This is a genomic window from Streptomyces sp. NPDC033221 (genome assembly GCF_055577005.1).
Genome location: NZ_JBVIQN010000020.1, coordinates 112,703 through 164,183, shown reverse-complemented (window position 1 = coordinate 164,183; position 51,481 = coordinate 112,703). Strand labels below are relative to the sequence as shown.

Below are 51,481 nucleotides of genomic sequence, written 5' to 3'. Positions count from 1 at the left end.
GTCTTTGTACCAAACCCCGACCCGACCACGATGCCCCGCTTGGGGGAGTATGTCAAAGGGAAGAGGGCGTGTGGATCGGGGGGGGGTCCGCCGGAAGCCCGGCGGCCCGCCGCGCTCAGTCGCCCGCGTTCCGTACCGCGGCAGCCGCCTTGCGGGCCGCGACCAGGACCGGGTCCCATACGGGGGAGAACGGTGGCGCGTAGCCGAGGTCGAGCGCGGTCATCTCCTCGACCGTCAGCCGCGCCGTGAGCGCCACCGCCGCCACGTCCACCCGCTTGCCCGCGCCCTCCCGGCCGACGATCTGGACGCCGAGGAGGCGGCCGGTGCGCCGTTCGGCCATCATCTTCACGCGCATCGGGCGGGCGCCCGGGTAGTAGCCGGCGCGGCTGGTCGACTCGATGGTGACGGTCTCGTACTGCAGGCCGACGCTCTTCGCCTGCGCCTCCAGCAGCCCGGTCCGGGCGATCTCCAGGTCGCAGACCTTGGAGACGGCGGTGCCGACGACGCCGGGGAAGGTCGCGTAGTCACCGGCCACGTTCGAGCCGATGATCTGGCCGTGCTTGTTGGCGTGGGTGCCCAGCGCGATGTGCCGGGTCCGGCCCAGGACCAGGTCCAGTACTTCGACGCAGTCGCCGCCCGCCCACACGGCGTCGTGGCCGCGCACCCGCATCGACAGGTCGGTGAGCAGCCCGCCCGCGTCGCCGAGCGGCAGCCCGGCCTGCTCGGCGAGGGTCGTCTCGGGCCGTACGCCCAGGCCCAGCACGACCACGTCGGCCGGGAACTCCCCGTCGTCCTCGGTGGTCACCGCGCAGGCCCGCCCGGAACCGTCGGTGCGGATGCCGGTGACGGCGGCGCCGCGCACCGTCTCGATGCCCATCCCGCACATCGCCTCGTGGACCAGTTCGCCCATGTCGGGGTCGAGCGTGGACATCGGCTGCTCGCCACGGTCCAGGACGGTGACGTCGTAACCGCGGGTGACCAGCGCCTCGGCCATCTCGACACCGATGTAGCCGGCGCCGACGACGACCGCCTTGGTGCCCTCGGTGGCCTTCAGGGTGTCCAGCAGCGCCTGCCCGTCGTCCAGGGTCTGCACACCGTGCACGCCGGGCGCGTCGATGCCCGGCAGCGGCGGGCGCAGCGGCCGCGCGCCGGTGGCGATCACCAGCTTGTCGTAGCCGGTCCAGGTCTCGGTGCCGCCGCCGTCCAGGTCGCGGGTGCGGACCCGGCCGCGGTCCAGGTCCAGTTCGGTGACCTCGGTCCGCATCCGCAGGTCGATGTCGCGCTCGCGGTGCTTCTCCGGCGTCCGCGCGATCAGGTCGTCCGGGCCGTCGACCGTCCCGCCGACCCAGTACGGGATGCCGCAGGCGGAGTACGAGGCGAAGTGCCCCCGTTCGAAGGCGACGATCTCCAGTTCGCCCGGCTTCTTCAGCCGCCGGGCCTGGGACGCGGCGGACATGCCCGTCGCGTCGCCCCCGATGACCACCAGTCGCTCCGCCATCGCGGATACTCCCTTCGTCGTGTGCCGGTATCTGTCGTACGTATGCCGGTACCTGTCCTTGGGGACCGGTACCCGTCCGCACGGTTGCCGCCACGGCGCAGATTACGGGTCAGAACGGATAGCCGGCCGGGGTGGCGCGGACCGTGGTCCAGCGGGTCTCGGTGAAGGCGTCGAGGTTGGCCGTGCCGCCGAAGTGCGCGCCGGTGCCGGAGTCGGCGAAGCCGCCCATCGGCGCCACCGGCTCGTCGTTGACCGTCTGGTCGTTGATGTGCAGCAGGCCGGTCGGGATACGGTCGGCGAGCTCCAGGGCGCGCGCGGTGCCGCGGGTGACGACGCCGAGCGCCAGCCCGTACTCGGTGTCGTTCGCCAGGGCCACGGCCTCGTCGGTGGTGTGGAACCTGCGCACGGGCGCGACCGGTCCGAAGACCTCCTCCGCGTAGGCGGGGGACCGGTCGTCCACGTCGGCCAGGACGGTCGGCCGGTAGAACAGGCCGCGGTGGGTGCCGCCGGCCGCGAGCCGGGCGCCCGCCGCCGTGCTCGCCTCCACCAGGCCGTGGACGCGGTTGAGCTGTCCGGCGTCGATGACCGGCCCGAGCTGGACGTCCTCCCGGTACGGGTCGCCGACGGCGAGCGCGTCCGCCGTGGCCGCCAGCCGCTCCACGTACTCCTCGTACAAGGAGGCGTGGACGAGATGCCGGCCTGCTGACATGCAGACCTGGCCCTGGTGGAAGAAGGAGGCCCAGGCCGCGGCGGACATCGCGGCGTCCAGGTCTGCGTCCTCCAGCACGAGGAAGGCGCTGTTGCCGCCCAGCTCCAGATGGGCCCGCTTGAGGTGCCGGGCGGCGAGCGCGCCGACGTCGCGGCCCGCGTTGGTGGAGCCGGTGAAGGAGATCACCCGCACGTGCCGGTCGCCGACCAGGGCCTGCCCGGCCTCGGCACCGCCCGGCAGTACGTGCAGCAGCCCTTCGGGCAGCCCGGCCGCCGCGAAGACCGCCGCCACGGCGTGGCCGCCGCACACCGCGGTGCGCGGGTCGGGCTTGAGGACGACCGCGTTGCCGAGCGCCAGGGCCGGGGCGACGGACCGCATGGCGAGCACGAGCGGGACGTTGAACGGCGCGATGACGCCGACGACACCGGCCGGCGCCCGGGTCGTGTAGGAGTGGCGGGGCGCGGCGGAGGGCAGCACCTGGCCCAGCGGATGATGGGCGAGCGCGGCGGCCTCGTAGCACTCCTCGGCGGCGGTACGGATCTCGAACTCGGCCTTGCCGGGCACGCTGCCGGCCTCCCGGATGATCCACTCGGACAGCTCGGCGGCGTGCCGGGTGATCAGGTCCCCGGCCCGGCGCAGCACCGCGGCCCGCTCCGTGTACGGCGTACGGGCCCAGGCGCGCCGGGCGGCCGCGGCCCCGGCGGCGGCGCTCTCCACGTCGGCGGGGGCGGCGAGGGTGAACGCGGCCAGGGTGTCGCCGGTCGCCGGTTCGACCGCCGTGGTCTCGCCGCCGTGCAGCAGGGGCAGATGGTCAAGGTCGAGCAGGGGCATCGCGCGCGGCCTCCGTTCGGAAGAACGGTTGAGGAGTGAACCGGTTCGGTTCATCCTCTCGCACGATGATCACCACGGACGGCTGGGTTCCGGCCTTGCGGGCACCGCGTCACCGGGGCACCGTCACTGACGACGGCGGGCGGCCGGGAGGGGGCGGACGGTGTCCAAGGAGGACCTGTGGACGCGGTCGGCGGTGACCGTCGCTGCGCTGCTCGGGCTCGCGCTCAAGCTGTTCGTACCGGACCGGATGGACATGACCGCGGTGGCGCTGCTCGTCCTCGCGCTGATCCCCTGGATGTCGTCGATCCTCCAGCGGATCGACACGGCCGCAGGCGGCGTCGTGCTGCGCGAGATCAAGAAGAAGCAGGCCGGGCAGCAGCAGGAGATGGACCGGATGAAATTCCTGTTCGAACACCTGGTGCCGCGCGAGGAACTGCGGCACCTGCAGAGCCTCGCCGACGGGGCCCCGCTGCCCTACGACGCGGGCTACACCCGCCCCCTCCTCGACGCCGAACTCCGCCGCCTCACCGGGGTGGGACTGATCGAACGCCGGCCGGGCAGCACATTCGCGCAGATGGGGGAGGAGGGGGACGTCCAGGAGCACTTCGTCGTCACGGAGGCGGGCAGGACGTATCTGGAGATATTGAAGGGGTTTCGCGCCGGGGGCTGAGCTGCTGCCGCGCCCGGGGGCGAGCGCCCGTGCCCGCCCGCGTCCCGCTACTCGCGTTCCAGCACGAGCGCCAGCCCCTGCCCCACACCGATGCACAGCGCCGCCAGGCCCGTACCCGAACCGCGCGCGGCGAGCTGATGGGCCACCGCGCCGGCCAGCCGGGCACCGGACGCGCCCAGCGGATGCCCGATGGCGATGGCGCCGCCGCGCGGGTTCACCACGTCCGGGTCCAGGCCGGGCCACTGGGCGAGGCACCCCAGAGCCTGAGCCGCGAAAGCCTCGTTGAGTTCGAACGTGGCCAGGTCGGCGAAGCCGCGCCCCGCCTTGTCCAGGGCCCGCCGTACGGCCTCTACCGGGCCCAGCCCGAACAACTGCGGCTCGACGCCGGTCACCGCGCTCGCGCCGATCCGGGCGAGCGGCTCCCGGCCGGTGGCCCGTAGGCCGTCCTCGTCGACGAGGAGGAGCGCGGCGGCGCCGTCGTTGAGCGGGGAGGAGTTGCCCGCCGTGACCGTGCCGCCCTTCTTGCGGAAGGCCGGGCGGAGCTTGGCCAGCGCTTCCGGGGAGGACGAGGCGCGGATCGACTCGTCCCGCGCCAGGTCGACGTCCGGCAGCGGTACGACCTCCGCGTCGTACGCGCCCTCCTCCCAGGCGCGCGCTGCCTTGCGGTGACTGGCGAGCGCGAAGACGTCCTGCTGTTCGCGTCCGATGCCGTACTGGTCGGCGATCAGCTCGGCGCCTTCGCCCAGCGCGACCGTCCACTCGGGCGCCATCCGCGGATTGACCATCCGCCAGCCGAGCGTCGAGGAGAACATCTCCTGGTGCCCGGCGGGGAAGGCCCGCTCGGGCTTCTGGAAGACGTACGGCGCGCGGCTCATCGACTCCACGCCGCCTGCGAGCACGATGTGCGCGTCCCCGAGGGCGATGGAGCGGGCGGCCTGGATGACGGCTTCCAGGCCGGAGCCGCACAGGCGGTTGACCGTCACGCCCGGTACGGAGGTGGGGAGCCCGGCCAGCAGGACGGCCATCCGCGCCACGTTGCGGTTGTCCTCGCCCGCCCCGTTGGCGTCGCCGAAGACGACATCGTCGATACGGGCCGGGTCGAGCGCGGGCGTCCGGTCCACCAGGGTCTTGACGACGTGGGCGGCGAGGTCGTCGGGGCGGGTGCCCGCGAGGGCGCCGCCGTACTTGCCGACGGGGGTCCGTACGGCGTCGACGATGTAGACGTCCCGGGCGCCCCAAGCGCCTCGTGCGTCCCGTGCACCCTGCTCGGTCATCAGGCCCTGTCCTCGCTGTCCGCTCGAAACCGTCCGTACTCCGGAGCCGTTCGTACTCCGAAACCGTCCGTATTCCGGAGCCGTTCGACATCGTCTGTCTGAAGATCGGCGCTATCGCCCCGAGTCTTTGCCCGCCGCCCGCGGCTGTCAACGGTCCCCCGGGCCCTCACCCTCCCGTGCGGCCTCCGTGGGTAACTGCTCCGGAGGCGCCGGGGCCACCTCGGACGTCCGCGTACGCCGCGGCAGCCGTCCCCGCAGCACCCGCCACAGCACGTACACCAGCGCTCCGGCGGCGAGGAACGGCAGCGACGCGCCGACCGCTACCAGCAGCCTCCGCACCCCCTCCGTGAAGGCGTCCCAGCCGCCGCTGAGCGCGTCCCCGAAGGAGGTTTCCTCGTCGTCCGCCGTGGCGTCCGGTTCGTGCAGCACCAGCGTCACCGTCGCCATACCGGTCTGCTCCTGGAGCGACTTCAGGCGGGCCTGGAGGGACTCCAGTTCCGTCTGGCGGCGGCTGAGTTCGGACTCCAGCGTGACGATGTCGCTGATCGAAGTGGCCTGGTCCATCAGCGCCCTCACCCGCGTCACGCTGGCCTGTTGCGACTTGATGCGGCTTCCGGTGTCCATCACCTGGTCGGTGACGTCCTTGGCCGAGACTTGCCGCTCCTTGAGCGTGCCCAGCCGGGAGAGCCGGTCCAGCAGGCCGTCGTATGCCTCGGGCGGCACACGCAGCACGACCCGGGAACGCTCCCGGCCCTCACTGTCCCGGTCGGTGGACTCGTCTCCGACGTAGCCGCCGGCGCCCTTGGCCGCCGTACGGGCCTTGGCCAGCGTTCCCGGTACGTCGGCGGCTTCGACGGTGAGCGTCGCCGTACGGATGATCTGCGCCGTCGAGACGGGGGCGGACTTTCCGGTCCCGTTGCCCGACCCGGACCCGGACCCCGACCCCGGCCCGGACCCCGACCCGGATCCGGCCTTGCCGTCGGCCCCCTCCGCGCCGCCCGGCGCCTTGGGCCCGACCATGCCCTGCTCGCCCCGCGCGGAGCCCTTGTCGGCCTGCGGCGCGCTCGCCGACTTCGACCGGCCCTCCCCGGCCGCCCCGCATCCGGCGACCGCGAGGGACGCCGCGAGCAGCGCTCCCGCGGCCGCCCGCCGCGCCCCGTACGACCTGCTCGCTGTGCCCATGTCACGTACCCCCGAAGTGGTCTGCCGCTGTTGCCACTTCGACGTGGCGGGGGAGCCGTGGGTTGCCGTCCGTGGGTCGCGATGCGGTCACGGTCCGGCCTCCGCGCGGACTCTGAGAGAGTGGGGCCATGAGCACAGCGCACACCAGTGCGGGCCGCGCGCCCGGAAGTCATGTCGTCGTCATCGGTGGGGGCATCTCGGGGCTGGCGGCGGCCCATCGATTGCTCGGCGGCGGGGCGCGGGTGACCGTACTGGAAGCCTCCGGCCGGCTTGGCGGCAAGCTGCGCGCCGGGGAGATCGCGGGCGTACCGGTGGACCTCGGTGCCGAGTCGATGCTGGCCAAGCGGCCGGAAGCGGTGGACCTGGCCCGCGCCGTGGGCCTCGGCGACCGGCTGCAGCCGCCCACGACGGCCACCGCCGCGCTGTGGACGCGCGGCGCGCTGCGTCCGATGCCCAAGGGGCATGTGATGGGCGTGCCGGGCGACCTGGACCTGCTGGCCGCCTCCGGGGTGATCTCCGCCGAGGGCATGGCGCGGATCGCCGAGGACGAGACGCTGGAGCGCACGGACGTCGGCGCGGACGTGGCGGTCGGTGAGTACGTCGCCGCCCGGCTGGGCCGCGAGGTCGTCGACCGGCTCGTCGAACCGCTGCTGGGCGGCGTGTACGCGGGCGACGCGTACCGCATCTCGATGCGCGCCGCCGTCCCGCAGCTCTTCGAGGCCGCCCGCGCCGAGCGCTCGCTGATCGAAGGCGTACGCGGCATCCAGGCGCGGACGGCGGCACGGGCCGCCGGGCCCGGCCAGTCGCAGGCGCCCGTCTTCATGGGCATCGACGGCGGCGTGGGCACACTGCCGGAAGCCGTCGCCGACGCGGTACGGGCCGCCGGCGGCGAGATCCGTACGCACACACCCGTCCAGGAGCTGCGGCGCACCGCCGACGGCTGGCGCGTCGTCCTGGACGGCGCTGAAGGACCGGCGGCGCTGGACGCGGACGCCGTGGTCCTGGCGGCCCCGGCGCCCGCCGCCGCCCGGCTGCTGGCCGCCGAGGCGCCGGCCGCCGCCACCGAGCTGTCCGCCGTGGAGTACGCCTCCATGGCCCTGGTGACCATGGCCTTCCGGCGCGCGGACGTCGAGGCGCTGACCGGCAGCGGCTTTCTCGTGCCGCCGGTCGACGGCCACAAGATCAAGGCGTCCACCTTCGCGAGCAACAAGTGGGGCTGGATCGCCGACGGCGACCCGGACCTGTTCGTGCTGCGCACCTCCCTCGGGCGGTACCGCGACGAGGCCGACCTGGAGCGCGACGACGCCGACCTGGTGGAACTGTCGCTGCGAGACCTCGGCGAGGCCGTCGGACTGGCCGCCCGGCCGGTCGCGCAGCGGGTCACGCGCTGGGCGGGCGGGCTGCCGCAGTACCCGGTCGGCCACCTGGACCGGGTGGACCGCATCAGGGCCGAGACCGGCAAGCTGCCCGGCCTGCGGGTGTGCGGCGCGCTGTACGACGGGGTGGGCATCCCCGCGTGCATCGCCTCCGCGTGCACGGCCGCGGACGACATCTTGGACACCCTGCCGCAAGCCGCCACGGCGGGCGAGTGAGAATGGGACCCATGACTGACGCTTCCGCCCCCGCCAACCCCACCGGGGCCGCTCCCGAGAAGACCCCGAACGCCGGCAAGAAGGCGAAGGACCTGAACGAGGTCATCCGCTACACGCTCTGGTCGGTGTTCAAGCTGCGCGACGCGCTGCCCGAGGACCGCGCCGGTTACGCCGACGAGGTCGAGACGCTGTTCGCGCAGCTCGCCGCCAAGGACGTCGTGGTGCGCGGCACGTACGACGTCTCCGGTCTGCGTGCCGACGCCGACGTGATGATCTGGTGGCACTCGGAGAGCTCCGACGCGCTCCAGGAGGCGTACAACCTCTTCCGCCGCACCAAGCTGGGGCGCGCGCTGGAGCCGGTCTGGTCGAACATGGCGCTGCACCGCCCGGCCGAGTTCAACAAGTCGCACATCCCGGCCTTCCTGGCCGACGAGGTCGCCCGCGACTACGTGAGCGTCTACCCGTTCGTGCGCTCCTACGACTGGTACCTCCTCCCCGACGAGGACCGCCGCCGGATGCTCGCCGACCACGGCAAGATGGCCCGCGGCTTCCCGGACGTGCGCGCCAACACCGTGCCGTCCTTCTCGCTCGGTGACTACGAGTGGATCCTCGCCTTCGAGGCCGACGAGCTGTACCGCATCGTCGACCTCATGCGGCACCTGCGCGGCTCCGAGGCGCGGATGCACGTCCGCGAGGAGGTGCCGTTCTACACCGGGCGCCGCAAGGCGGTCGCCGAGCTGGTCGCCGGGCTGGCCTGAGTCGCCGGGCAGGTCCGGGGCGCCGAGCCTGCCCGAGACGGCGCGACAGGCCGGGTGCGGCATCCACCGCGCCCGGCCTGTCGCTTGCTGAGCCGTCCGTCGTGCTGCTGAGTCCGCAGCGCTACTTACGCTACTTGCGCTTCTTGGCGGGCATGATCGGCTTCGGCTCCGGACGCGGCCCGCAGAACGTGTCCCGGGCCGGGGTCCGCCCGGTCAGCAGATAGCGCTCCACGTGCTGGTTGGCGCACGCGTTCGTCCCGAAGGAGACGCCGTGCGTACCCGCGCCGCGCTCGGTCACCAGCGCCGAACCGGGCAGCCGGCGCCGCAGCTCGACCGCCCCGGAGTGCGGCGTCGCGCCGTCCCGCTCGGCGGCCAGCAGCAGGACCGGGGGCAGCGCGCCCGGCGCGGTCCGCACGTCGACCGGGCGGTGTGGCGCGCCCGCCTGCGGAAGGGTCACGTCGGTCACATCCCGCGCGTAGCGCATGGGGTCCTGGACGACGCCCCTCGGGGAGTGGCGGGGCCAGAAGGCGCACGGCAGGTTCATCCAGGCGTTGTCCCACGTCTCGAAGGGCGCTACGCGGGCGCTCGCGGTGTTGTCCCGGTCCCAGACCCGCAGGTCACGCGGCCACGCCCCGTCGTTGCACTCCACGGCCGTGTAGACCGCGTTGCCGTTCTCGTCCGCCTTCTCGCCGCCCGGCTGCGGGACGGTCTGCTTGATCAGCAGTTTGGGGTCGCCCTTGACGTACCGGGCGAGCGCCGCGGCGCGCACCGGCCAGTACGCGTCGTTGTAGCCCGTCTTGAGGAAGGCCGCCTGCAGCTGGGCCGAGCCCGCCTTGCCCGCCAGCGGCCGGTGGCGCAGCCGTTCCCGTACGGTGTCGTACGTGCGCAGCACCGCCTGCGATGTCGTACCCAGGTGGTACACCTTGTGGTGCTTGGCCACCCAGCGGCCCCAGTCCTGCCAGCGGCGCTCGAAGCCGGTGTTCTGGTCGAGGTTGTTGCGGTACCAGATCTGCCGGGGGTCGGGGTTGACGACGCTGTCGAAGATCATCCGGCGGACGTGGCCGGGGAAGAGCGTCGCGTACACGGCCCCGAAGTAGGTGCCGTAGGAGGCGCCCATGTAGGTGAGCTTCTTCTCGCCCAGCCCGGCGCGCAGCATGTCCAGGTCGCGTGCGTTGTTCGCGGACGTGTAGTGGCGCAGCGCGGGTCCCGCGTTGCGCGCGCAGCCCGCCGCGTACGCCTTCGCCTCGGCGAACTTCTTCCGCTTGAACGCCTGCGAGGGGTGCCGCGGGCTCTCGCTCGGGATCTTGGCGAACTCCGCCGGGTCCTGGCAGGACAGCGGCGCCGAGCGCCCGACACCGCGCGGCGCGTATCCGACGAAGTCGTACGCCCGCGCCGTCTTCCGCCAGCGGTCCACCTTCGCGTACAGCGGGAAGTTCATGCTGGACGCCCCGGGACCGCCCGGGTTGAAGACCAGCGCGCCCTGGCGCTCCTTGGGGGAGCCGGTGGCGCGGGCCCGGCTCACGGTGAGGGTGATCTTCTTGCCCGCGGGGTGCCCGTAGTCCAGCGGGACGGCGAGCCGGCCGCACTCCACACCGGCCGGCAGGTGCTCCTCGGGGGCGCAGCCGCCGAAGACGATGCGGGGCGGCGCGGGGGCCGGGGCACCGGCCGTGGCCGGGTGGGCGATCCCGCCGGCGGGGACGGCGACGAGTGCGGTCAGGACCAGCGACCCGAGGGTGCCGTACAGCGCTACTGCTTTCACAAGCCGTCCCTTCGTATGGAGGCGCCCGGTGCGCGGACAACCGGTGCGCATACAAAAGGGATAGTTGAGTCGAGGGTTGACCTTGTAAAGCACCGCGCTCCGGTGTCGGGAGCTATGCCCCCAACGAGTGGAGCGCGGTGCGGTCATCACGGCCGTTCGGCTCGTACAGCCTTGCGTGGACCCGGCCCCGTGTTCCTCAGCAGCGGCGGCCGGAGTTGATGCATTGCACCGCGCGCGCCATCAGGTCGCGCGGCATGAAGTTGGCGAAGTCGGCGTGGTCGGTCACCGGCTTGCGCAGCTGTTCGGGGAAGCTGTCGAGGGCGAAGGCGCGCGGCTGCGGCTGCACGGCGTAGGTGAGCCGCATCTGGAGCTGCGGCACGGCCTTCGTGCCCGTGGGGCAGCTGCCCGCCCGGTCGGGGAAGACGAGGTGGGTGCGGTGGTTGGCGCTGTCCTTGTTCGTCCCGTCCCAGCAGCTGGGGAAGTCCAGGAGCCGTACGGCCTGGCTGCCGCCGGGGCACAGCGGGTACTTGTCGGTCAGGCGCCGGTTCTCGAAGCCCGTGCAGGTCCACTGCGCCCGCGCGTTGGCGGTGCCGTTGGTGAACGCCTTGGCGTCGCCGGTGATGGCGCGCAGGCCTTCGGGCATGGCGGTGACCTTGCCCGCCGGGCTGCCGCGGAAGGTCAGTGAGACCGAGCGGGCCGTCAGCACCTGGCCGACGTTCCCGTCCGCCGGGTCCTGCCCGTTGCCGCTGCTCGGGCCGTCCCGGCCGCTCAGGCGGCGCAGCACCGGCCAGAAGTATGTCGACTTGTCGCCGCGGGCGCAGGTGGTGCCGGCCGCGCGCAGCGAGTCGTCGGTGGAGAAGGCGTCCGTGGAGCGGTTGCCGACATAGTCGTGCAGGTGGTGGGCACCGTTGGCGACACCGGGAGTGACGATGAAGTTGTCGGGGTTGTTGTGCCGGTTCTCGTTGCGGCCGCAGGCGCTGGTGAAGGTGCCGGTGGACGCGTCGCGTCCGTTGCGCAGGGGCTGCTGGCCGGGGCGTACGGAGCGGATGTCGGCGAAGTCACCGGCCGCCGGGACGCTTTGGCCGGTGCCGGAGGCGGCGGGGGCCCTGGTTCCGGTCGGGCCGGCGGGGCCGTCGGGAGCGTCGGCGGGGACGTCCGAGCGGCCGGTGGAGCCGGGGGCGGGGGCGGATTCCGAGGCGTTGTCAGTGGGCTGTGTCACGCTGGGTGACGATGGTGAAGATGACGGACTGACGGGTGGGGACCCGGACGGGGGAGTGGCGTTGTGAGCCGAGGCATTACCGGTCACGGAGACGAAGGTGCCGGCCGAGCCGAGCACGGCGAGCAGAGCGATCAGCACGAGGTGCTTGGTGCCGAGCCGGCGCCGGTGCCGCGGGGGCTGCGGGGAGGGCGGCGACGGCCGGGGCGGTGGCGAAGGGCGGGGCGGCTGCGGGGGTTTGGGCTGACCGGAGCGGGGCGGATGCGTATGGTCGGGCATGGGGGATCACTTCTTCTCGTTCTCTCAGGGGTGTTGACGCCGGCCGCCGGCGGGCCCGGTGGATTCCGGGGCCCTGGTGGCGCCGCCGGTGGCGGTGGCGGGTGGCGTCGCGGGCGGAGGGAGCGAATACGTCGGTGACGGAGTGACGGGCACCGGCGGCGTGCCGGGCGCCGCGTCCAGGGACGGCGGCGGGGCCGAGGGGCTCGGGGCCGGAGAGGAGGTGGCCGCGTCCTCGGCGATCGCGTCGAAGTCGACGAAACCGGTGCGCTCCAGCATGGAGATGTGGTCCAGGACCGTGCGGTTGGCGTCGTCGGCCAGGGCGCGGACGAGCGAGTTGCGGGTGGTCGCGCGGACCTGCGCGACGACGGTGAATACCTTGCCGTGCGCCAGCCGCAGGATGTTCGCGAATCTGCGGTCGTACGCGGCCCCGCGTGCGGCGCTCAGCTCCGACAGCCACTGCTGTTGCTGGGCGTTGGGCCGGTCGGGCAGCGCGAGGCCGAGCTGTGCGGCCACCTCGCGTACGTGCCGGTCGAGGGAGGCGTGGCCGTCGACGAGGTGGTCCCCCGCTTCCCGTACGGCCGGCACGGTCCCGCGCCGCTGGGCCTGCTGGCCCGCGGGCAGCTCCCACAGGCCCGCCAGTCGTACGCGGTTGACGAAGTCCCGGTCGAGCGCGGACAGCGGTCCGAACGAGGTGGCGACGGTCTGGGTGTTGACGTCGCCGCCCCCGCCCGGTCTGCCGGCGAACGACCAGATCGGAAAGAGCAACGCGGCGAGTGTCGCGGCGAGCGCGGCGACGACGAGGCCGGTGCCGGTTACGGATCGCATGGTGCCTCCTGGTGCGGCACCGCACGCTAGTGCGCCCTGCGCTGGTCCTGTCGCCCGTTCGGGGAAGCGCCGTCAACGCCCCTTGGGCGCTGGTACGTTGACCGGTTGCCCAGGAGTGTCAGCCGCATCAGGCGCTTCGGAGACGACCGGCGGTGAGCACGCCGGGGGCGGCCACCGCCGGCGCTTCGTGTCTCAGCTGCCGCCGCAGCCACCGCCACCGCCGCAGGAAGAGGAGGAACTGCTGCTGCAGCTCGACCCGGAACTGCTGCCGCACGACGAACCCCCGCCACCGCAGGACGAACTGCCGCAGCCCGACCCCGACCCGCCGCCGCACGAGGACCCGCACCAGGACGTGTGCGAGTCGTCGTCCGGCACGTTCCAGCCACAGGTCGCGTTCGAGGAACTGCCCGACGAGGTGCCGGAGGACCCGGCGTACGTCCCGGCGGAGGCGCCCGCCACCGAGCGCTGCGCTTCGTCGAGCTGGCCGCGCAGCACGTCGTCCACCAGCAGCGCGGTGCTGCCGAGGGCCACGATCAGGGCGGCGGACTGGGTCGGGTCGCTCACCAGACGCGCCGCGTTCGCCTTACGGAACTTCCGTACCTCCGCGACACCGGCCCGGGTGACCCGCCGCTCCAGCACCCTGCGGCACACCCCGCCGGCCACGATGCCGAGGAGGGCCGCGGGCAGGATCCGGACGACGAAGGGGACGCCTGGCTCCCCGCTGCCGAGGGCTCCCGTGAGGGTGAAGAGGAGGACGAGCAGGAAGCCTGCCGCACAGATCCCGGCCTGCCAGCCGGCGAAGCGGCGCCAGGGGCGGCCGGTGTGCGGGTGCCGCATCAGACCGCGCTTCGCGAGCCGGTCGCCGATGGCCTGTACCGCCGGCGCCCGCATGACATGGCGGCGCAGGGTGTCCAGCGCGCCGTCCGGGGTGCGCGCCAGCGAGTCCAGCACGGCCGTCTCGACCGGGTCGTACGCCACCGCCTGCCGTACGGACACCACGCCGGGCCCGCCCACGGCGAGCCGGCCGTCCTGGTGCATACCGGCTATCGCCGCGTCCGCGACCCGCGCCGGGCCGCCGGCGAGGAAGGCGACCTCCCACAGCTCGGGGTCGGGCGGGCCGAAGATCTTGAGCCTGGGAGTCGCCAGGATGACACGGACGGTACGGACGACCAGCAGCAGCGAGGAGGCGACGACCGCAAGGGTCACGAGAAGAGCGGACATGTCCTTCACCCCCGGTGGAGAGCGCGTCGTACGGCGTGGGCGAGGCGGTGCGCCGGACCGCCGCCCGGCGGCTTCGGCCTCGCGCGATCCCGCCACCACTGCGTCAGCTGACGGCGCGCGTCCGGGTCGGCGGGCCCGCCGCCGGCCAGCAGGTGGACGGCGAAGTCCATGGCGTCCTGGCGGTAGCCGTTGCGCAGGGGCCGGTGGCGCGCATACCCGAGAAAATCGGGCCGGTAGTGCTCGCCGAGGATGTCCGGCAGCTCCGGCGCGATCTTGGCGACGACGGACGCCCGCTTGGCGGCCAGGGCCCGGCTCTGGACGCGCAGCCGCTGCCGGTCGAAGCCCTCCGGAGCCGGTGTTCCGGCGACCAGCGCGGAGAGCAGCGCGGTCTGCGCTACGGCCAGCCGCTGACGGGGGGCGTCGGTGGCGTCGGCGGCGTCCTGGGCGTCCGTGGTCGCGGTGGTGCCGGCCGGGGCGGTGGCGGTGGTCGCGGTGGCGGCGGGGGTGGTTACGGCGGTGGCGGTGGCGGTCGTGGCCGTTCCGTGCGGTGCGGCAGCTCCGGGCGACCGGCGCGGTGCCGGTGGCGGCGGGGCCGGGGCCTCCTTCAGGACGGTGCGGATCGCGTCGAGTTCGGTGGCGAGTTCACCGGTCTCCGGGAAGTCCTCGTCACGCTCCAGCAGGACGCCGGGCGGGGTGACGCGGGCGCAGAGTGCGGCCAGCACGTCCAGGACGGGCCGGGTCACCGGGTGGGCGTGGGTGTCGTGCCAGACCCCGTCCCGCTCCACCCCGCCCGCCACGTGTACGTACGCGATGGCTTCGACCGGCAGCTCGTCCAGTGCCGTGGCCGGGTCCTCGTTCCGGTTCACATGATTGGTGTGGAGGTTGGCGACATCGATGAGCAGCCGTACGCCGGTGCGCTCGACCAGTTCGGCGAGGAACTGCCCCTCGGTCAGCTCCTCGTCGGGCCAGTTGACCAGCGCCGCGATGTTCTCCACGGCGAGCGGTACGGGCAGCGCGTCCTGGGCGATACGGACGTTCTCGCAGAGCACGTCCAGCGCGTCACGGGTGCGCGGCACGGGCAGCAGGTGCCCCGCCTCCATCGCGGCGGACGCGGTCAGCGGGCCTCCGGCCCGTACGAACGCGATGTGCTCGGTGACCAGCGGCGCGCCCAGCGCCTCGGCGCGTTCCGCGAGCGCGGCCAGCCGGCCGGCGTCCGGGCGCTCGGCGCCGCCCAGCCCGAGCGAGACGCCGTGCGGCACCACGGTCGTGCCGCGTGCGCGCAGCGCCTGCAAAGCGGGTGGGAGATGACCCGGACAGATGTTCTCGGCGACGACCTCCACCCAGTCCACACCGGGCAGCTCCGCGATCTCGTCGGCGATCTCGGGCCGCCAGCCGATGCCCGTACCGAGCTGTTCCATGGTGGTTCCCCCTCCCACTCGTGCACCCCCGTGGTGTTGGGTACTCATCGCCGCGCCGGAGCCCGGCCAACCCCCGGGGGCACGGATTCAGAGCATGATTTGAGCTTGCGACGTGCCGCACCCGACGGCGGCCTCCGGAGGTTTCTTCGAAGGCGGGCCGGCTCAGCGGGCGGTCTCGACGCCCACCGCGGCGCCCAGCGCGAGCAGCACGCCGCCGGTGGCCTGGTCCATGCGCCGGCGGACGCGGGGGCGCTGGAAGAAGGCGCGCGCCCGGTGCACCGCCAGGGCGATCCCGCCGAGCCAGCCGAGGCCCAGCGCGGCGTGCACGGCGACCAGCAGCAGTGTGGTGGCCATGACCGGCGCGCCGTGCGGGATGAACTGCGGCAGCAGGGACATGTACACGACCCCGACCTTGGGGTTCAGGACGTTCGTCAGCAGGCCGGTACGGAACGCCTGGAGCGGCGACTGCCGGTCGGCGGGGCCGGGCTCGGGCAGCGGCGCGTCCGCCGCGGTCCGCCCCGCGGCGTCGCGTGCGGCCTTCGCGGAGCGGCGGGCGCTGCGAAGCGCCTGGAAGCCCAGCCACATCAGGTACAGCGCCCCGGCGACGCGCAGCACGTCGTACGCCGCCTGCGACGCCGAGAGCATGGCGGTCAGCCCGGCCGCGCCGGCCAGTCCCCACACGAAACAGCCCGCGGCTATGCCGAGCGCGGAGCACAGTGCCGACCGCCGCCCCGACCCGAGCGACGTCCGCAGCACCACGGCGAAATCGGGGCCCGGCGAGACGGTCAGCAGGACGGCCACCGCGGTGAAACCAAGGAGAGAGGAGAACACAGGACGTAACCGTACGTCGTCCTCCGGCCAACGTTTCCCCGGCATCCCTGGGAACGCCCGCGCACCGCTGCGTACCTCTTGCCCGGGGGCCGGGCGCCTGCTCCCATGGCCATCGGGGGGTGATGGGTATGAGCGATCCACGTCCTGAGCCCGGAGCCGAGGAGGGGAAGCAGGAGACGCGGTACGCGAGCGATCCGGACCGGCTGTTCCTGCCCCCGGACGACGACCTCGCGCCGAACCGCCCGGGAGAGGCCCTGCGGGTCCGCCTCGCCGAGCAGCCGCGCGCCCGGGCGGCTCTGTGGGGTGCCCGCCTGCTCGGCCGGCGCCCGCCCCAGGACGCCTGGCACCGGCAGCTGCTCGGCGAACAGGCCGTCGGTACGGCCCTGGACCAGCTGACGGCGGCCGGCTGGTACGTGATCCACTCCGTTCCGGTGCCGCCCGCCGCGGTCATCGGACACCTGCTCATCGGGCCCGGCGGCGTGCTGTGCGTCAGCACCCACTACGTACGCGGGGCCCGGGTGCGGGTCGCGGAGGACTCCGTGGGCATCAGCCGCGGGCATCAGTCGGGGCCGTACGTCCACGGGAGCAGACAGGACGCCCGGCGCGCCTCCTACGTACTGACCCGCGGCTGCCGGTTCCGCGTCGAGGCGCGGCCGGTGCTGGCGTTCACCGGCGCGGTGGACGTGGAGTTGGACCCGGCACTGCGGGACATACAGGTGATACGGGACGAGCGCGACGTGCCGCAGCTGGCGCGGCTCGGCGGGGTACTGGCCCCCAACCGTGTCGAACGCATCTACACGGTCGCCCGCAACCGCCGGACCTGGCTGCGTACCTGAGGGGCCGCCTGGCTGCATCCCCGACCGGGCCGGCGCCCGTTCATCCGGGCCGGGTCCGTCCCCGAGCCCACCTCCGTGCCCAAGGCCGAGTCTGTCCCCGTGCCCGAGGCCGTCGCTGCGCCCGTCCCCGCCTCCGTACGCGTCAGGCAGTCGAGCCGCCAGGCGTGCCGAGGGACCGGCGGACGGCGCCGCGGAGCCACTCGTGGGCTCCGTCGGCGGCGTGGCGGGGGTGCCAGGCCATGCCGATGATCACCGGGGGCAGCGGCAGAGGTATGTCGAGGAGATGCAGGCCGAGGGCGGTGGCGGTATCGGTGAAGGGCGAGGGGGCGGCGCCGGGGAGCGTGGTGGGGACGAGGCAGACGACGTCGCTGCGGGCGGCGAGAGTCATCGCGGCCACGTGACTGGGGAGGACGACAGCGACCCGGCGGCGGAGGTGGTGTTCGGCCAGGGCGGTGTCCAGGGGACCGGTGAACCGGCCGCGGCGGCTGACCGCGACGTGTTCGGCGGCGGCCAGCCGGGCCGGGGTCAGGGCTTTCTCGGTGAGCGGGTGGCCGGGCCGGACGGCCGCCGTCATCCGGAGCGTGACCAGTTCTTCGACCAGCGTCTCGGGATCGACATGGTCGATGGCCCCGATCTCCAGGTCGATCCGGCCGTCGCGGAGGGCGGGCCCGGCCTCCAGGTCCTCGGCCCGGAACCGGAGCGACACCTCTGGCGCCTCCTGTCCGGCCAGCCGCAGCAGTCCGGGGGCCAGCGCCGCGCCGACCAGGTCGGCGGCCTGGAGGGTGAAGGTGCAGCGGAGGGTGGCCGGGTCGACGCCGGCGCCGGGAGTGAGCAGCGCGCCGAGCTGCCGCACCACCGTGGCGGCCTCGTCGCGCAGGGCCTGGGCGCGGGGTGTGGGGACCATGGCCTGTCCGGCCCGGACCAGGAGCGGGTCCTGGAGTACGCGGCGCAGGCGGGCGAGGGTGCGGCTCATCGCGGCGGGGGAAGTGTGCAGGCGCGCGGCGGCGCGGGTGACGCTCTGCTCGGCCAGCAGGGCGTCCAGCGCTACGGCGAGATGGGCGTCGATGACCGGCTCTGCTCTGTTCACCAGCGTAATTCCATTTCAGGCAATGATCCCTTGCTGACTTTCCCATTGTGGCAATGCCTGGCCCTCCGCAGGATGAAGACCTACCGATCCGGTGCGGCCCGCGAGGCCGTCACCACCGTCTCCACCTGCCCTTTCGGAGGGATCCGCCATGTCCGCACAGGAAACCGCGCCGCCGGTCACCGCCTTCATGCTCATCAAGACCATGCCCGAGTGGCTCGCCATGACCCCGCACGAGCGGGTGAACGCCATGAACACCGAGGTCATGCCCGCGGTCAAGGCCAAGACCACCGGCGTGCGGTCGCGCTTCTACGACACGGAGTTCTACTCCACCCGCGTCACCGACGTCTGGGTCTGGGAGGCCGACGACCACAACGCCTACCAACTCCTGATCGACGCGCTGCGCGAAACCCCCTTCTGGGACCGCTACTTCGAGGTCGTCGACCTCCTCGTCGGCACCGAGAACGGCTATGCCCGCACCTACAACGTCGACCCCGTCACCACCATCAGCACCTGATACGCCGTCCGATACCCCCCGATACCCCGTCCGAAACGGGCGACCGCCGCTGCCCCCTGGCCCCGAACGGCCAGGGGGCAGCGGCCTGGTGTCAGCGACCGGTGGCGGACGGTTCGAGCCGCGCCCGCAGGGCCGGATGGTCCGCCACGACCGTGCACGAACCGGGCACGATCTCCGTGAAGCCCGCGTCCCGCACCACCGGCAGGCCGCTGTCCGTCAGCTCGGCCCACCGGTGGGGCGGGGCCGTCCGTACCGACAAGGGGAAACCGGCCTGCCGCCAGGCCGTGCGGTCGGCTTCGGGGAGTTCCCGCCACGCCAGCTGGGCGCCGTGTCCGGTCTGGGCCATCGCCTTGCCCGCCGACATGTCCAGGTCGGGGTTGAGCCACAGCACCGGGGTGTCGGCGCCGGGGGCGGCGGGCTCGTGGGGGTCTTCGAGGTGGGTTCCGGAGACCTGGAGGCGGGCCAGGTCCTTGGGCCAGCCGTCCAGCGGGACCGGCGGGAAGACGCGGACTTCCGCGCTCTCGCCGCACACCGTGATGCCCGGGAGCGCCTCCGCGCGCCGCCATTCCGCGCCGCGCGCCCGGCGTACGACCTTGCGGATACGGGCGTCCTCCCAGTCGCGTACGGCCGCGGCCCACTCGCCGTCGCCGGTGGCCCGCTCGTCGGAGAGCAGGGTCAGTACGGCCCGTGCCGATGTCTGCAACGCGTCCGTGAGGGCCGGCGGTTCGGCCCGCTCGATCCGTACGACGAGGGGGAGGACGTACTGCGGGGAGGCGTCGCGGCCGGTCTCCGCGGAGTGGGCCGGGTCGGCCGCGGTGTCGGCCGGACCGCCGGGCCCGGCGAGATCGTTGCTGGTCACACGGACCAGTGTGCCAGCCGCCCGGAACACCGCCGCCGGGGCCACGGCCTTGGCGGAGCGGATCATTCCGGGGGATTATCCTCTTTATGCACAGCGACCTCTTCGCCTCCGAGAACGTGGTCACGCCGGCCTCCGCGCCCGGTATGACCCTGCAGAACGCCAAGTCGATCAAGTACGCCGTGGACGGTGAGTGCTTCGCGCGCCAGGGCTCGATGGTCGCTTACCGTGGTGACCTGCAGTTCGAGAAGCAGGGGCAGGGCGTCGGCAAGTTCCTCAAGCGGGCCGTGACCGGCGAGGGTCTGGCCCTGATGGCGGTGCGCGGCCGCGGCGAGGTGTGGTTCGCGCACGAGGCCGCCAACTGCTTCATCGTCGACCTCGCCCCTGGTGACGGCATCACGATCAACGGCCGCAACGTGCTGTGCTTCGACCCGTCCCTGTCCTACGAGATCGCCACGGTCAAGGGCGCCGGCATGACCGGCGGCGGCCTGTTCAACTCCGTCTTCACCGGCCAGGGCCGGTTGGGCGTGGTGTGTGAGGGCAACCCCCTCGTCATCCCCGTCTCGCCGCAGGCCCCGGTGTTCGTCGATACCGACGCGGTGGTTGGGTGGACGGCGTCGCTGAAGACCTCGCTGCACCGTTCGCAGAGCCTCGGCTCGATGCTGCGCGGCGGTTCCGGCGAGGCCGTGCAACTGCGGCTGGACGGCGAGGGCTTCGTGATCGTACGGCCCAGTGAACTGCGTCCCGAGAAGGCGACCGGGAACTGACGCGGTGGCGGCGATGGCGGTGGCGGCGACGGCGGGGCACCGATGAGCACGACGGCGGAGAACCGATGAGGCTGCACGGGGTCGGGCGGCGCTACGGGGCGCGTGGCCCGTGGGTGCTGCGGGACATCGATCTCCACCTGCCCCGGCGGTCGCTGGTGCGGGTCGAAGGCCACAACGGCAGCGGCAAGTCGACGCTGCTGCGGGTGGTGGCCGGGATCGACGCCCCCAGCAAGGGCCGCATCACCGGGCGCCCGCGCAGCGCGTACGTCCCCGAACGCTTCCCGGCCGCCCTCCCGTTCACCGCCGTCGGCTATCTCACCCACCTCGGGCGGGTCCACGGCCTGCGCGGCCCCGAGGCGGCCCGCCGCGCCACGGACTGGCTCGAACGTTTCGGCGCCGGCGCCCACGCCCGTACGCCGCTCGCCGAGCTGTCCAAAGGCACCAGCCAGAAGGTCGCGCTGACCCAGGCCCTGCTCGCCGACCCGGAACTGCTCGTCCTCGACGAGGCGTGGACGGGCCTGGACCCCGCGGCACGCGACGTCCTGGACCGGGCCGTCGCCGAGCGCGTCGCGGCGGGTGGCACGGTCGTCTTCGTCGACCACGACCCGCGCCGCCTGGCGGGCGCGGCCGACGCGCGGTACCGCGTCACGGGCGTGTGCCTGGACCGGCTTCCGGCCGGGGCGGGGACGGACACCGGCCCGGCGGGGGACGACGAGGCGCAGCCGCCCGGCCTCCAGGTGGCCATCGAGGCGGAGGCGCCCGGCGGGCCCGTACACCTCGCCGCGCCCGGCCTCGCCGGCCTGCCGGGCAGCCCCGGCATCACCCTCGGCCCGGACGGTACGACGGCCCGCCTGACCGTCCCCGCCGTCCACTCCGACGCGCTGCTGCGCGCCCTGCTCACGGCGCGCCCGCCGTGGCACATTCGCACGGTCACCCCGGCGCCGCCGGAACGGTCGGCCACTCCGCCTCAGCCGCCCACTCCCTCCCAGCCGCCCTCTCCGTCCCAGCCGACCACCGGCTCCGGTCCGGCCCCCGACGACGAAAACCGGTACCCGTGATCCCGCTCCTGCGCTACCAGTTCGCCCTGCTGCTGCGGTCGCACCGCTGGCTGCCGCCGGCCCTCCTGTACGCCGCCCTCCTCGCCGTGGGCGTGCAGAGCGGCGGGCCGATCCTCGACTCGTACAGTGTCGCCTCGTTCGGACTGCTGCCGCTGGGCGCCTGGTTGTGCCGGATCTCCGTCACGAGCGAGCCACCGGCCGCACGCTCCTGCACGGCGGCGGCAGCCGGTCCCGGGAAGGCGCACCTCGCCAGTGTGCTGACAGGGAGCCTTTCGGCGGCGTTCCTCGCCCTCGTCGGTACGGCGTACGTCTCGCTCGTCGCCGACCCGCACGCCTCCGACCACCGGACCGCCGTCCCCGTACTCGCCGCGGCCTGCGCCGGGCTGCTGGCCGCGCTGGTCTGCGTCCTGCTCGGCACCGCCGTCGGGGCGCTCTGCAACTGGCCGGTGCTGCGCAGTACCGGCTGGTCGGTCCTGTCCGGCCTGCTTGCCGCGCTCCTGCTGCTGGTCGGCAGCGCCTCGCCCGCGAACGCCGCCGTTTCCGGCCTGGTCACCGGCTCCGCGCACGGAACGATCACTCTGCCCTGGCTGCCACTGCTGGCCGGCCTGCTGATCGCGGCCGCCGCCACGGGCCTGGCCTGCCGCCTCAGCTCCCGCCGCATCTGAGGAGCGCGGGCCGGGGGCCCGAGCCGTACGGACGACGAGACGGGCGGCGGGACGGACGACGGTCCGCCGTTCGCGGACTGTGTGCACTGCGGTGAGCCCACCGAGTACCCCGCCGCCCGGCCCGGTGCGCTGCTGTGTCCGCACTGCGAGTGGCTGGAGGCCCAGCGTTCGGCCTGCTCCGGTTAGGGAGAGGCGTGGCGGGCGGGGCCGGGCGACAGGGGCTCGGTGGCCGCTCCGGTTCAGTCCTCCCAGGGCCCGGTGACCGCGAACGTCGTGCCGGGCGTGTAGCAGTTGACGTACATCGTGCGGTGGTCGGGGGAGAAGGTGACCCCCGCGAACTCGCCCCACTCCGGCTTCTCCGGCGTGCCGATGTTCTGCCGGCCGCGTGCCACCGGGTACACCGCGCCGCGCCGGGTCAGGCCGAAGACGTGCTGGGCCCCGTCGCCGTCCTCGCACACCATGAGCCCGCCGCCGGGGGCCAGGCAGATGTTGTCGGGGGACTCGCCGGGCAGCTGTACGTCGGTGTCCGGGCCGAAGACGACCACCAGCGTGAGGCGGCGGGCGGCCGGGTCGTACCGCCAGACCTGGCCGAAGTGGTCCGCGGCCGAACCGTCCTTGCTGCGCGCGAAGCTGGAGACGAAGTAGACGCTGGAGCCGCCCCAGTAGCAGCCCTCCAGCTTCTGCGCGTGCGTGATGCCGCGCGGCCCGAAGTCCTGGAAGCGGATGGGCGTCTGCCGCGCGAGCGGGTCGGGGACGTCCACCCACTCCGCGCGGTCGAAGACGGTGCCGGTCTCCTGGACGGTGGAGAGGTCCTTGACGTCCGGTACGCGCATGGTCTGGAGCCGTCCGCCGGCCCGCAGGGAGCCCCGGCCGCCCAGCGGTTTCGCGGGCCGGAACCGGTAGAAGAGGCCGAACGGCTTGTCGAAGGCGTCCTCGGTCTCGTAGACCGTGCCGGTCTTCGGGTCGACGGCGATGGCCTCGTGCTGGAAGCGGCCCATGGCGGTCAGCGGTACGGCGCCGGTGCGGCGCGGATCGTACGGGTCGACCTCGAAGATGAAGCCGTGGTCCTTGGTGTAGCCGCCCTCGCCCGCCCGCAGTTCGGTCTCCTCGCAGGTGAGCCAGGTGTGCCACGGGGTGGGGCCGCCCGCGCAGTTGGTGGAGGTGCCGGCGATGGCGACGCGCTCGGACCGCACACGGTGGTGCCGGTCCACCTCCAGTGCCGTACAGCCGCCTTCGCCCGCCGGGTCGTAGGTCAGCCCGTCGACGGTGGGTACGGGGACGCGGGACCTGCTGCGGTTCTCGTGGTTGCGCACGAGGTGGACGCGGCCGTGCCGGCCGGGGAAGGCCGCCATCCCGTCGTGGTTGCCCGGTATTCGGCCCTCGCCGGAGGGCAGCGGGGCGCCCTCGCGGGACAGGACCCGGTACCGGAAGCCCTTCGGCAGGTCGAGCAGACCCGCCGGGTCGGGTATCAGCGGGCCGTAGCCGTGCCGGCCCGCGCTCTGTGCGGTGGCGGTGCCGGCGAAGATCTCGGGAATGCTGCCGGCGAAGGCGATCGATGCGCCCAGCGCACCGGTTCTTGCCAGGACCTGACGACGTGTCGCGGACATGGGCAACTCCCTGCTGGCGGACAGGTGATGTGACCCGCACGTGTGTACCACGCACGTTGGCCGCCGGGAACCGGCCGCGCGTGGATCCGGAACCCGCCGCACCGGCCGCCGGGTTGCCCCCGCACGTGCGCCACGACCCCGCCCGGACGCTCCCGTGCCCGCGATACGACCCCGCCCGGACGCTCCCGTGCCCGCGATACGACCCCGTCAGGCCGCCCCCGCGCCCGCGATACGGCCCCGCCCGGACGCCTCGGCGCCCGCGGTTACCCCTCCACCAGCGGCTTGGCGTCGCGGGCCAGCGCCGTGAGCCGGGAGATGGCGCGGAAGTACTTCTTCCGGTAGCCGCCCTTGAGCATCTCCTCGCTGAACAGCGCGTCGAACGGCTTGCCGGCGGCCAGCACCGGCACCTCGCGGTCGTACAGCCGGTCCGCGAGCACCACCAGGCGCAGCGCCGTGGACTGGTCCGGGACCGCCTGCACATCGGTCAGGCAGACGGCGGTGATGCCGTCGCACATCGCCCCGTACCGGCTGGGGTGCACCTTCGACAGATGCTCCAGCAGGGACGGGAAGTCGTCGAGCGAGGCGCCGGGGGTGTGCTGGGCGACGCGGGTGACGGTCGCGTCGTCGAACGGGGGCGGCGCCTCGGGCAGGCCGCGGTGACGGTAGTCCTCGCCGTCGATGCGCAGTGGCCGGAAGTGGGCACTCAGGCCCTGGATCTCGCGCAGGAAGTCCGCCGCGGCGAAGCGGCCCTCGCCCAGCTTGCCGGGCAGCGTGTTGGACGTGGCGGCGAGTGCGACGCCCGCCTCGACCAGCCTGCTCAGCAGACTGGAGACGAGCACGGTGTCACCCGGGTCGTCCAGTTCGAACTCGTCGATGCACAGCAGGCGGTGCCCGCCGAGCGTCTGCACGGTCTGCTGGAAACCGAGCGCGCCGACCAGGTTCGTCAGCTCCACGAAGGTGCCGAACGCCTTGAGCGCGGGCTCGGCGGGGGTGGCGTGCCAGAGAGAGGCCAGCAGGTGCGTCTTGCCGACGCCGTAGCCGCCGTCGAGGTAGACGCCGCGGGGGCCCGAGGGGGCCGTCGCCTTCTTGGCGCTCCGCCCGAACCAGCGCCGCTTGCCGCCGGCCGGGTCCGTACCGCCGCCGATGCCCGCGGCGAAGCCGCTCAGGACCTCCACGGCCGCTGCCTGGCTGGGCTGGTTCGGGTCCGGGATGTACGTCTCGAAGCGCGCGCTCTGGAACCGCGGCGGCGGGACCATCTCCGCCACCAGGCGGTCGGCCGGTACGTGCGGTGCGCGCGCGGTGAGCGCGGCGGGAGCCGATCCGGCCCCGTCGGCCGGCGGCCCGGCTATGGGGGAGGACTGGGATGACGAGGGCTGGGAAGACGACACAGCCGTCCAGCCTAGTCGCTGTGCGGGAGGACTCCGCCGGGTGAGCGAGGCATGTCACACTGCCGCCTATGCGACGCCTGTTTCCCCTTCCTGCCCCGCAGGTACCGTCCGGCGATTTCCCAAGCGCTCCGGACGACGAGAATTCCGCCGCGGTCGCGTCCGCCCTCGCGGCGGAACCGGGAGTCATCGCCGGAACCGCGACGGGAATCGACGCCGGCACCGATTCCGATGCCACCGATTCCGGATCGGCTGCTCCGGCCGATTCCCGTACCGCCGGTGCCGCGGATTCCGGTACGGCGGGCCCGGCCGATTCCCGCCGGGCCGGTGCCGCGGATTCCGTGACGCCCGGTGCCGCCGATTTCGCCGACCGCCGGTGGAGCCTGGACGAACTGGCCGACGCCTACGCGTATCCCCGTACCGACGGGGGAGCGGGCTGGCTCCGCGCGAACATGGTCTCCTCGCTGGACGGCGCGGCCCACCACGAAGGCCGCTCGCAGCCGCTCTCCAGCGACGCGGACATGAGGATCTTCGGTGTGCTGCGCGGCCTCGCGGACGCGGTGGTCGTCGGCGCCGAGACCGTACGCAAGGAGGGCTACCGCCCGGCCCGCGCCCGCGAGGCGTTCGCGGCGCGCCGAGCCGCCGCGGGGCAGGCGCCCGCCCCCGCGATCGCGGTGGTCACCGCCAGTCTGGACCTGGACTTCTCGCAGCCGCTGTTCACCGAGCCGCTGGTGCCGACGGTCGTGGTGACCGGCGCGGGGGCCGACGAGGACCGGGTGCGTACCGCGCGCAAGGCCGGCGCCGAGGTCGTCTTCGCCGGTGAGGGGGCCGCCGTCGATCCGTCGCGGGTCGTCGGGGCGCTCGCCGGGCGGGGGCTGACCCGGCTGCTGACGGAGGGCGGGCCGCGGCTCCTGGGTCAGTTCGCCGGAAGCGGGGCACTCGACGAGTTGTGCCTCTCGCTGGCACCGCTGGTGGTCGCCGGCGACGCGTCGCGCATCATGAACGCGCCGGTGACGACCGTTCCGGAAACATTCGTACTCGCGTCCGTACTGGAGGAGGCCGGCTTCCTGTTCACCCGTTACCGTCGGTCCTGAGCAAAAGGCGGAATTATTCGTTCCGCTTAGCTTCCGCTGGGCACACTAAAGGCCAACAGGTCCCGTGTGGCGACGGGGCAGGATGGTTTCTGTCGGTTCGCTCCCCGGGCGGGCCGCGAGCGATGAGAAGAAGGGCGCCCGCCGTGTTCACGAGCGTATTGATGATCGAGAAGCCCCTGACGCCCGCCGACGTGGAGTTCGTCACCACGCTGCACGGCGACGACCAGGTCTCCTTCGTCGTCCTCATGCAGCCGCGCGGCAATCAGGACCGCCTGCTCAGGGCCATCGACGACGTCGCTCTGGGCGAGTTCGAGGACGCCGTACGGGAAGGCGACGAGCCGGAAGGCACCCAGGCGGAGCCGCCCGCCGGGCGGGCCCTGTCCTACACCCTGCACGCCCTGCGGGCCGCGGGCGCCGAGGCGATCGGCCAGGTCGTCGAGGACCACCCGCTGGACCTGCTGAGGTCGGTCGTCGACGAGACCGGCGCCGACGAGGTGATCGTGCTGACCGCCCCGCACTTCGTCGAGGAGTTCTTCCACCGCGACTGGGCCTCCCGCGCCCGGCACAAGGTCGGCGTGCCGGTGCTCAAACTCTTCTCGCACGCGGCCGACGACCCGGCCCAGGACGTGGCGCACAACCCGGCCCAGGGCCCGGCTAGCGGCCCGGGAGGGGACTCCGCCGGGAGCTGAGCCGCCCGTCCGCCATCTCCGCGACCGCGTCCACCGCGTCCAGGTGGGCGCGGTCGTGCGTGACCAGCACCGTCGCGGTGGCGCGCTGGTGCGTGAGCGTGATGAGCAGGTCCAGGACGGCGGCGCCGCGCTCGTGGTCCAGTGCGCTGGTCGGCTCGTCGACCAGCAGGACGGCCGGTTCGTTCATCAGCGCCCTGGCGATGTTGATCCGCTGCCGCTGGCCGCCCGAGAGCTGGTGCGGGCGGCGCGCCGCCTGATCGGCCAGGCCGACCGCGTCGAGCAGCTCCAGGGCCCGCGGCCGGGCCGCGCGCGGCGCCCGGCCGTCCAGGTGCGCCATCACCTGCAACTGCTCGGCAGCCGTCAGGGAGGGCAGCAGATTGGGCTGCTGGAAGACCGTGCCGACCTTGGTACGGCGCAGCGCGGTCAGCTCGGACCGGCTCATTCCGGCGGTGTCCGTACCGTCGACCAGCACCCGGCCGCCGTCCGGGGTGATCAGCGTCGCGGCCACCGCCAGCAGGCTGGACTTGCCGGAGCCGGAGGGCCCGACGACGGCGGTCACGGTCCCCGGCGGCACGGTCAGGCGCACGTCGTCGAGGGCGGTGAGGCGGCCGGTGCCGTCGGGGTAGGTGAGGGTGACGCCGGCCAGGTCGAGACCGGCGGACGGCGGGGTCCCGGTTCCGGGATTCGGGTGGGTCCGGGTGCCGGCGGGGTTCGCATTCATGGGGTCCGTCGCTGGGTAGGGGATGGGTTGGTGGTCGTGTCGCTTGAGCGCTGTACGGCCCGGCTTTTCGCGTCCGCGGAATGTGTACGGAGTCGTACGAAACCGAAACGCGGACCCGAGCCGAAACGGGAACCGGAACCGGCGCCGGAACCGGAATTCCCGGTATCGGGTCCGGAATGATGAAGGCCGTACGCCCGGCCGTTCCGGATATCGCTCCCGGAATAGTCCGCGGGGAACGGACCGTGAAGGGAAGAGCCTGCACGGATACCGCTCGGGCGGGGAAATCCGCCCGGGCTCACCGTGCGCTCCCCAGTGCGGTCAGCGGATCGACGGCGGTGATGCGGCGGATGGACAGCGCGGCGCCGACGGCCCCCAGCGCGATCATGACCAGGGCCGGTACCAGAACCGTGGCCGGGTCCAGGACGAACGGCACGGTGCCGCCGACGGCCGCGCCGACCGACGCCGCGAGCGCGGTGCCCACACCCGTACCGATCACCAGCAGCACCACCGCCTGGCCGAGCGCGTCGCGCAGCAGGTAGCGGGTGGGGGCGCCGAGCGCCTTGAGCACCGCGACGTCACCGCTGCGCTGGATCGTCCAGACCGTGAAGAACGCGCCGATGACCAGCGCCGATATGGCGAAGAGGAAGCCGCGCATCAGCTGGAGCGAGCCGTTCTCGGCGGTGTACGAGCCGATGGCGCCCAGGGCTTCGCCGGTCGTGACGGTACGGGTGCCCAGCCGGCGGTCGGCGTCGGCCAGGCCGGCGTCCGAGGAGGTGGTGAGGGCGACCACGGTGGCGGTCCGCGCCCCGGACGAACCGGAACCACCGCTTCCGGAGCCGGATGCTTCGGAGCCGGTCGCTCCGGAGGCGGGCGCTTCGGAGCCGGTCGCTCCGGACCCCGGCACCCCGGAGCCCGCCGCGCCCGACACCGCCGCCCAGTCGTCCAGCGACGTCCAGACCACCGGCGTGTGGCTGTACATCGCCTCGCCCGCCACCGCGGCGGCCGTCAGCGTCCGCCCGTTCAGCGTGAACCGGCCGCCGGCCCGCACGCCCAGCTCGTCCGCGGCCTTCGCGGACAGCACCGCCGAGCCGTCCGCGACCCGCCCGGCCCCGGGCGCCAGGCGGGAGCCGGGCCGTACCCCGAAGGCGGACAGCGCGGCGGTCCGCTGGTCCGCGCCGCCGCCCGCCGTGGCCTTGGCCGTACCGATGCCCAGCGGCTCCGCCGAACCGACGCCCGGTACCTTCGCCCAGGCTTCCCAGGTCCGCTTCCCGACGCGCGAATCGGCGAACGAGACGTCGTCACCGCCGCCCGCGGGCGCGGCGAAGGCGAGGCGGTCGGCGGGCAGCGAGGTCAGCGCCGAGGTGTTCTCCCGCCCCAGGCCCGCCGTCAGGCCGGACAGCAGCCCCACCAGCACCGTGATCAGCACGATGACGGTGCCCATCAGGGCGAACCGGCCCTTGGCGAATCTCAGGTCTCTCCAGGCGATGAACACGGGGCTTAGGCCATCCTTCCGACGGGCGCCGGGCCCGGTGCCCGACGGTTGCTCCCACCGTCGCCGCAAGAGGGGGCGCCGGGCATCGCGCCCCGGAGTGGTCCGCCCGGATCGAAAGGCCGGGTCCGGCCTCCACCTTTTGATTGATGCCGGTGCCCGTCCCGGCGCCTAGCCTGGAAGGGCTGTGACTCCCCACTCCCTGACCCCCGCCCTGCGGGTGCTGCGCGTCTGCCTGCACCTGATGGTGGCCGCACTGCTGGCGCTCGCCGCCGTACGGGCGGTGGCCGACCACAGCCCGGACGCCCCGGCCGTCACCGGCGCCGCGGTCCTGCTGCTCGCCGTGTACGCCGTCGGCCCCACGCTGCCCCCGGTCCGCACCTCCACGGCCGCCGCGGCCCTCTGGCTCGCCGCCGTCATGGCGGTGTGGGCCGTCCTGCTCGCCCTCACGCCCCTCGGGGTCTGGCTCGCCTTCCCGCTCTTCTTCGTCCAGCTCCACCTGCTTCCGCTGCGCTGGGCGCTGCCCACGGTCCTGGTCACCACCCTCGTGGCGATCGGCGGGTTCGGCTGGCACACCCGCATCCTCACCGTCGGTACGGTCATCGGCCCCGCCCTGGGCGCGGCGGTCGCGGTCGCCGTCGTCCTCGGCTACCAGGCCCTCTACCGGGAGAGCGAACAGCGCCGCCGCCTCATCGACGAGCTGACCGCCGCCCGCAGCGACCTGGCGGCAGCGGAGCACGCCGCCGGGGTGCTCGCGGAGCGGGAGCGGCTCGCCCGCGAGATCCACGACACCCTCGCGCAGGGGCTCTCCAGCATCCAGTTGCTGCTGCGGGCCGCGGAACGGGCCGTTCCGCGGCGGCCGGACACCGCCACCGCGCTCGGCCACGTCCAGCAGGCCCGGCAGGCCGCCGTCGACAACCTCGCCGAGGCCCGCCGTTTCGTCCGGGCGCTCAGCCCGCCCGACCTGGAGGCCGGGTCGCTGCCCGCCGCCCTGGAACGGCTGTGCGCCACCACCGCCCGCTCCGCCGGTCTCGCCGTCCACTGCCAGGTCTCCGGGGCGCCCGTCGAGCTGCCCACCCCGCACGAGGTCGCGCTGCTGCGCATCGCGCAGTCCGCGCTGGCCAACGCCGTCCAGCACGCGCACGCCGGCCGGGCCGAGCTGACCCTCTCGTACATGGACACCGAGGTCGCCCTCGACGTGGTCGACGACGGTACGGGCTTCGCGCCCGACGCGGTGCCGTCCCCGGGCTCCGGCGCCGCCGCCGGCACCGGTTTCGGGCTGGCCGCGATGCGGGCCCGCGCCCGCGCGCTGCACGGCACGCTGGCCGTGGAGTCCGCGCCCGGCGAGGGCACGGCGGTCGCCGTCACCCTGCCGTACCCGGAACCGGCCGCCCCACGGACCCCGGCCCCGGCCTCCGCCTCCGACGCCCCTCCCGCCTCCGACCCCCCTCCCGAACAGGCCACCGCGTGACCCACCGCCCCGAGACCGCCATCGGCCTGCTCCTCGCCGACGACCACCCGGTCGTACGGGCCGGACTGCGCGCCGTCCTGGAGACCGAGCCGGACTTCGAGGTCGTCGCGGACGTCCCCACCGCCGAGGAGGCCGTCGAACGGGCCGCCCGGCCGGATGTGGACGTCGTCCTGATGGACCTCCAGTTCGGCGGCCGGATGCTCGGCTCGCAGGCCACCGCCGCCATCACCGCACGCGACGGCGGGCCGCGCGTCCTCGTCCTGACCACGTTCGACACCGACGCGGACATCCTCGCCGCCATCGAGGCCGGTGCCACCGGCTACCTCCTCAAGGACGCGCCGCCCGAGGAGCTGGCCGCGGCCGTCCGTACCGCGGCGGCCGGCAAGTCCGCCCTCGCGCCGACCATCGCCCTGCGCCTGATGGACCGGATGCGCACCCCCGCCACGGCCCTGTCCCGGCGCGAGACCGAAGTCCTCCAGCTCGTCGCCGACGGCCTGTCCAACGCCCGGATCAGCAAACAGCTCTTCCTCAGCCAGGCCACGGTCAAGTCCCACCTGGTGCACATCTACGCCAAGCTGGGCGTCGACTCCCGTACCTCGGCGGTCGCCGCGGCCACCGCGCGCGGCCTGATCCGCCGCTGATCCGCCGCTGATCCGCCGCCGGCCCGGTGCCGCGGGCCCGCCCGGCGCGGGACTGTCGGTGCCGGGTGCGAGAATCGTGCCCGTACGGACCTCAGAGACCGACGGACCGTAGAGACCGACGAGCAGGAGACTGACGCATGGCACCGTCCCCGGGCATCCCCGACGCGATGGACCGACCGCACTTCATCGGCATCGGCGGCGCCGGGATGTCCGGCATTGCGAAGATCCTGGCCCAGCGCGGCGCCCGGGTCGCGGGCAGCGACGCCAAGGAGTCGGCGACCGTCGCCGCCCTGCGCGACTCCGGCGCCACGGTCCACATCGGCCACGCCGCCGCCCACCTGGCCGAAAAAGCCACCAGCGTCGTCGTCTCCTCCGCGATCCGCGACGACAACCCCGAGCTGGCCGCGGCCCGCGAGCGCGGCATCCCCGTCGTGCACCGCTCCGACGCGCTCGCCGCCCTCATGGACGGCCTGCGCCCGATCGCCGTGGCCGGCACGCACGGCAAGACGACCACCACCTCCATGCTGGCCGTCTCCCTCGGCTCGCTGGGCCTGTCCCCGTCGTACGCGATCGGCGGCGACCTGGACGCCCCCGGCTCCAACGCCGAGCACGGCAGCGGCGAGATCTTCGTGGCCGAGGCGGACGAGAGCGACCGCAGCTTCCACAAGTACGCGCCCGAGGTCGCCATCGTCCTCAACGTGGAGCTGGACCACCACGCCAACTACGCGTCGATGGACGAGATCTACGAGTCCTTCGAGATCTTTGCCGCCCGCATCCGCCCCGGCGGCACCCTCGTCGTCTCCGCCGACCACCCCGGCGCCCGCGAGCTGACCTCCCGCCTGTCCGGCCGCCTGGACATCGAGATCGTCACGTACGGCGAGGCCGCGGACGCCGACGTACGGGTCCTCAAGATCAACCAGCGGGGGCTTACCAGCGAGGTCACCGTCGCCCTGGCCAACGGCAAGATCCTCACCTTCACCGTCTCCGTGCCCGGCCGGCACTACGCCCTGAACGCCGTCGCGGCCCTCGCCGCCGGCACCGCGCTCGGCCTCCCGCCGCACAACCTGGCCTCCGCGCTCGGCACGTACACCGGCGTCAAGCGCCGCCTCCAGCTCCAGGGCGAGGCGGCCGGCGTGCAGGTCATCGACTCCTACGCACACCACCCCACCGAGATGACCGCCGACCTGGAGGCCATCCGCGGCGCCGCCACCGGCTCCCGCGTGCTGGTCGTCTTCCAGCCGCACCTCTTCTCCCGCACCCAGGAACTGGGCAAGGAGATGGGCGAGGCGCTCACCCTCGCCGACGCCTCCGTCGTGCTGGACATCTACCCGGCCCGCGAGGACCCGATCCCCGGCGTCACCAGCGCCCTGATCATCGACGCGGCCCAGGCCGTCGGCGCCCGGGTGACCGCCGAAGCCGACAAGACCGCGATCCCCGAGGTGATCGCAGGAATGGCGGAGCCCGGCGACCTTGTTCTCACCATGGGCGCGGGCGATGTGACCGAACTCGGCCCGCAGATCCTCACGCGCCTGCAGAGCCGATAGGAAGCAGAGGTACTCATGCCGTACGAGATCGACAAGCCGGACGAGCAGTGGCGCGCCGAGCTGACCCCGCAGGAGTACCAGGTCCTGCGCCAGGGCGGCACGGAACCCGCCTTCGTCGGTGAGTACACCGACACCAAGACGGCGGGTGTCTACTCCTGCCGTGCCTGCGGCGCCGAACTGTTCCGCTCGGAGACGAAGTTCGAGAGTCACTGCGGCTGGCCGTCCTTCTACGACCCGAAGGACACCGACGCCGTGGAGCTGCTCCAGGACCGCTCCCACGGCATGGTCCGTACGGAGGTCCGCTGCGCCCGCTGCGGCTCCCACCTCGGCCATGTCTTCGAGGGCGAGGGCTACCCGACCCCGACGGACCAGCGTTACTGCATCAACTCCATCTCGGTGCGGCTGGCGCCGGACGGGAGCTGACCACGGGGCCGCCGGGCCCGGCACGGAGCCGGCCCGGCGGCCGCACGGAGCGTGGCCCCGTCAGAACTGCGGTGCCCGCGCCACCGCCGGCAGGATCTGCACCAGCTGCCCCGGAGCCGCCTTGCGGCGCCGCCACTCGCGCGGGTAGCCCAGGGACACCTCCACGTGCGGGATGCCGTCCACCTCGATGGTGCGCGGAATGTGCAGATGGCCGTAGACGACGGAGGCGGCGCGGAAGCGGCGCGGCCAGTCGGCGGTGGCCTCGGTGCCGCACCACAGGGCGAACTCCGGGTGCCACAGTGGCTCGGTGGGCTCGCGGACGATCGGCCAGTGGTTGACCAGCACCGTGGGCAGGTCCTCGGGGATCTCGGCGAGCCGGGCCTCGGTGGCCGCCACGCGGGCCCGGCACCACGCCTCCCTGGTCGGGTACGGGTCCGGGTGCAGGAAGAACTCGTCCGTGCAGACCACCCCGGCCTCCTCGGCGACCGCCAGCGCCGCGTCCTTGGTGTGGGTGCCGGGCGGCCGGAAGGTGTAGTCGTACAGGGCGAAGACCGGGGCGATCACCGCCGGGCCGCCCTCGCCCTCCCAGACGGGGTAGGGGTCTTCGGGCGTCAGGACGCCCAACTCCCGGCAGATCTCCACCAGGTGCTCGTAGCGCCGGACGCCGCGCAGCTGGACGGAGTCGTTGGACGGGGTCCACAGCTCGTGGTTGCCGGGCACCCAGATCACCTTGGCGAAGCGGCTGCTGAGCACGGTCAGCGCCCAGCGGATGTCCGCGACGTACTCACCGATGTCCCCGGCCACCAGCAGCCAGTCGGCGTCCGAGCCGGGCCGCAGCCGCTCGACGATCTCGCGGTTCTCCTCGTAACGGATGTGCAGGTCGCTGATGGCCATCAGCCTGCCGGGCGCGACCCCTTCCCGGTCGGCCTCGGCGGTGCGGTCTCCTTCGGAGCATGGGATCTGCATGACCCGACGGTAGGACAGGAGACCGGGTCATGGACACGCCGGGGGGTGGGCTGTTGGACACATTCGGGGGCGAAGGCGGTCGTCAGAGCCGTCCGGCGGCGCCCGGCGGGACATCGCCGCCGCGCCGGATGCGGGTGGCCAGCCACAGGTCGAAACGGTCGTCGGGGTCGTCGAGCCGGCGCCCCGTCAGCTCCATCGCCTTGTCGAGCCGGTTGCGTACGGTGTGCCGGTGCACGCCGAGGCGGCGGCTGGTCGCGTCCCAGGCGCCGCCGGTCTCCAGCCAGGCCGCGAGCGTCGTCAGCAACTCCTCGCCGTGGTCGGCGAGATCGAGCGGGCCCAGTACGGCGTCGGCGTATCCGTGCAGCGTACGGCGGTCGCCGAGGTCCAGGAGCAGTCGGCTGGCCGCGCTCTCCCGGGCCTCTTCGGGGACCCCGCTCGCCCGGCTGACACCGAGCAGCCCCGCCGCCTGCCGCAGCGAGACCCGGACCGCGTCCGGCGCGGTGAGCGGGCCGATCCCGGCGGGGCGGCGCGGCGCGAACCGCCCGAGCACGTCCCGTACGTCCAGGCCAGCGCCCACCACGGCCTCGACGAGCCCGCCCGCCGCGACCCGGACCAGGCCGCCGGGTATGGCCAGGGCGAGGTCGGCGGCGATGTCGTGCGGGCCGCTGTCCGCCGGGCCGGGGCCCTCCGGGCCGCCGGCCGGGGGCTCGACCACGACGCCGCGCACCCGGTCGTCGTGGAGGCCGGCGGCGGCCAGGATGTCCTGGGCCCGGCCCACCGGCCCCTCCTCGTCCGACAGCAGCTCCGCGAGCAGCGCCGACCTGCGGCGCCGCTCCGGCTCGTCCATCAGGTGGCGGCGCTCCAGCTCCAGCGAGAGCAGCGAGACCAGGCCGGGGACCACGGCGCGGGCCGCCGCGTCCGGGCTGCCGGTGAGCAGCAGCAGGCCGCGCAGCCGCCGGGCGCCGAGCGGCTGCACCTCCAGCCGGCGGCCGCCGGCGGTGCTGGACGCGCTGCCGCGCAGACCGCGGGCGGCGACCCGTTCGACCAGGTCACGGGCGGCTGCCGGGGACGGGGCCGGCCGGCCGCCACCCGTGGCGAGCAGCCGTCCGAGCGGGTCGAGCACGGCCGCGCCGACGCCGGTGGCGGCGGTCCATTCCTCCAGCATCGGCTGCAGTCCGCTGTCCGTCGCCGCCGCGGTCAGCCGCCGCTGCGTCGCGAACGCCCGGTGCAGTACGGCTTGCTGCTCGTCGGCGCGCGCGTCGAACACCGCTTTGGTGACCGCGATGAACGGCACTTCGTCGGGCACCGTGAGCAGCGGCAGGCCCGCTTCGCGCGCGGCGTCGACCAGCGGCGCGGGGGCTTCCTGGTAGGGGAGTCCGGTGCCGAGTCCGAGCGCGAGGCAGGCCGCGCCGCCCTCGGTCACGTCGCGGACGTACGTCCGGCAGGCCGCCGGCTCCATCGGCAGCACCAGGCCGATCGTCATCAGCAGCTCGCCGCCCTGCAGCCACTTGCCCGGGTGCAGCAGGTCGGAGACGGTCGCGGCCTCGACGGTACGGTCCAGCAGCCCGGCCGGGACGTCGTAGGTCGGTGAGAGGTCCAGTTCGGGCCGGGCCAGGAGGTCGGCGATACGCAGGGGCATGGACACAGTGTCCGCCAGGTGAAGCGCCGGTGGACAGTCCGGCCAGCCGTACGAGTCGGCCTGTTTGCGGGCGGCGCATCCCGGTACCCGTTTTCCAGGGACGGATCACCTCCCATTTGGCACGTTTTTGCCCGGTTGTGGCCGGGGATGCGAAAAGAAGACCGCAAAGGGAACACCCCTTCGTACGCAAGACGAGCGCAAAGGATGAACGGCCATGCAGGTGGCGTTTCTCGTAGCACCCGAAGGCATCGAGCAGGTCGAGCTGACCGAACCATGGCAGGCGGTGATCGACGCCGGCGGCACCCCCAAGCTCGTCTCCACCGAGTCCGGCCGGGTCCAGGCGTTCAACCACCTGGACAAGGCGGACACCTTCCCGGTCGACCAGACCGTGGACCAGGCGCAGGTCGGCGACTTCGACGGGCTGGTGCTGCCCGGCGGCGTCGCCAACCCGGACGCGCTGCGGCTGAACGAGAAGGCCGTCGCGTTCGCCCGCGGCTTCTTCGACGCGGGCAAGCCGGTGGCGGCGATCTGCCACGCGCCGTGGACGCTGATCGAGGCGGACGTCGTACGCGACCGTACGCTGACGTCCTGGCCGAGCCTGCGCACGGACATCGAGAACGCCGGCGGCAGCTGGGTGGACGAGCAGGTCAAGGTCTGCACCGGCGGCCCCAACAAGCTCATCACCAGCCGTAAGCCGGACGACCTGAAGGCGTTCTGCGAAACCTTCGTCGCGGAGTTCCAGAGCTGACTCTCCAGAGCTGACTCCCAGGCGCTGCCCCACGAGTGCTCACCTATGAGCGCTTCGGCGGGAGCAGGTCACTCAGCCTCCGGCTCCGACAGCACCGCGGCCGACTCGGGCGGCAGTCTCAGGACGCCGTCCGGGCCGGCCGCCGCCGCGTCCGCGTCCGGCCACGCCGCGAGCACCCGAGCCCGCGCGCTCCCGCCCGGCACCTCGGCCGTACCGTCCCCGCCGAGCCGCACCACCACCCGCACCGGCCCACGCCGCAGCGACAGCCAGCGCGCCTCCTCGTCGTACGCGACCTCGGTGCGCGTCAGATCCGGATCGGTGAGCGACGGGTGGGCGGCGCGCACCGCGAGCAGGGTGCGGTACCAGGCCAGCAGCGTGGCGTGCGGCTCGCGCCGCGGCTCCGACCAGTCCAGACAGGAGCGGTCCCGCGTCGCCGGGTCCTGCGGGTCGGGGATGTCCGACTCCCGCCAGCCGTGCTCGGCGAACTCGCGGCGGCGCCCGTTGCGTACCGCTTCGGCCAGCTCCGGGTCCGTGTGGTCGGAGAAGAACTGCCAGGGCGTACGGGCCGCCCACTCCTCGCCCATGAACAGCATCGGCGTGAACGGCGAGCACAGCACCAGCGCGGCACCACAGGCGACGAGACCGGGGGAGAGGCCGGCGGCCAGCCGGTCACCGAGCGCCCGGTTGCCGACCTGGTCGTGGGTCTGGGCATAGGCCAGCAGGCGGTGGGCGGCGGTGGCGCGCCGGTCCAGCGGGCTGCCGTGCCGGCGGCCGCGGAAGCTGGAGTACGTACCGTCGTGGAAGAAGCCGCCGGTCAGCGTCTTGGTGAGGGCGGCGAGCGGCGCGCGGGCGAAGTCCGCGTAATAACCCTGGGACTCGCCGGTCAGCGCGGCGTGCAGGCAGTGGTGGAAGTCGTCGTTCCACTGGGCGTGCAGACCGTGGCCGCCGCTCGCGCGCGGGGCGATGGTGCGGGGGTCATTGAGGTCGGACTCGGCGATCAGGAAGAGCGGCCGCCGCAGGTGTGTGGAGAGGGCGTCGACGGCACTGGACAGGTCGGCCAGGAAATGGCGGGCGCGGGTGTCGATCAGAGCGTGTACGGCATCGAGGCGCAGACCGTCGATCCGGTAGTCACGCAGCCAGGCGAGCGCGCTCTCGATGAAGTACGCGCGCACCTCGTCCGACCCGGGCGCGTCGAGATTGACCGCCGCGCCCCACGGCGTGTGATGGGTCTCCGTGAAGTACGGCCCGAAAGCGGGCAGGTGGTTGCCGGACGGGCCGAGATGGTTGTGCACGACGTCCAGGACGACGCCCAGGCCGTGTCCGTGGGCGGCGTCGACCAGCCGCTTGAGCCCGTCCGGGCCGCCGTACGGCTCGTGTACGGCCCAGGGGGCGACGCCCTCGTACCCCCAGCCGTGCGTCCCGGGGAACGGGCACACCGGCATCAGCGCGAGATGGGTGATGCCCAGCCCGGCCAGGTGTGGCAGGCGCTCGACGGCGGCGTCGAAGGTGCCGCCATCGGTGAACGTCCCCGTGTGCAGCTCGTAGAGGACCGCGCCCGGCAGGCCACGGCCGGGCCAGTCGTGCCGCCAGGCGAACCGGTCGTGCTCGACGACCGCGCCCGGCCCGTCCGGCCCTTCGGGCAGCCGGGCCGCGCGCGGATCGGGCAGCAGCGGACCGTCGTCGAGGCGGAAGCCGTAACGGTCACCGTGGCGGGCCGGTACGTCGGCCCGCCACCAGCCCGCACGGCCGGGAACGCGCTCCATGGGCACGTGCTCGGCGGACACCCGCCCCGCGGGGGCCTGCTCCGTCGCCGCGGCGTGCCCCGTCGTCAGCGCGTACCCCTCGCCCCCTTCCCGGCGGCCCGCGCCGTCCGCGGCACGGCCGCGGGGCGTGACGAACTGGAGCGCGACCTGTCCGGCGTTCGGCGCCCACACCTCGAAGAGCACGGCTGACCTCCTTCGTCCGGCGCGGACGAAGGAGGCCCTCCGCCCGCTCTCACACGAAGAATGCACGCTCCTGCGTCATCGGATACCCCGCCTTGGCGAAAGCCGCCGCCATCGGGACGTTCGGCTGGTCCGTTTCGCCGACGATCTTGTCCGCGCCGTGCGCGGCGAGGTGCCGGGTGCAGTCGACGAGCAGGTCGTACCCGTACCCCCGGCCGCGGTGCGCAGGCACGATGCCGATGAACCCGATGACGGGCGCCTGGAGATTACGGGCGGGCACGTGCAGCCCGACCACCTCGCCACCCCGCTCCGGATCGGCCGTCCAGGCCACCCGCCACCAGTCGCGCGGCGAGGGGCACCAGTTGAAGAAGTCCAGCTCCTCCCGGGCGGCCTGTTCGACGCCGCCCTCGGCGATCGCCTGCCGGGCATGGGCGTCCAGCGAGCCGGTCTCGACGCGCCGCAGAATGTCCAGGACCACCCCGTCGTCGGGCTCGGGCCGGAACACCAGCCGCCCCGGCGACTCCGGGAGTCCGCACTCGGGTGTCCAGGTGTAGCGGAACCGTTCGACGAGCGGCGCGAGACCGGCCGCGACGGCCGCGTCCATACGGGCGCGGGCGGCGCCCCGTACGGCCTCCTGGTCCCGCCAGCCGGGCGGCAGTTGCAGGACGTACTCGGCGTGCAGGGGCGCGGTGCGCAGCAGCCGGACGGCGGCGTCCGACTCGCCCGGCGCGAAGTCGAACCAGTCCAGGGCGATCGGCCGGGTGTCGTCCGGCGCTGCCCACCAGGCGGCGCGGGCCACCACCACGCCGTCGCGCAGCGCCACCCATGTCCACTCGGGGCGGTACTGGCCACCCTGGGCGACTGTCGCGTAGCGGCGCCCGAAGGGCGGATGGCCGACGAGTCCGGCGGTGGGATCGTCCAGGGTGTCGAACAGAAACGCGTCGCTCTCGGTGAGCGCGCGGATGACCAACTCGGTCATGGGGTCCTCTCGGAAGGCGGTCGATGCGCTCCCGACAGGGCGGAATCAGCCCGGAACGGCCCGGCGGGCGGGGCGGGAGCGCGGATACGGGTACGTCGGCACGGCTCTCGCCTCCTCTCCTTTTCCAGGGCCGGCGCCGAGCGTAGCCCGGACCACGGGCGCGGCGCCACGGTTTTCCGCCGGGCCCCGCCGCGGGCCGCCGTACGCGACCACGGTCCACCCGGCTGGACACCGGCGCGCGGGCACCGGACAATCACCGGCATGACATCGCTGGAGTTCCCGGCCCGACCGGCGCGCCCGTCGGAAGCCGACCGGGAGCGCGCCTTGGAACTGCTGCGCGAAGGCGCGGCGCAAGGCAGGCTGTCCCAGGACACCTTCCTGCGGCGGCTGGAGCTGGTACTCACCGCTCGCCAGCACACGGAACTCGCCGCGGCCACCGCCGACCTGGCCTCCCGCGGCAAGGTCGAGGGCGCCGTGCTGCGCGCGGTCGGCAAGGTGTCGTCGTTCAACATCATGGTCCGCCGGGCCTGGCGCCGCGAACGCCTGCCGAAGCTGCTGCTCCCCGCACCGGGACCGTTCCCCCTCCTCATAGGCCGCGCCCCCGGCTCCGGCCTGCGCCTGAACCACGACACCGTCTCACGCGCCCACGCCGAACTGCGCAGCGCGCGCGACGGCTGGCTCCTGCGCGACCTCGGCTCCACGAACGGCACCTGCGTCAACGGCCGCCGCGTGGTGGGCGAGGTGCTGGTGCAGCCGGGCGACCACGTGGCGTTCGGCAGCGTGGGGTACGTCCTCACCGACGGCTAGCCCCGCCCCCTTACCGCCACCGGACGATCGCCCGCCGGTCCGGCCGGCTGGGACCACCAGACGCCCTCGCCGTGGGTGAGCCCCGGCAGCCGCCGCTCCGCGTCCGGGACCCGGCGGGCCGGGAGGGTGCCGGTGAGGAGCCAGGCACCACCGGCCACCGAGGTGTCGTCGAACTCGGCGCCCAGCGCCGCGAGGCGCGCGGTGACCGGGACGATCGTGTCCAGCGGCACCTCCGCCTCGAAGGAGTGGCACGGTTCGTACACCCGCGTGCCGGCCCGGCGCAGGGCACGTGCGAGGACGACCGGCGTGACCCCGCGGAAGTCGCCGGCCGTGCTGACCGGCCCCACGAAGCCGGAACGGGTCAGCACGACCCGGCAGTCCGTGACCGCCCAGCCCTGCGGCCCGTCGCTCAGCGACGCGTACACCGTGTCCTCCACCGCCTGGTGGAAACCGTGCGGCAGCGCGCCCAGTTCGGTCTCGTACGCGAAGCGCGGACCGGAGCCGCGCGGGCCGGGCTCGACGCGCAGGCCGACCGTCGCCCACCAGCCGACGTGATCGCGTCCGGTGATCTCCTCGTACGCCTCGCCGGTGCCCAGGGGCCGCTCCACGCACACCACCCGGCTCGGTTCGAAGTCCGCCGTGATGCCGTGGTCCTGGCGGAGCGTGGCCGCGATGATCTCCTTCTGGACCTCCCCGTAGAGGAGGACCGAGGTGGCGCCCGAGGCGGCGGGCCGGGCGTGGATGAGCGGGTCCTGCTCCGCCAGGTCCAGCAGCGCTGCGCGCAGCCGGGCGGCTTGCGCCGGGCGCCGGGCCCGTACCACGGTCTCCAGAGTGGGACGGGAGAACAGCGCGTCGTCCCCCTTCCGGTGCGCGTCGGGCGCCGCGCCGCCCAGCCGGTCGCCGACGCGGACGCCGGGCAGGCCGCGCAGCACCGCGATGTTCCCCGCGGTCAGCGGCGCCCGGTCACCCGGCGGCCGCCCCACGACCTCCAGCGCGGTGATCCGCCCCTCGACACGCCCGGCCGTGCCGTCCGGCTCCCGGCGGTGCAGGGTGACCTGGCGGCGCGGCCGCAACTCGCCCTCGTAGAGCCGCAGATAAGCGCTCTTGCCGCCGCCGGGCTCACGCTGGACGGCGAAGACCGTGCCGCGCGGCGGGGCGCCCGCGGCGCCGGGCGCGGGCGGCGGGACCAGCCGGGTCATGCCGTCGATGAGCGCGCCGACGCCCTGCCCGCCGATCGCCGACCCGAAGTACAGCGGGTGCACCGAGCCGTCCGCGGTACGGGCGGCCAGCGTGGCCCGCAGCTCGTCCGGGGTGAGCGGCGGGCCGTCCACGGCGCGGGCGAGGATCCGCTCGTCGGCGTCGGCGAGCAGCTCGGTCATCCGGGCCCGTACGGCCGGTGCTTCCGCAGGGAGCGGCGTGGTCCGCGCGTCCGGCGTGCCCGCGTCGTGCACGGAGGCCATCGGGACGACGTGCGGCGCCAGGGCACGGCGGATGTCCGCCACGAGCGCGTCGGTCCGCGCGCCCGCCCGGTCGATCTTGTTGACGAACAGCAGGGTGGGCAGCCGCAACCGCCGCAGCGTCTTCATCAGGACCCGCGTACGCGCCTGTACGCCCTCCACGGCGGACAGAAGCAGTACGGCACCGTCCAGTACGCCCAGGGCACGCTCCACCTCGGCGATGAAGTCGGAGTGCCCCGGGGTGTCGATCAGATTGACCTGGACGTCCCCCACGGTGAAGGAGGCCACCGCGGACCGGATCGTGATGCCACGCTCGCGCTCGATGGCACCGGTGTCGGTCCGGGTGTTCCCGGCATCCACGCTGCCGAGCCGGTCGATGGCACCGGTCGCGTACAGGAGCCGCTCGGTCAGGCTGGTCTTACCCGCGTCGACGTGGGCCAGAATGCCGATGTTCAGGGTGTGCATGAGTGGTCGAAACCTCGAGAACTGTCGTCCGGTAAGGGCGCTGAGTAGTTCCGAGGTTTCGGCGCATTCCGTTGCTCCTGCCTGTGGCGCGGGGGCGTACGGGACGGCCCGTACGCAGGGGTGCTGGTCGTACGCGCCGATGGTGGACGTGCGGCGGGGGTGACGCAACTCTTTTTTGGCGGCTGGGGGCGCGGCTGCGGGGGTGTCGTGCCCGAGGGCCTGTTGGGGGCGGCCAGGCGCCGCTCAGTGCTGATGCAACCCCCGCCCCGCCAGCGTCAGGAACGTTTCGCCGACCGCTTCGGACAGGGTGGGGTGGGGGTGGATGAGCTGGGCCACGTCGGATGGTTCGGCGTCCCAGGCCACCAGCAGTTGGCTCTCGGCGATCATTTCCGAGACGTGCGGGCCGACCAGGTGGACGCCGAGTACGGTTCCGGCGGCAGTGCCGCCCGCGCCTTCCGTCGCGACGACCTTCACCATGCCGCCCTGTCCGTGCACCATGCCCTTCGCGACCGCTGTCAGCGGCAGGGTGTTGACCCGGACGGCCAGGCCGCGGGCGCGTGCCTCCGTCTCGGTCAGGCCTACGGAGGCGGTCTGTGGTGCGGAGTACGTCACGCGTGGCACGGTCGCGTAGTCCACCGGCCGGGACGGCACGCCGGCCAGTGTTTCGGCGACCAGCAGTCCTTCGGCGAAGGAGGCGTGCGCCAAGCCGGGGGACGGGGGCGGCAGCAGGTCGCCCACGACGTGGATTCCGGGTACGGCGGTCTCCAGCCGGGATCGGTCGGCGGGCGGGACGAAGCCGCGCTCGTCGGTGGCCAGTCCGGCCGCCGCCAGGTCCAGGCCGTCGGTCACCGGGACCCGGCCGACCGCGACGAGCAGTCGCTCGGCCTCGACGGTCTCCTCGCCCCGGGGCGTACGGACGGTGACGCGTACGCCGTGGCCCGTCACGTCGGCCCCGGTCAGCACCGAGTCCGTACGGACCGTGATGCCGCGCTTCTTCAGCCCGCGCGCCAGATGGCGGCTCACCTCCTCGTCCTCCAGCGGCAGCAGCCGGCCGGCGGCTTCGACGAGCGTCACCCGGGCGCCCAGGGACCGGTGGAAGGAGGCGTATTCTACGCCGATCGCGCCGCCGCCCAGCACCAGGACGGAGTCCGGCAGGCCGGGTGCGAACAGCGCGTCGTCGCTGGTCACGATGGTGTGGCCGTCCGGTGCGAGGCCGGGCAGCAGGCGCGGGCGGGAGCCGGTGGCCAGCACGATGCCGCGCCGGGCGGTGAACTCCCCGCCGTCCGGGGCCTCGACGAAGACGGAGCGCGCGCCGGTCAGGTGCGCGCTGCCGCGCACCACACGCACCCCGGCGCGCTTCAAGTGCCCTTCGACGCCCTGGTGGTTCCGTGCCACGATGCCGTCGCGGGTGGCGGTCAGGGCTTCCCAGTCGACGGTGTCCAGCGTGGCCTTCACGCCCCAGCGCTCCCGCGCCTCCGCGATGCCGTCCACCAGTTCCGCCGCGTGCAGCATCGCCTTGCTCGGGATGCAGCCGCGGTGCAGGCAGGTGCCGCCGATGAGGTCCCGCTCGGCCAGTACCACCCGCAGCCCGAGGGCGGCGGCGCGCAGGGCCGTGCTGTAGCCGCCCGTACCGCCACCGATGACGATCACGTCGGTGTCGCCGCCGCTGCCGTGTCTCATGTCTCTCATGTGGCCAGCCTCCGCCCGCCGTCCACCATGAGTCCAAGGCAATGTTTCCATTGGGATGATGAAGGATGTTCATGACGGTGGCGAGTGCGGAGGGGGCGGCAGCCATGAGTCTGCGGCAGATGGAATACCTGGTCACGGTCGTCGAGGAGCGGTCCTTCACGCGGGCGGCCGAGCTGCTGCACGTCACCCAGTCCGCGCTGTCCCACCAGATCAAGGCCCTGGAACGGGAGGTCGGCGGCCCGCTGCTGGAACGGTTGCCGCGCGGCGTCCGGCTGACGCCCATGGGCCGCGCCTACTTCCCGCACGCCGAACTCGCCGTACGCAGCGCCGAACAGGCCCGCCGGGCCGCGCTGGCGACGGCCGGGGCCGAGAGCGGCGAGCTGCACATCGCAACGGTGCACGCGCACGCCATCGGCGTGCTCCCGGAGGTCTGCGCGCGCTGGGGGCGCGAGCACGGCGGCGTGCGCCTTGTCCTGCACGAATACGCCACCACCGAAGACCTGTTCGCGCACATGGAACGCGGTGTCGCCGACCTGGCGGTCGGGCCGCGCCCCGAGTCGTGGCCGGGGCCGGTCACGGTCGTGGGCGAGGAGCGGATGGTGATGGTGCTGCCGTCCGGCGACCCGCTCGCCGGGCGTACCGCCGTACGGATCGAGGAGGTGGCCGACCGGCCGTGGGTGCGCTGCGCGCTGGAACCGGTCCTGGCGGGCCGGCGATGGCTGGACGTGGAGTGCGAACGGGCCGGCTTCACGCCCCGTACGGCCGTCCGTACGCAGCACACGTCGACGGCGGTACGGATGGCGGCGGCCGGTGTGGGTGTCCTGATCACTGCTGCCCATGAACTGACCGGTCTGGACTGCACCGCCGTCCCCACCGACCCGCCGTGGCGCCGCGAGATCACCGCCTTCTCCCGCGTCACGCCCACCGGCGCCGCCGCGCACTTCGTCACGCTCCTCCGCGAGACCCACCTGCCGCCGGACGACCGGCGAGCGTCCCGGTCAGCAGTACGGCGCCTGGTGGGTCAGTGACGCCGCCACCCGCATCCATATGCCGAAGAGCCGGTACAGGTCGGTGAGTGCCCCGCGCGCCCGGACCGTCCGGCTGTCCACCGAGGTTACCCCCGGTATCCCGAGCAACGTGTCGGCCACCGAGGCGGACTGCCAGCGGACGGCCAGCTCACACGGGTCCGGAGACGGTTCGGGCGCCTGCGGCGGTGCGGAGAGGGCGGTGGCGACGGCTTGCTCGATGTCCCGGCGGGCTTCCGCGTCCGGGAGCAGCGCGGCGGCGAAACGGTCGTGCGCGTGCTTCACGGTGACGGTGGTGACCCGGTCGTCCCACTCCCTCATCTCCGCACAGGCGCCGTCGTCGCCGGTGAGCGCCACCACGGGCACGCCGAGAGCGGCAGCGGTGGCGTGCGACAGGCCGATTTCGCCCACGGGGCGGCCGTCCAGCCAGATGTCCTCGATCTCGTGGCCCATGAAGCTGTGGCTCAGTACGCCGGGCGTGCCCGCCCGCGCGTGGTGGCCGACCAGGATCGCGGCGTCGTGCCCGGGGGCGAGCCCTTCGAGCATCCCCATCTGTTTGGGGTCGCCGCGGATGAGGCGGGCCGCCGGGTCCAGGTGCTCGGGCAGCAGGTTGCGCATGCGGCCGTGGGCGTCGTTGACGACGATGTCCGTGGCACCGGCCGTCACGGCGCCCCGGACGGCGGCGTTGACGTCCTCCGCCATCATCAGCCGTCCGCGCTCGTAGTCCCGCCCGCCGGGTTGGACGTCGTCCGCGTCGACCAGTCCGGTGACGCCTTCCATGTCCGCGCTGAGGTAGATGCGCATGGTGTGCACTCCTTGGGCTCGACCACTGGGCAGACGCCTGCCGTCGCTCCCGCGGTTCCGCACCGGAGCGGTCGCCGTGCGGGCCTCGGCCGTACGCGAGTACGCGACGGGTCCGCCCGTCAGTCCTCCTTGACCAGCAGTGCCACCGGGTAGCGTCCCAGCAGTTCGCGCAGGCACACCACGGGCCGTTGCACTTCCCGGCCGGTGAGCAGTTCGCGCCAGCCCGTACGCGTACTCGTGCCCGTACTCGGAAGCGTCAGTTCCGTGTCGCGCCAGCCGCCGTCCTCGGCCAGCCGCAGGGAGAGCCGGGTGGCCACCGTCACCGCCCGCCCGGCCCGGGCGAAGGCCAGGCAGTGGCCGGCCGCCGTGCCGTCGGCGTGCAGGGGCGTGTAGGTGCCCTGGGCGCCGAACCACTCGGGGCGGGACCGCCGCAGGCGCAGGGCCGTCGCGGTCAGCAGCAGCTTGTCCGCGGACAGGTCCTGTGGCTGCGTACCGTCGTCGAGTTCGGTGAGCAGGTCGGCGCGCAGCCGGGGCGGGCGGCGGTTGTCGGGGTCGACCAGGGCGTTGTACTCGGTCTCGGTGCCCTGGTAGAGGTCGGGTACGCCGGGCATGGTCAGGTGCAGCAGAGCCGCGCTGAGCACGTTGGCGCGGATGTAGGGCGCGAGTTCGGTGGCCAGTTCGGTGAGTGAGGACGCCGCCGGACCGCACGGCCCCGCGCGCAGGAAGTCGCCGGCCGCCTCCTCGTACCCGGCGTCCTGGTCCGTCCAGGACGTGTGCAGCCCGGCCTCGCGTACGGCCTTCAGCACCGACGGGATCAGTCGTTCGGTGGACGGCTTGCCGAGGCCGAAGGCGGTCTGCCAGGCCACCCATGCCAGGTGCTGGTCCGGCGGCTGCGGACCCTCACCCCCGGCCGGCCCGGCGGACACCCGGCGCAGCAGTTCCCGCCACCGGTCCGGGCATTCGGTCAGGACGGCGATCCGGGCCCGCACGTCGGCGCTGCGCTTGGTGTCGTGCGTGGAGAGCACCGTCGCGGTGAGCGGCCAGTCCCGCTGGATGCGGGCGCAGTACGCGTGGAAGGTGTCCACGCCCACCGTGGGCGCCCCCGGGTCGGCGCCCACTTCGCAGGCCGACAGCAGCGGCACGTAGCGGTAGAAGGCGGTGTCCTCCACGGACTTGGCGCGCAGCGCGGACGATGTCTGGGCGAAGCGCGCGCTGAAGTCCGCGCAGTCCGGGCCGTTCCCGAGCAGGCCGAGCGCGAGGTCGCGCACCAGGTCCACCGCCAGCGCCTCCTCCGGCGCGCGGAAGACCGTACGCGCCCGTGCGGCGGCCTCCGCCAGCATCGCCGCGTCCTGCTCGCAGCGCTGCGCGTCGCGCGCCCCGGCGGCGTCGGTGGCGTACGGGCGGTAGACGGGCAGCCGGACCAGCAGTTCGCGGATGGCGGTGCGCAGCGCCCAGGGCGCGTGGTCGCCCTGGTGGGACGCCCGGTCGCTGATCCGCCCGGCGGTGCGCACCAGGCGGTCGACCTCGGCCGCGAGGTCGTGGGTGACGACCTCGTAGGCGGCGCGGCGTACCGTTTCCTCCCAGTCGCCGCCCGCGTCCGCGAGCGGGGCGACGAAATCACGGTAGACGCTGAAGAGCCGGCCGGAGCCGAGCGGGCAGACGAACAGGCCGTCGAGGTGCCGCAGGGCGTCGTAGCCGGTGGTGCCCGCGCACTGCCAGCCGCGCGGCAGCTGCTCCCGGCCGGTCAGGATCTTCTCGACCACCGTCCAGCGGCCTCCGGTCGCGGCGTGCAGCCGGGCGAGGTAGTCGCCGGGGGCGGCCAGACCGTCCGGGTGATCGACGCGCAGCCCGTCGACGACGCCTTCGCGCAGCAGCCGCAGCAGCGTGGCGTGGGTCGCCTCGAAGACCTCCTGGTCCTCGACCCGTACGCCGATCAGTTCCGAAATGGTGAAGAACCGCCGGTAGTTGATTTCGCTGCGGGCCAGCCGCCACCAGGCGAGGCGGTACCACTGCGCGTCCAGCAGGCGGGGCAGCGGCAGCTGCTCGGTGCCGGGCCTGATGGGGAAGGTGTGGTCGTGATAGCGCAGTACGTCGCCGTCGACCCGGATGTTCTCCAGTTCGTCCCCCAGACGCCCGCCCAGCACCGGCAGCAGCACCCGGCCGCCGTGCCCGCCGTCCCAGTCGATGTCGAACCAGCGGGCATACGGGGAGGCCGGGCCGTCCCGCAGCACCGCCCACAGCGGGGCGTTGAGCGACTCCGGCGCCGGTACGGCCATGTGGTTGGGCACGGTGTCCACCACCAGCCGCACCCCGTGCGCCGCGGCCGTCGCGGCCAGCGCCCGCAGGCCCTCCTCGCCGCCCAGTTCGGCCCGTACCGCCGAGTGGTCCACCACGTCGTAGCCGTGTGTGGACCCGGGCACCGCCTCCAGGACGGGGGCGAGGTGGAGGTGCGAGACGCCCAGCGCGGCGAGGTACGGCACGGCCTTCTCGGCCGTGGCGAAGGGCAGGTCCGGCTGGAGCTGCAGCCGGTACGTGGCGGTGGGGGGCTCAGTGGCGGTGGGTGGCGCACTGGAATCGGCCGTCATGGGAACACCCGTACCCGCCGGACGGCTTGTTGTTTCATCCGATGCGGGACGCCCTGATGCCGGAACGCTTCGTACGTACCGTCCGTACGGCCCTCGGCGGTGCGCCGCGTCGGGCGATGGTCTCCGCTCTCGCCGCCCACCGCCGGGTGATCGCCCTGGGCGGACCGCTGCTGCCCGTCGTCTCCTTCCTCGGCCGGCTGCCGGCGGCGATGTGCCAGCCGGGCAGTGTGCTGCTGGTCAGCGCGACCAGCGGCAGCCTGGCCATGGCCGGGCTGGTGGGCACCGCACCAGACGCCGCGGGCTGATGCAGGCTGATCCAAAAGACTCGACCTGGTGTTCCGCAGGTCGGGCCGCTGGCCCGGGCGCGTCCGGTGGCGCTGGCCCGCCGCTCGGAGGCGGACGGCCGGCTGGTGGCCGCCGTACTGGCCCTGGAGGGCACGCTGGACGAGGTGTCGTTCGTGCTCGGCCCGTCCCTGGTGGGGCTGGTCGCTGCCGTCGCCCATCCGGCCGTCGCGCTGGGGCTGGCGGCGGTGCTCCTCGCCGGGGGCGGGTCCGCTTTCGCGCTCCATCCGACGGCGGTGGTGCCGCGGCCGTCCCGTCCCGTGCGCAGGGGTGGACAGAAACGTTTCGGCGCCGCCGTGCGCCCGCCGGACCGCGACCCGGCCGCCACCCGGCGCGCCCCCGTCGACCACGCCGCGCGGCACCCTTCACCAGGCCGGACTAAACCAGCAGGATCCACCGCAATGGCGGAGCCTGGGATACGGCCGGTGGCGTACCCGGACCGGCCACGGGTGCCACGCGCCGTACACACGCTGCGCGCCTCTACCTGGCCGTCACCGTCCTCGGCGCGGCCTTCGCCCCGCACCTGAGCACGATCTTCGCGCTCACCGAACGCGCCGTCCCCGCCACCCGCCTCACCGAGTCCATGGCCTCCCTGACCAGCGCTGTCGTCGGCGGCCAGGCCCCCGCCGCGGCCGCCTCCGGCCGCCTCGCCCAGGCCTACGGCCCGCCCGCCGCCTTCGCGGTGGCGCTCGGGGCCGCCGCGCTGATCCTGGTTCTGGCGCTGGGGCGCGCCTCGCGGCGGACGCGTACGCCCGCCCCCGTGACGCCCCGGCAGGGGGTGCGAGGGCGGGGTGCCCGTACGGCTCCGGAGTAGGGCGTCAGGCCGGCCGCTGGAGCACCACCATGCTGCGTCCGGGCAGGGTAAGCCGGTCGCCGGCCTGGGCCTTGAGGCCGCCTCCGTCGGCGACGGCCTCCGGGTGGGCGGTGTCCACGACCGCCTGCCACTGGCGGCCGTGGTCCACCGGCACGGTGAATTCCCGGTCGTCGGCGTGCGCGTTGAACATCAGCAGGAAGGAATCGTCGGTGATCCGTTCGCCGCGCGGGCCCGGCTCGGTGATCGCGCTGCCGTTGAGGAAGACCGTCAGCGACTTGGCGTGCGCGGCCTGCCAGTCCCGCTGCCGCATCTCCTCGCCCTCCGCGGTGAACCAGGCGATGTCGGACAGCTCGTCGTGGGTGCCCTCCATGGGGCGGCCGTGGAAGAAGCGCCGCCGCCGGAAGACGGGGTGGTCGCGCCGCAGCCACACCATCTGCCGGACGAAGGCGAACATCTCCCGGTCCTCGTCGCGGACGGCGGTGGAGGCGAACAGTTCCTGGGCGTCCTCGTCCGGGAATTCCGTGGTGGCGGCCTCGTCGGGGGCTTCCCCGGGCGACTCCGCGCCGGTGTTGTCGGCCGTGGCGCCCGAGTCGCCCGCGCCACCCGGCCACCGCACCCACGCCAGTTCGTTGTCCTGGCAGTACGCGTTGTTGTTGCCGTGCTGGGTGCGCCCGAACTCGTCGCCGTGGCTGAGCATCGGTACGCCCTGGGACAGCAGCAGCGTGGCGATGAAGTTGCGCATCTGGCGCGCCCGCAGCTCCTGGACCTCGACGTCGTCCGTCGGGCCCTCGGCGCCGCAGTTCCAGGACCGGTTGAAGCCCTCGCCGTCCTGGTTGTTCTCGCCGTTGGCCTCGTTGTGCTTGTTGTCGTAGCTGACCAGGTCGCGCAGGGTGAAGCCGTCGTGGCAGGTGACGAAGTTGACGGAGGCGAGCGGGCGCCGCCCGTCACCTTGGTAGAGGTCGGAGGAACCGGTCAGCCGGGACCCGAATTCGGCCAGGGTGCGCGGTTCGCCGCGCCACAGGTCCCGTACGGTGTCGCGGAACTTGCCGTTCCACTCGGTCCACAGGGGCGGGAAGTTCCCCACCTGGTAGCCGCCCTCGCCCACGTCCCACGGCTCGGCGATCAGCTTGACCTGGCTGACCACCGGGTCCTGCTGCACCAGGTCGAAGAACGAGGACAGCCGGTCGACCTCGTGGAACTGCCGGGCCAGGGTCGCCGCCAGATCGAAGCGGAAGCCGTCCACCCGCATCTCCGTCACCCAGTAGCGCAGCGAGTCCATGATGAGCTGGAGGACGTGCGGGCTGCGCATCAGCAGGGAGTTGCCGGTGCCGGTGGTGTCCATGTAGTAGCGGGGTTCGTCGGCGAGCCGGTAGTACGAGGCGTTGTCCAGGCCGCGGAAGGACAGCGTCGGGCCCAGGTGGTTGCCCTCGGCCGTGTGGTTGTAGACAACGTCGAGAATGACCTCGATGTCCGCCTCGTGCAGCGCCCGCACCGCCGACTTGAATTCCAGCACCTGCTGCCCGCGGTCGCCCCAGGACGCGTACGCGTTGTGCGGGGCGAAGAAGCCGATGGTGTTGTAGCCCCAGTAGTTCGCCAGGCCCGCGTCCACCAGCCGGTGATCGTTCACGAACTGGTGGACCGGCATCAGCTCCAGGGCCGTGACCCCGAGCCCGGTCAGGTGCTCGATGATCGCGGGGTGCGCCAGCGCCGCGTAGCTGCCGCGCAGGTCGTCCGGCAGGTCGGGGTGGAGCATGGTCAGGCCCTTGACATGGGCCTCGTAGAGCACCGTCTCGTGGTAATCGGTGCGGGGCGGGCGGTCGTCAGCCCAGTCGAAGTACGGGTTGATCACCACCGACGACATCGTGTGCGGCGCCGAGTCGAGGTCGTTGCGGCTGTCCGGCTTGCCGAAGTGGTAGCCGTACACCGCCTCGTCCCAGTCGATGGCGCCGCTGACGGCCTTCGCGTAGGGGTCCAGCAGCAGCTTGGCGGAGTTGTGCCGGTCACCGCGTTCCGGTTCGTACGGGCCGTGCACCCGGAAGCCGTACCGCTGCCCCGGCATGATCCCGGGGAGGTAGGCGTGCCGGACGAAGGCGTCGGTCTCCCGCAGTTCGACGGCGGTCTCCGAGCCGTCGTCGTGCAGCAGTGACAGCTCGATGCGTTCCGCCGTCTCGGAGTACACCGCGAAGTTGGTGCCCGCACCGTCGTACGTGGCACCCAGGGGATACATCTGTCCCGGCCAGACCTGCATACGTCGACTCTTCCACTTCCTCGATGGGCGCCGCGACGCCTTGAGGCATCACGTCGGTCG

At 73.6% G+C, this 51,481-nt stretch carries 45 protein-coding genes; 20 read left to right on the top strand and 25 right to left on the bottom strand.

Annotation, left to right across the window (positions count from 1 at the left end):
* Positions 1-115 precede the first annotated feature (115 nt).
* Complete coding sequence (locus ACZ53K_RS25365) at positions 116-1,498, bottom strand: FAD-dependent oxidoreductase (RefSeq protein WP_468840689.1); 1,383 nt, start codon at positions 1,496-1,498, stop codon at positions 116-118.
* Between the two features lie 109 nt (positions 1,499-1,607).
* Complete coding sequence (locus tag ACZ53K_RS25360) at positions 1,608-3,038, bottom strand: aldehyde dehydrogenase family protein (RefSeq protein ID WP_468840687.1); 1,431 nt, start codon at positions 3,036-3,038, stop codon at positions 1,608-1,610.
* A 160-nt stretch (positions 3,039-3,198) separates the two neighbouring features.
* On the opposite strand from ACZ53K_RS25360, the gene ACZ53K_RS25355 reads away from it, so the two are divergent.
* Complete coding sequence (locus tag ACZ53K_RS25355; RefSeq protein WP_468840685.1) at positions 3,199-3,708, top strand: hypothetical protein; 510 nt, start codon at positions 3,199-3,201, stop codon at positions 3,706-3,708.
* 47 nt (positions 3,709-3,755) lie between these two features.
* Here the strand turns inward: ACZ53K_RS25355 and ACZ53K_RS25350 are convergent, their stop codons facing one another.
* Together ACZ53K_RS25350 and ACZ53K_RS25345 are read right to left on the bottom strand one after the other, a co-directional pair.
* Positions 3,756-4,982, bottom strand: a complete 1,227-nt coding sequence (locus ACZ53K_RS25350) for a thiolase family protein (protein WP_468840683.1) — start codon at positions 4,980-4,982, stop codon at positions 3,756-3,758.
* 147 nt (positions 4,983-5,129) lie between these two features.
* A complete protein-coding gene (locus ACZ53K_RS25345) occupies positions 5,130-6,164 on the bottom strand; it encodes a DUF4349 domain-containing protein (RefSeq protein WP_468840681.1) in 1,035 nt (344 codons plus the stop codon).
* 128 nt (positions 6,165-6,292) lie between these two features.
* On the opposite strand from ACZ53K_RS25345, the gene hemG reads away from it, so the two are divergent.
* Both hemG and hemQ read left to right on the top strand, forming a co-directional pair.
* Positions 6,293-7,756 (top strand): protoporphyrinogen oxidase, encoded by a 1,464-nt coding sequence (hemG, locus tag ACZ53K_RS25340; protein ID WP_468840679.1) that lies wholly within the window; start codon positions 6,293-6,295, stop codon positions 7,754-7,756.
* A gap of 2 nt (positions 7,757-7,758) precedes the next feature.
* A complete protein-coding gene (gene hemQ, locus ACZ53K_RS25335) occupies positions 7,759-8,514 on the top strand; it encodes a hydrogen peroxide-dependent heme synthase (protein WP_468840677.1) in 756 nt (251 codons plus the stop codon).
* A gap of 130 nt (positions 8,515-8,644) precedes the next feature.
* Here the strand turns inward: hemQ and ACZ53K_RS25330 are convergent, their stop codons facing one another.
* The 6 genes from ACZ53K_RS25330 to ACZ53K_RS25305 form a co-directional block, all read right to left on the bottom strand.
* Entirely contained in the window at positions 8,645-10,273 is a 1,629-nt protein-coding gene (locus ACZ53K_RS25330) for an alpha/beta hydrolase (protein WP_468840675.1), read from the bottom strand.
* Positions 10,274-10,469: 196 nt separating this feature from the next.
* Positions 10,470-11,492 carry a DUF1996 domain-containing protein gene (locus tag ACZ53K_RS25325; RefSeq protein WP_468840673.1) on the bottom strand — a complete coding sequence of 341 codons (1,023 nt, stop codon included), beginning with the start codon at positions 11,490-11,492 and terminating at the stop codon, positions 10,470-10,472.
* Between the two features lie 300 nt (positions 11,493-11,792).
* On the bottom strand, positions 11,793-12,593 hold the full coding sequence (locus tag ACZ53K_RS25320) for a DUF4142 domain-containing protein (RefSeq protein WP_468840671.1): 801 nt from the start codon (positions 12,591-12,593) through the stop codon (positions 11,793-11,795).
* Between the two features lie 192 nt (positions 12,594-12,785).
* Positions 12,786-13,814, bottom strand: coding sequence for a TIGR04222 domain-containing membrane protein (locus tag ACZ53K_RS25315; RefSeq protein ID WP_468840669.1), 1,029 nt, complete (start codon positions 13,812-13,814; stop codon positions 12,786-12,788).
* A gap of 5 nt (positions 13,815-13,819) precedes the next feature.
* A complete protein-coding gene (locus tag ACZ53K_RS25310; protein WP_468840667.1) occupies positions 13,820-15,232 on the bottom strand; it encodes an MbnB/TglH/ChrH family RiPP precursor modification enzyme in 1,413 nt (470 codons plus the stop codon).
* Between the two features lie 162 nt (positions 15,233-15,394).
* Positions 15,395-16,063: a LysE family translocator gene (locus tag ACZ53K_RS25305; protein WP_468840665.1), complete on the bottom strand. Its 669-nt coding sequence runs from the start codon at positions 16,061-16,063 to the stop codon at positions 15,395-15,397.
* Positions 16,064-16,191: 128 nt separating this feature from the next.
* On the opposite strand from ACZ53K_RS25305, the gene ACZ53K_RS25300 reads away from it, so the two are divergent.
* Positions 16,192-16,899 (top strand): nuclease-related domain-containing protein, encoded by a 708-nt coding sequence (locus ACZ53K_RS25300; RefSeq protein WP_468840664.1) that lies wholly within the window; start codon positions 16,192-16,194, stop codon positions 16,897-16,899.
* A gap of 142 nt (positions 16,900-17,041) precedes the next feature.
* Here the strand turns inward: ACZ53K_RS25300 and ACZ53K_RS25295 are convergent, their stop codons facing one another.
* Positions 17,042-17,995: a LysR family transcriptional regulator gene (locus tag ACZ53K_RS25295; RefSeq protein ID WP_468840713.1), complete on the bottom strand. Its 954-nt coding sequence runs from the start codon at positions 17,993-17,995 to the stop codon at positions 17,042-17,044.
* Between the two features lie 139 nt (positions 17,996-18,134).
* Here ACZ53K_RS25295 and ACZ53K_RS25290 point away from each other — a divergent pair, with 139 nt between their 5' ends.
* Positions 18,135-18,500: a darcynin family protein gene (locus tag ACZ53K_RS25290; RefSeq protein ID WP_468840662.1), complete on the top strand. Its 366-nt coding sequence runs from the start codon at positions 18,135-18,137 to the stop codon at positions 18,498-18,500.
* Between the two features lie 91 nt (positions 18,501-18,591).
* On the opposite strand, the gene ACZ53K_RS25285 is transcribed toward ACZ53K_RS25290, so the two are convergent.
* On the bottom strand, positions 18,592-19,359 hold the full coding sequence (locus ACZ53K_RS25285) for a peptidyl-tRNA hydrolase (RefSeq protein WP_468840660.1): 768 nt from the start codon (positions 19,357-19,359) through the stop codon (positions 18,592-18,594).
* 86 nt (positions 19,360-19,445) lie between these two features.
* Here ACZ53K_RS25285 and ACZ53K_RS25280 point away from each other — a divergent pair, with 86 nt between their 5' ends.
* From ACZ53K_RS25280 to ACZ53K_RS25270, 3 genes are all read left to right on the top strand, one after another.
* Positions 19,446-20,123: an AIM24 family protein gene (locus tag ACZ53K_RS25280; protein WP_468840658.1), complete on the top strand. Its 678-nt coding sequence runs from the start codon at positions 19,446-19,448 to the stop codon at positions 20,121-20,123.
* Positions 20,124-20,188: 65 nt separating this feature from the next.
* Positions 20,189-21,181 carry an ABC transporter ATP-binding protein gene (locus tag ACZ53K_RS25275; protein ID WP_468840656.1) on the top strand — a complete coding sequence of 331 codons (993 nt, stop codon included), beginning with the start codon at positions 20,189-20,191 and terminating at the stop codon, positions 21,179-21,181.
* The gene (locus tag ACZ53K_RS25270; protein ID WP_468840654.1) at positions 21,178-21,846 is read left to right on the top strand and encodes an ABC transporter; all 669 of its coding nucleotides are present in this window, start codon (positions 21,178-21,180) and stop codon (positions 21,844-21,846) included. Before ACZ53K_RS25275 ends, ACZ53K_RS25270 begins: the two co-directional genes overlap by 4 nt.
* Positions 21,847-22,085: 239 nt before the next feature.
* On the opposite strand, the gene ACZ53K_RS25265 is transcribed toward ACZ53K_RS25270, so the two are convergent.
* Positions 22,086-23,453 carry an alkaline phosphatase PhoX gene (locus ACZ53K_RS25265; RefSeq protein ID WP_468840652.1) on the bottom strand — a complete coding sequence of 456 codons (1,368 nt, stop codon included), beginning with the start codon at positions 23,451-23,453 and terminating at the stop codon, positions 22,086-22,088.
* A 263-nt stretch (positions 23,454-23,716) separates the two neighbouring features.
* A complete protein-coding gene (gene zapE, locus ACZ53K_RS25260; RefSeq protein ID WP_468840711.1) occupies positions 23,717-24,802 on the bottom strand; it encodes a cell division protein ZapE in 1,086 nt (361 codons plus the stop codon).
* A 377-nt stretch (positions 24,803-25,179) separates the two neighbouring features.
* On the opposite strand from zapE, the gene ACZ53K_RS25255 reads away from it, so the two are divergent.
* Together ACZ53K_RS25255 and ACZ53K_RS25250 are read left to right on the top strand one after the other, a co-directional pair.
* Positions 25,180-25,932 (top strand): pyrimidine reductase family protein, encoded by a 753-nt coding sequence (locus ACZ53K_RS25255; RefSeq protein ID WP_468840709.1) that lies wholly within the window; start codon positions 25,180-25,182, stop codon positions 25,930-25,932.
* 161 nt (positions 25,933-26,093) lie between these two features.
* Positions 26,094-26,621: an indole-3-glycerol phosphate synthase gene (locus tag ACZ53K_RS25250; RefSeq protein WP_468840650.1), complete on the top strand. Its 528-nt coding sequence runs from the start codon at positions 26,094-26,096 to the stop codon at positions 26,619-26,621.
* Here the strand turns inward: ACZ53K_RS25250 and ACZ53K_RS25245 are convergent.
* Together ACZ53K_RS25245 and ACZ53K_RS25240 are read right to left on the bottom strand one after the other, a co-directional pair.
* The gene (locus ACZ53K_RS25245; protein WP_468840648.1) at positions 26,587-27,342 is read right to left on the bottom strand and encodes an ABC transporter ATP-binding protein; all 756 of its coding nucleotides are present in this window, start codon (positions 27,340-27,342) and stop codon (positions 26,587-26,589) included. The genes ACZ53K_RS25250 and ACZ53K_RS25245 overlap by 35 nt on opposite strands.
* A 295-nt stretch (positions 27,343-27,637) precedes the next feature.
* Complete coding sequence (locus tag ACZ53K_RS25240; RefSeq protein ID WP_468840646.1) at positions 27,638-28,834, bottom strand: ABC transporter permease; 1,197 nt, start codon at positions 28,832-28,834, stop codon at positions 27,638-27,640.
* Positions 28,835-29,075: 241 nt separating this feature from the next.
* On the opposite strand from ACZ53K_RS25240, the gene ACZ53K_RS25235 reads away from it, so the two are divergent.
* The 4 genes from ACZ53K_RS25235 (at position 29,076) to msrB (ending at position 32,910) form a co-directional block, all read left to right on the top strand.
* Positions 29,076-30,302, top strand: coding sequence for a sensor histidine kinase (locus ACZ53K_RS25235; protein WP_468840707.1), 1,227 nt, complete (start codon positions 29,076-29,078; stop codon positions 30,300-30,302).
* Positions 30,299-30,943: a response regulator gene (locus ACZ53K_RS25230; protein ID WP_468840644.1), complete on the top strand. Its 645-nt coding sequence runs from the start codon at positions 30,299-30,301 to the stop codon at positions 30,941-30,943. The genes ACZ53K_RS25235 and ACZ53K_RS25230 overlap by 4 nt, the downstream gene beginning before the upstream one ends.
* A 137-nt stretch (positions 30,944-31,080) precedes the next feature.
* Positions 31,081-32,487: a UDP-N-acetylmuramate--L-alanine ligase gene (murC, locus tag ACZ53K_RS25225; protein WP_468840643.1), complete on the top strand. Its 1,407-nt coding sequence runs from the start codon at positions 31,081-31,083 to the stop codon at positions 32,485-32,487.
* Positions 32,488-32,502: 15 nt separating this feature from the next.
* Positions 32,503-32,910 carry a peptide-methionine (R)-S-oxide reductase MsrB gene (msrB, locus tag ACZ53K_RS25220; protein ID WP_468840642.1) on the top strand — a complete coding sequence of 136 codons (408 nt, stop codon included), beginning with the start codon at positions 32,503-32,505 and terminating at the stop codon, positions 32,908-32,910.
* 60 nt (positions 32,911-32,970) lie between these two features.
* On the opposite strand, the gene ACZ53K_RS25215 is transcribed toward msrB, so the two are convergent.
* Together ACZ53K_RS25215 and ACZ53K_RS25210 are read right to left on the bottom strand one after the other, a co-directional pair.
* Positions 32,971-33,804, bottom strand: a complete 834-nt coding sequence (locus ACZ53K_RS25215) for a metallophosphoesterase family protein (protein ID WP_468840705.1) — start codon at positions 33,802-33,804, stop codon at positions 32,971-32,973.
* A gap of 154 nt (positions 33,805-33,958) precedes the next feature.
* Positions 33,959-35,515, bottom strand: coding sequence for a PucR family transcriptional regulator (locus tag ACZ53K_RS25210; protein ID WP_468840641.1), 1,557 nt, complete (start codon positions 35,513-35,515; stop codon positions 33,959-33,961).
* Between the two features lie 214 nt (positions 35,516-35,729).
* Here ACZ53K_RS25210 and ACZ53K_RS25205 point away from each other — a divergent pair, with 214 nt between their 5' ends.
* Positions 35,730-36,263 (top strand): type 1 glutamine amidotransferase domain-containing protein, encoded by a 534-nt coding sequence (locus tag ACZ53K_RS25205; RefSeq protein ID WP_468840640.1) that lies wholly within the window; start codon positions 35,730-35,732, stop codon positions 36,261-36,263.
* A gap of 68 nt (positions 36,264-36,331) precedes the next feature.
* On the opposite strand, the gene treZ is transcribed toward ACZ53K_RS25205, so the two are convergent.
* Together treZ and ACZ53K_RS25195 are read right to left on the bottom strand one after the other, a co-directional pair.
* A complete protein-coding gene (gene treZ, locus ACZ53K_RS25200) occupies positions 36,332-38,209 on the bottom strand; it encodes a malto-oligosyltrehalose trehalohydrolase (protein ID WP_468840639.1) in 1,878 nt (625 codons plus the stop codon).
* A gap of 49 nt (positions 38,210-38,258) precedes the next feature.
* Positions 38,259-39,185 (bottom strand): GNAT family N-acetyltransferase, encoded by a 927-nt coding sequence (locus ACZ53K_RS25195; protein WP_468840638.1) that lies wholly within the window; start codon positions 39,183-39,185, stop codon positions 38,259-38,261.
* A 261-nt stretch (positions 39,186-39,446) separates the two neighbouring features.
* On the opposite strand from ACZ53K_RS25195, the gene ACZ53K_RS25190 reads away from it, so the two are divergent.
* Complete coding sequence (locus ACZ53K_RS25190; protein WP_468840637.1) at positions 39,447-39,992, top strand: FHA domain-containing protein; 546 nt, start codon at positions 39,447-39,449, stop codon at positions 39,990-39,992.
* Here ACZ53K_RS25190 and otr(A) read toward each other — a convergent pair.
* Positions 39,989-41,914 carry a tetracycline resistance ribosomal protection protein Otr(A) gene (otr(A), locus tag ACZ53K_RS25185; RefSeq protein ID WP_468840636.1) on the bottom strand — a complete coding sequence of 642 codons (1,926 nt, stop codon included), beginning with the start codon at positions 41,912-41,914 and terminating at the stop codon, positions 39,989-39,991. The genes ACZ53K_RS25190 and otr(A) overlap by 4 nt on opposite strands.
* A 243-nt stretch (positions 41,915-42,157) precedes the next feature.
* Positions 42,158-43,603, bottom strand: coding sequence for a dihydrolipoyl dehydrogenase (lpdA, locus tag ACZ53K_RS25180; protein ID WP_468840634.1), 1,446 nt, complete (start codon positions 43,601-43,603; stop codon positions 42,158-42,160).
* 104 nt (positions 43,604-43,707) lie between these two features.
* On the opposite strand from lpdA, the gene ACZ53K_RS25175 reads away from it, so the two are divergent.
* The gene (locus ACZ53K_RS25175; protein ID WP_468840703.1) at positions 43,708-44,631 is read left to right on the top strand and encodes a LysR family transcriptional regulator; all 924 of its coding nucleotides are present in this window, start codon (positions 43,708-43,710) and stop codon (positions 44,629-44,631) included.
* Here ACZ53K_RS25175 and ACZ53K_RS25170 read toward each other — a convergent pair.
* Positions 44,602-45,432, bottom strand: a complete 831-nt coding sequence (locus ACZ53K_RS25170; RefSeq protein ID WP_468840632.1) for a M55 family metallopeptidase — start codon at positions 45,430-45,432, stop codon at positions 44,602-44,604. The genes ACZ53K_RS25175 and ACZ53K_RS25170 overlap by 30 nt on opposite strands.
* A gap of 119 nt (positions 45,433-45,551) precedes the next feature.
* Positions 45,552-48,017 (bottom strand): malto-oligosyltrehalose synthase, encoded by a 2,466-nt coding sequence (treY, locus tag ACZ53K_RS25165; protein ID WP_468840630.1) that lies wholly within the window; start codon positions 48,015-48,017, stop codon positions 45,552-45,554.
* 56 nt (positions 48,018-48,073) lie between these two features.
* On the opposite strand from treY, the gene ACZ53K_RS25160 reads away from it, so the two are divergent.
* The 3 genes from ACZ53K_RS25160 (at position 48,074) to ACZ53K_RS25150 (ending at position 49,173) form a co-directional block, all read left to right on the top strand.
* Positions 48,074-48,322: a hypothetical protein gene (locus tag ACZ53K_RS25160; protein WP_468840628.1), complete on the top strand. Its 249-nt coding sequence runs from the start codon at positions 48,074-48,076 to the stop codon at positions 48,320-48,322.
* 66 nt (positions 48,323-48,388) lie between these two features.
* On the top strand, positions 48,389-48,886 hold the full coding sequence (locus ACZ53K_RS25155; RefSeq protein WP_468840626.1) for a hypothetical protein: 498 nt from the start codon (positions 48,389-48,391) through the stop codon (positions 48,884-48,886).
* Between the two features lie 56 nt (positions 48,887-48,942).
* Entirely contained in the window at positions 48,943-49,173 is a 231-nt protein-coding gene (locus ACZ53K_RS25150) for a hypothetical protein (RefSeq protein ID WP_468840624.1), read from the top strand.
* Between the two features lie 4 nt (positions 49,174-49,177).
* Here ACZ53K_RS25150 and glgX read toward each other — a convergent pair whose 3' ends face one another.
* Positions 49,178-51,421: a glycogen debranching protein GlgX gene (gene glgX / locus ACZ53K_RS25145; RefSeq protein ID WP_468840622.1), complete on the bottom strand. Its 2,244-nt coding sequence runs from the start codon at positions 51,419-51,421 to the stop codon at positions 49,178-49,180.
* Positions 51,422-51,481 lie beyond the last annotated feature (60 nt).

Bases quoted from the DNA above. Each gene is read 5' to 3' on its own strand.
- ACZ53K_RS25195 (WP_468840638.1), bottom strand. From the start codon at position 39,185: ATGACCGAGTTGGTCATCCGCGCGCTCACCGAGAGCGACGCGTTTCTG.
- ACZ53K_RS25210 (WP_468840641.1), bottom strand. From the start codon at position 35,515: ATGCCCCTGCGTATCGCCGACCTCCTGGCCCGGCCCGAACTGGACCTC.
- ACZ53K_RS25360 (WP_468840687.1), bottom strand. From the start codon at position 3,038: ATGCCCCTGCTCGACCTTGACCATCTGCCCCTGCTGCACGGCGGCGAG.
- ACZ53K_RS25320 (WP_468840671.1), bottom strand. From the start codon at position 12,593: ATGCGATCCGTAACCGGCACCGGCCTCGTCGTCGCCGCGCTCGCCGCG.
- ACZ53K_RS25250 (WP_468840650.1), top strand. From the start codon at position 26,094: ATGATCGAGAAGCCCCTGACGCCCGCCGACGTGGAGTTCGTCACCACG.
- hemG (WP_468840679.1), top strand. From the start codon at position 6,293: ATGAGCACAGCGCACACCAGTGCGGGCCGCGCGCCCGGAAGTCATGTC.
- ACZ53K_RS25310 (WP_468840667.1), bottom strand. From the start codon at position 15,232: ATGGAACAGCTCGGTACGGGCATCGGCTGGCGGCCCGAGATCGCCGAC.
- lpdA (WP_468840634.1), bottom strand. From the start codon at position 43,603: ATGAGAGACATGAGACACGGCAGCGGCGGCGACACCGACGTGATCGTC.
- hemQ (WP_468840677.1), top strand. From the start codon at position 7,759: ATGGGACCCATGACTGACGCTTCCGCCCCCGCCAACCCCACCGGGGCC.
- ACZ53K_RS25280 (WP_468840658.1), top strand. From the start codon at position 19,446: ATGCACAGCGACCTCTTCGCCTCCGAGAACGTGGTCACGCCGGCCTCC.
- ACZ53K_RS25235 (WP_468840707.1), top strand. From the start codon at position 29,076: ATGGTGGCCGCACTGCTGGCGCTCGCCGCCGTACGGGCGGTGGCCGAC.
- murC (WP_468840643.1), top strand. From the start codon at position 31,081: ATGGCACCGTCCCCGGGCATCCCCGACGCGATGGACCGACCGCACTTC.
- ACZ53K_RS25205 (WP_468840640.1), top strand. From the start codon at position 35,730: ATGCAGGTGGCGTTTCTCGTAGCACCCGAAGGCATCGAGCAGGTCGAG.
- ACZ53K_RS25245 (WP_468840648.1), bottom strand. From the start codon at position 27,342: ATGAATGCGAACCCCGCCGGCACCCGGACCCACCCGAATCCCGGAACC.
- msrB (WP_468840642.1), top strand. From the start codon at position 32,503: ATGCCGTACGAGATCGACAAGCCGGACGAGCAGTGGCGCGCCGAGCTG.
- ACZ53K_RS25160 (WP_468840628.1), top strand. From the start codon at position 48,074: ATGCCGGAACGCTTCGTACGTACCGTCCGTACGGCCCTCGGCGGTGCG.
- ACZ53K_RS25315 (WP_468840669.1), bottom strand. From the start codon at position 13,814: ATGTCCGCTCTTCTCGTGACCCTTGCGGTCGTCGCCTCCTCGCTGCTG.
- ACZ53K_RS25215 (WP_468840705.1), bottom strand. From the start codon at position 33,804: ATGGCCATCAGCGACCTGCACATCCGTTACGAGGAGAACCGCGAGATC.
- ACZ53K_RS25365 (WP_468840689.1), bottom strand. From the start codon at position 1,498: ATGGCGGAGCGACTGGTGGTCATCGGGGGCGACGCGACGGGCATGTCC.
- ACZ53K_RS25290 (WP_468840662.1), top strand. From the start codon at position 18,135: ATGTCCGCACAGGAAACCGCGCCGCCGGTCACCGCCTTCATGCTCATC.
- ACZ53K_RS25350 (WP_468840683.1), bottom strand. From the start codon at position 4,982: ATGACCGAGCAGGGTGCACGGGACGCACGAGGCGCTTGGGGCGCCCGG.
- ACZ53K_RS25190 (WP_468840637.1), top strand. From the start codon at position 39,447: ATGACATCGCTGGAGTTCCCGGCCCGACCGGCGCGCCCGTCGGAAGCC.
- ACZ53K_RS25150 (WP_468840624.1), top strand. From the start codon at position 48,943: ATGGCCTCCCTGACCAGCGCTGTCGTCGGCGGCCAGGCCCCCGCCGCG.
- glgX (WP_468840622.1), bottom strand. From the start codon at position 51,421: ATGCAGGTCTGGCCGGGACAGATGTATCCCCTGGGTGCCACGTACGAC.
- ACZ53K_RS25345 (WP_468840681.1), bottom strand. From the start codon at position 6,164: ATGGGCACAGCGAGCAGGTCGTACGGGGCGCGGCGGGCGGCCGCGGGA.
- ACZ53K_RS25300 (WP_468840664.1), top strand. From the start codon at position 16,192: ATGAGCGATCCACGTCCTGAGCCCGGAGCCGAGGAGGGGAAGCAGGAG.
- ACZ53K_RS25265 (WP_468840652.1), bottom strand. From the start codon at position 23,453: ATGTCCGCGACACGTCGTCAGGTCCTGGCAAGAACCGGTGCGCTGGGC.
- ACZ53K_RS25170 (WP_468840632.1), bottom strand. From the start codon at position 45,432: ATGCGCATCTACCTCAGCGCGGACATGGAAGGCGTCACCGGACTGGTC.
- ACZ53K_RS25175 (WP_468840703.1), top strand. From the start codon at position 43,708: ATGAGTCTGCGGCAGATGGAATACCTGGTCACGGTCGTCGAGGAGCGG.
- ACZ53K_RS25275 (WP_468840656.1), top strand. From the start codon at position 20,189: ATGAGGCTGCACGGGGTCGGGCGGCGCTACGGGGCGCGTGGCCCGTGG.
- treY (WP_468840630.1), bottom strand. From the start codon at position 48,017: ATGACGGCCGATTCCAGTGCGCCACCCACCGCCACTGAGCCCCCCACC.